Here is a 48,305-nt window from a genome sequence, read left to right on the forward strand (position 1 = left end):
CTCCGCTGGTCGGACATGGACGCCTTCGGCCACGTCAACAACGTGGTCTTCCTCCGCTACCTGGAGGAGGCGCGCATCGACTTCATGTTCCGGCTCGCGCCGGGGGACGGTTCGCCGTCCTTCGCGGGCGGTTCCGTCGTCGCCCGCCACGAGATCGACTACCTCCGGCCGCTGGTCCACCGCCACGCGCCGGTCACCGTCGAGTCCTGGGTCACGAAGATCGGCGCGGCGTCACTGACGATCGCGTACGAGATCAAGGACGCGGACCTGGTGTACGTACGGGCCGCCACGGTCGTCGTGCCCTACAACCTGGTGGAAGGGCGGCCCCGGCGGATCTCCGCCGAGGAGAAGCTCTTCCTCCAGGAGTACATGGAGCAGGAGCCCGCCACGGCATGAGGATGCCCGTGCACTCCGTGCTCTTCGCCGATGCCGGGGAGGCGGCCGACCTCGCCGCCTTCCTCGGCCGGCTGCTCCACTACGACCGCGCCGCCGCCGTCCGCCTCCAGGCGGCCGGCGGGGCGCTGGCCGTGTTCGGACGTCCGCCGTCCTTCGACGTGCTGGCGATCCGCACCGCACGCTTGGCCGGAGCCGGAGCCGCCGGTTCCGAGGCCTTCGACGTCACGGTGTCGGCGGGGGAGTTCCTGGAGACCCTCGACCCCGAGGGCGGCGCCGGTGGTACCGGCGCCCTGCCCACCCCCGTCACCGGACCGCCGTGGACCGGGATGCTGCCGCCGCGCGGCCCCTGGCGCGAACTCCCCGGACTGCCGGGTCCGCAGGAGCTGCGCTCCGCGCTGACCACGGCGGTCGGCGAGTTCCGCACCCGCGACGGGGCCCTCCCCGAGGACCGTCGCACCCGCGCCGAACGCGAGCGGATCGGCCGCGAGATCTGGTCCCGGCAGGTCGGCGGGACACCGCTCCCGCTGCGCGCCGTGCACGCGGCCCAGTCGCTCGGCTTCCTCCGCCCCCAGCCGGACCTGCCGGTCGGCCTGCTGGCCGCGGGGTCCTGGCTGCGCCTGCGCAGCCCGTACGGCTCCGTCGCCCTGCGCACCGAGGGCAGCGGCGGGCTCGGAGCGCTCCAGCTGTCCGTCGGCCGCCGCTGAGCCACCGCATGGGCCGCCTGCGCCGAACCACCGCGCGGCCAACGACGCCGGAGGGGCGACGTCGCCCGCGTCAGGCGCCGGTCTTCACTCGGCCGTGTTCACCATCGAGGCCGCCGCGTAGGTGAGGTAGGACCACAACTTCTGCTCGTGCTCGGGCGGGAGCCCCTGCTCGTCCAGGGCGACCCGCATGTGTCCGAGCCAGGCGTCGTGCGCCGCCCGGTCCACCCGGAAGGGCTGGTGACGCATCCGCAGCCGCGGGTGCCCCCGGTGGTCGCTGTACGTCCGGGGGCCGCCCCAGTACTGCATCAGGAAGAGCGTGAACCGCTCCTCGGCCGGACCCAGGTCCTTCTCCGGGTACATCGGCCGCAGCAGCGGGTCCTCGGCCACTCCCTCGTAGAAGCGGTGCACCAGGCGCCGGAAGGTGGCCTCGCCGCCGACCTGCTCGTAGAAGGTCTGCTCCTGAAGCGTGTCGTGCGGGTTCTCTGTCACCTGTCCATGGTCGCAGACGTACCGGACGAGGTCCGGGGTCCTAGGACTCCTCGGCCACTCCCGGCGGCGGCGAAGACGAGTCCGGCGAACGCACAGACTCCTGCCGACAGCAGCAGGGCCCATCCGGTGTGGAGGGTGGCGAGGGCACCCATGACGGCGACGCCGAGAGTCGCCCCGACCTGGCGTACCGCGTTGAGCAGGCCACCGGCCGAGGCCGCCGTCCCCTCCGGGGCGGCCTGGACGACGGCCGTGACGAGGGCGGGCAGGACGAAGGAGATCCCGAACCCGGTGAGCAGGAGCCCCGGAACGAGCCAGCGGGAGGTGCCCTGGGCGAAGACCGGCCGGGCGAGCGCCACGCCACCGGCGGTCAGCAGCGCCAGGCCCGTCAGGATGGGGAGCCGGGGGCCCCTGCGCGCCACGATCCGGCCGGTCAACGGTGGATTGGCGGCGAACGGAACGGTCAGCGGAAGGAACACGAGCCCCGTCTCCAGCGGACTCAGATGGTGCTGCCGCTGGAGCAGCAGGGGGAGCACGAAGAGCGAGCCGGCCAGCACGAAACCGACGGCCGCGGCGGCCAGGAGTCCGGCACGGACTCCGGCGGACCGCAGCAGAGCCCGGTTCAGCACCGGAGACCCGCTCGCGCGTTCGCGTGCGAGGAAAGCCGGCGTCGCGAGGGCACATCCCGCCGCCGACCACACCGCATGGGCCGGGGATCCGGCCCCGGCGGCGATCAGCGCGTCCGTGAGCAGGGCCAGCGCCACCGCGGCGGCCGAGTGGGCCGCCCAGTCGATGCGGCGGGCACCGCGTGGAGAGACCACCGCCCGGGTCCACGTGAGGGCCAGCACCACCAGCCCGACCGGCACGTTGACCAGGAACACCGCACGCCATCCGGCCGCCCCGACCAGGGCGCCCCCGACGATCGGACCGGCCGCGACGGCCGCGCCGCTGACCGCGGCCCACACCGAGATCGCGCGCGCCCGGGCGGCGGGCTCCGGGAAGAGGCGGCCGATCATCGCCATGGAGGCGGGTACGCACGCCGCCGCGGCGGCCCCCGCCAGCGCCCGGAGCACCAGCAGCGCGGTCAGGTCCGGGGCGACCGTGCTGAGCGCGGACGCGAGGACGAACACCGCCACCCCGCCCCGGAAGAGCCGCTCGGCACCGTACCGGTCGGCCGCCGCGCCCGCCGACAGCAGCAGCGCCGCGAACGCCACGGTGTAGGCGGTGACCGCCCACTGCAGTTGGGCCATCGACGTATGCGTGCCTGGGCCGAGCACGGCCTCGGGATCTCGCTGCTGCCGGACTTCGCGGTCGCCGACAGCCTCCGGACCGGCACCCTGATCCGGCTCGATCTCCCCGTAGCCGACCTCGGCCTGCGCCTGGTCCGGCGCGAGGACCGCGAAGCCCTGCCCGGCCTGCGGGACATCCTCTACGCCGCCGCCCGCCCCCACCCGCGGGTGCCCGGCCGCCCGTGACGGGCGCACGCGCCGGTCGCCCTCCGGGCATCGCGGCAGGAGAGTGGAGGCATGGGTGCCCGAGAGCGCGGGACGCGCGATCCGTTCGAAGCCGAGGGGGACGCGGCCCGGCAGGCCATGGTGCGGCTCATCGTGGCCGACGGCGGGCTGCGCGACCCCGCCTGGCGCGCGGCCTTCGAGGAGGTGCCCCGCCACCTGTTCGTGCCGTACTACTACGAGGGCGGGCTCCTCGGCCGCGTACGCCTCTGGTGCGAGGACGCCGATCCCGTACGCCGCGCGCAGTGGCTGCGCGGGGCGTACGCGGACGGGCCGCTCGCCACCCGGATGAAGGACGGCGAACTCGTCTCCTCCAGCAGCCAGCCCTCCCTGATGGCGCTCATGCTCGAAGAACTGGACGTGCGCGCCGGCCAGAGGGTGCTGGAGATCGGCGCGGGGACCGGCTACAACGCGGCGCTCCTCGCCCACCGGCTCGGCGACCGGGCGGTCACCACCGTCGATCTGGACCCCGAGATCACCGAGTCGGCCCGCCGCCACCTCGCCTCCGCCGGGTACCGCCCCACGGTCGTCACCGGCGACGGGGCGCGGGGCTGCCCCGGGCGGAGCCCGTACGACCGGATCATCGTGACCTGCACGCTGCCGCTGATCCCTGAGGAGTGGCTCGCGCAGTGTGCCCCGGACGCGCGCATCCTCGCCCCCTTCGCCACCGGGCTGATCTCGCTGCGGGTGCGGGAGACCGCGGACGGGCGGCGGGCGGAGGGCCGCTTCCTGCACACCCCGGCGTTCTTCGTACCCCTGCGCGGGACGCCTCCGCTCCCCGGCGGCCCGGCTCCGCGCGGGACGGGGAGCGACCTCTACTCGTTCCTGCTCACGCTGGCGGGCGGCTCGCTCGACGCGGAGGAGGCGCTGAACCTCTGGGAGGGGGAGGGGCGCCCCGGCCGGGAACGCTTCGGCCTCACCGTCGACCGGGGCCGCCAATGGGCCTGGCTGGACGACCCGGAGGGCCCGTACGTATGGCCCCTCACCGGTCACGAGGAGCGGTGAGGGGCCATCCGGAGGCGGGCGTGCGGGCCCGCTCGAACTGCGGGCGGATCAGCCGCGGCGGACCGTGATCGTCGTCCACGCGCCCACGTGCACCTGGTCGCCGTCCTGGAGCGGAACCGGTACGTAGGGCTGGATCGGGTCCTCGGCGCCGTTGAGCGTGGTGCCGTTCGTGGAGTTCTGGTCCACCACCGCCCAACCCCCGTCCGGCTGCTTCACCAGGATCGCGTGCTGGTGCGAGACGCCCGGGTCCTCCGGCGGCACCGCGAGGTCGATGTCGGGCGACTCGCCGGTGCTGTGCCGGCGACGCCCGATGGTGATCTGGCTCCCCGCGAGTTCGAGGTGCTGCTCGGGGGAGTACGCGGGCAGGTTCAGCCCGGTCGCCTCCGGGCCGCTGCGCTGCATCATCGCCAGGAAGTAGTCACGGTCGGGCGCGATCACGGCGGTCCAGGTGACGGTCCGCTGAGGCTCCTGCCCGCCCGGACCCGCCTGGCCGCCAGGACCGCCCTGCGCGCCGGGACCCGCCTGGGCGCCCGGGAAGCCGCCCTGACCGGGGAAGGGCGGCGGGAAGGCCACCTGCTGGGAGCTCTGCTGCTGGAAGGGGTGCTGCTGCTGATGCTGCGCGGGGGCGTGCGGCGCCTGAGCCTGAGCCTGCTGCGAGGGCGGCGGCAGCATCCAGTCGTCCGCCTCCGGCGACGACGACGGACCGGGCGCGGGCGGCGCGCTCTGCTGGAACGACGGCGGCTGATTCTGCTGGAACGCGGTCGGCGGACCCTGCTGACCACCCTGCTGCGGGCCCGGCCGGCCGTGCTGCCCCTGAGCCTGACCCTGACCCTGACCCTGCGGGAAGAGCGGCTGACCGGGAGGGCCCTGCTGCTGACCCTGCTGGCCCTGGAAGGGCGGCTGCCCGGGAGCGCCCGGGAACTGCGGCTGCCCGCCCTGCGGGAACGGCGCCTGCTGCTGTCCCTGGTGCCCCTGCGGGAAGGCCGGGGGCTGTTGACCCTGTGGGCCCTGCTCTCCAGGCTGGCCCTGCTGGAAGGCGCTCGGGGGTGCCTGGCGGCCGTCGCGGTCCGGTACGAGCGGCTCCGCCGGACGGTTCAGCTGCGAGGGACGCGATCCCTGGTACTCGAACGGGTCACGCGGCTGCGGGGGCTGCGGGGCCGAGGAATGTGGGGCCGAGGAGTGCGGGGCCGGGGGCGCCTGCCGGGGGCCGGGCTGCGACTGGAAGCCGGGCGGCAGGTTGAGACCGGGCACGGGGCCGCCACCGGCGCCGGGCTGCGGAGCCAGCGGGGTGTACGAGGTCGCGGTGTTGGTGAGGAAGTTCCACCGGCACTCCTCGCAGAACGGCCCACCGGGCTCACGCGGGGTGCGGCACTGCGGGCAGAGTTCGACTCCGGCGGTCGGCTGTCCACCGGGGCCGGGACCCTGCGGATACCCGTATCCGGGCGCGGGCGGCGGAGGCGGAGGGACCGCACCGGGCGTACCGGCTCCGGTCATGCGGTGTCCGCAGACCTCGCACCAGTCCTCGGAACCCGACTGGTGTCCGTTCGGGCAGGTCGGCATGTCGGCGCTTCCCCCTCTCCTTGTCCGGCCCCGGGGGCCGTCATGCTGGTCGATCGCCGTACGGCGGGCGGGGCGGAGGTCCGCCCTCGGCCGTGCGGACGACTCTGTCGCTCGGCTTCGCCTATGTCGTTCTCTTGCTACTTCTTGACGCGAACGGTCTTGGTGGAGCGCGTTTCGAGTGTCATCTCGTCCGCTTCCGCGACCTTCGCTTTCAGTCGCACAGTACCCGTCGCGGCGTCGACCACGTCGACCACCTTCGAAAGGAGCTTGGCGGTGTCCTCGTTGCCGGAGACTGTCGCGAGCTGCACCGCGCGGCCCAGTTTCGCGGTCGCTCCGTCCAGGTCGCCGGACTTGCGGGCGTCGAGTCCCTGCTGGATCACCCGGGCCAGTTCGGCCTGGCCCGTGTAGTGCGCGACCTGCGGATTCATCGCCGTGGACGCCACCAGGTCGTCCGTCCACACCGCCCGCACCAGCCCCTGCGAAAGGGTCTGCGCAGTGCCCCCGCTAGAGGGCGCGGGGAGGATCAGGGAGACGCGCGCCGCCAGCATCTCCTGGCCGATTCGGGCCTCCGGAACCCTGACGCACACGTGATAATCGCGGGATTCGTCACCCCAGGAACCGGTCGGATAATCCCCTGCGCGCGGTCCCGCCTCCGTCCGGCGCCCGGTCAGATCGACGACCGCCGGTGCCACCTGCTTGACGAAGAGGATCTCGGTGTCCACCGGCGTCCAGAGCCGCAGTGCCACGTCCGCGACCTCCTTGCCCATGGCGTTCTCCATCATCCGCGTGAAGTCCGCGGCCAGCCCGGCCGGGTCGGCGACGATGTCGGCGGTGCCCAGCAGGGCGGAGGCGACGGCCGTGACCTCCTTCACCTCCCAGTCGGTGCCGACGCCCCGGGCGTCACAGGTGAAGCGGCCCGCGCAGGCGTCCAGGGCCGCCCGCAGGTCCTCGGGCGCCTCGTGCTCGTTGCGCCCGTCGGTCAGCAGGATGCCGTGCCGCAGACCCGCTCCGGTGGTGCCGAACAGCCGGTCGGCGAGGCGGAGCCAGGTGCCGATCGCCGTGCCGCCGCCCGCGCTGAGCCCGCGCAGCGCGTCCTTCGCCTGCGCCTTGGTCAGATGGTCCGCCGTGGCGAGCCGGCCGTTGCCCGGGTAGAGGTCCCTGGCCACGTGCGTACCGGCCACCACCGCGAACCGGGTGCCCTCCCGCAGGGTGTCGATGGCCGCCGCTGTGGCGTCCCGGGCGTTGCGCATCTTCGTGGGCGGGTACTCCATCGACCCTGAGCAGTCGACCATGAGCACGACTGCCGCGTCCGACCCGGGCGCCGCCGCGCCTCCGGCGAGCGGCACACCCCCGGACGTGCCGCCGCCCGTGGACGTGACCGTGACGATCGCGTTGACCTCCCGGCCCCCCTCGGGGAGGTAGGTGTTCTGGTACACATCCACGGAGAACTGCGGCTGTTGCGACTTGGAGAAGTTGGCCATGGAGCGGCTCCTCGATGCCCCACCGGTGGGACGGATACGGGTATGCGGTCGGCGTACTGACTGACGAACCGGATGATGTGCCGGTTGACGTGCCGGTTGACGTACCGGCCCGGCGGGCGACCTTGCCGGGAGCGAGGGCATCCGGTGCGGGAAGTGGTCGGGAAGGCCGGAGAGCAGTTGCTCAACGGGCGGAAGCGGTCACGCGCGGTCGGGAGGCGGTCGGGAAACGGTCGCGCGCGGTCGTACGCGGGCGGGAGGCGAGTGGGAGGCGGTCGGGGCGCCGCTGTGCGGGCGGCTGGGCGTCAGCCGGAGTGTGCCCCGGTGGGTTGTACGGCGAACGGCAGCAGCGCCACTGTTACGTTGTCGTGGCCCCCGCCGTCGAGCGCGTGACCCACCAGCACCTGGGCACCGTGCAACGGGCGTTCGTGGGCGTCCCGGGGCAGCGCGGCGGCCATCTCCTCGGCGGACTCCGCGTAGTTCCACAGGCCGTCGGTGCAAACGACCACCGTGCCCGGCCGGTCCGGCTTGAACGCGGCGGTGTGCGGGTCGAGTTCGTAGGCGTCGGCGCCGAGCCAACCGGTGATCGCGTGGGCGCGCTCGTCCGCGTACGCCTGCTCCTCGTTCATCAGACCCGCCGCCACCATCTGCGCGGCCCAGGAGTCGTCCTCGGTGAGCCTGGCGGCCTGCTGCGTACGGTCGGACGGCACCCAGTAGACGCGGCTGTCGCCGACCCACCCGATGACCAGCAGACCGCCGGCGGTGACGGCGCCGACCAGCGTGCAGGCCGGCGCGTTCTGGTTGCGGTGGGGATCGTGCTCCGCAGTCCCCTCCTGCTCCTCCGCCAGGGCGTTGACGGCCCGGGAGGCCGCGACGATCGCGTCGTGCATCGCCTGCTGCGGATGTGTGCCGCGCGGCAGCGACTCCAGGAGGGACGCGCCCGCCGCGGTCGCGGCGGCGGCCGAGGCCTCGTCGGGCCGGTGCGCGGAGGAAACCCCGTCGCAGACGATCGCGACGACGGCCGGCGAACCGTCCGGCAGCGCGGTGGCCGACACGGCGAAGGCGTCCTCGTTGCGGTGGTGGCGCAGCCCTCGGTCACTGACCGCCGCCACCGGTCCGAGCTCCTGCTCCACGTGGTCGCGCTCGCGCGGCTGGGCGTGGCCGCAGGTTCCGCAGTACCCGTCGGCGTCGACCCGGCCGGCCCGGCAGGCGACACAGAGTCCGGCACCGGCAGGGCCGTTCGCGCCGCTCGTACTGCTTGTACTGCTCGTACTGCGTGTACCGTCCGTGCCGCTCGGGGCCGCCGTGCCGCCCGTACCGCGCGGGTCGGCGGCGGGAACGCCCTCCGGAACGGTGCCCCCGGGAACGGCGCCCGGCGCGGCGAGCTCGAAGTCCCCGGAGCCCGAGCCCGAGCCGCCGGAGCCCGCGCCGGGGTGCGGCTGTTCCGGCGCCACCCGGTCGTCGTGCCGCACGGCGGCCGGTGCGACCGGGGCGGGAGCGGCCTGCGGTGCGGCGGCCCGGGCGGCCGGGGCGGCGGCGGCCCGGGCGGGCAGCGGGTGCCCCGCCGAGTCGATGCCCGGGAGGTCGGCCGGGCGGTGGACGGGCGCGGGCTGGTCCGCGGTGTCGGTCTCGGACGCCGCCGGCCACTGGACCGCCGCCGCGGGCTCGGCCGGGGCCGCCTGAGCCGCCGGAACCGCCGGGGCCGCAGCCCGGACGGGGGGAGCCTGCGGTGGGGGCGGGACGGAGATGGCGATCGTCGGCCGGTCGCCCGGCCGTTCGGGCACGGCCGACAGGTCGTAGCCGCAGGCGCCGCAGAACAGGTCGCCCGGCTCCAGCGGTTCCGCACAGCTGGGGCACGTCGGCAGGGGGGCCGTCTGCTGGATCTGTGACATCTTCACACCCACGTCCGGGGGCGGAAACGGTTGGCCCGCTCCACCAGTTCGATCCTCTCGTCACCCTGCTGAGCCAGCCGGGCGAGCATCCTGTACGAGCGTTCCAGCCCGAACCGGAGACCCCGCTCGTCCAGTTCGCTGCCGAGCAGCTTCCGTGCGCCCGGCCCGGAGACCGCAGGGCCCGCGGACAGGCGGGCGGGTCCTGTGGAGAGTACCCAGTCCAGCGCGGTCCCCAGCACCTCGGTCGAGAGCCGCTCGCGGCGCACCGCGTCCAGCCCCAGCCCGGCCAGCGCCGTGATCTGGTCCGAGGCGGCGGCCAGGTCGTCAGCCAGCGGCTCTCCGGGGTCCCGTCCGCGCAGCCGCGCGCGGACCGCGGCGACCCGGGCGGCCGTGAAGTGGATCGACGCGGCGGGCACCGACTCCAGCGTGCGTACCGCGCCGGTGCGGTCTCCGGCGGCGAAGCGCACGCGGGCGAGCCCGAACGCGGCGCTGACGAAGCTCGGGTCGGTGGTCCACACGAGGTGGTAGTAGTCCGCCGCGTTGTCCAGCTGCCCCAGGACCTCCGCACAGATCCCGAGCGCCAGCTTGGGCGCCGGCTCGCCCGGGAACGCGTCGTACACCGCCTCGAAGGAGAGCGCCGCGCGTTCGCGGTCGCCGGTCACCAGGGAGACGACTCCCCGGTACCAGACGACCCGCCAGTCGTCCGGGTGCCGGACCTCCAGCTCGCCCAGCACATGGACGGCCGCCGCGTACTCGCCGAGCTCCAGCAGGGCGCGCAGTTCACGCAGCCGGGTCTCCGGCGAGGGGGCCGGGACGGTGCGCAGCGCGCCGATCAGCTCCTGGGGCGCCGCCGCCATCACCCCGGCGAGGAAACCGGCGTTGGGGTCGCTCGCGTCGACGCGCGGCACCGGCAGCGAGAGCGCGGTAGCACCCGCGTCGAGCCTGCCGAGCCACTGACCCGGACCGGCCGGGGCCGCACCGGGCCCGGGGGCCGGTACGCCCTCCGCCGGCCGAGGCGCCGGGACACCGGCCGCCGGGTGGACGTGGCCGACCCGGCCCCCCGCACCCGGCTGCGGCGGCCCGTACGGGAACGCCGCACCGCCCACGGGACCACCGCCCACGGGCCCGCTCGCCTGGCCGCCGCCCGTACCGCCCACCGGCCCACCGCCCCACGCCCGCCCCGCCGAGGTGTTCGCGTGGGTGGGCGGGGCCGTCAGGGCCGCCGCCGAAGGCGGGTGCCCGGCCGACGTGTGACCGCCGCCCTGGGCGTACCCGTTGGGATGCCCGTACCCGCCCGGCTGCGGGCCGACCGCGCCGGTACGGGCCGGGGGAACGCTGCCGTACGGGCCGGAGGCCACCGGCAGCGCCGCCGCCACCGCCGGGGCGCCGGCGCCCGGGGCGACGGCTTGCGAGACGGCCCCGGTGACGGCCCCGGCGGACGGCTTCCGGCGTCGCTCGGCGCGGCGTGCGGACGGGGGGCGACGGCCGCCGAGGCGTGACACGTCACCCGTCAGCTCGGCGAACAATTGCGTGTCCGTCACTCGCAGTTCCGGGCCGAACAGGGTAGAGAGGGCCGGGCGCGGGCGCCCCGACTGGAGCGAGACGACCTCCCGCAGCACCCCTGTCAGCTGCTCGGCCATCTCCTCCGCCGAGGCGAAACGCCGCGCCGGGTCGGGGTCGGTGGCGCGTACCAACAGCCGGTAGAAGGACTCGTACGTCCGGAAGACCTCTATGTTCTCCGGGTCCGGCAGCGAGTCGACGAAGACGTTGGTGTAGCCCTGGAAGTCGAAGGTGAGCACCGCGAGGGTCCTCGCCACCGTGTACAGGTCGGAGGCGACCGACGGGCCGACCTCCCCGACCTCGGGGGCCTGGTACCCCACCGTGCCGTAGATCGCCGATTCCTCGTCGTCCATCCGGCGCACCGCGCCCATGTCGATCAGCTTGAGCTGGTTCTCCGTCTGGATCGCGTTGTCGACCTTGAAGTCGCAGTAGAGGAGGTTGCGGCTGTGCAGATGCCCGAGCGCCTCCAGCGCCTCGATCCCGTACGCGCACGCCTGCTCCACGGGCAGCGGATCGCGCCTCCCGGACGGGGTGCGGCGGTCGTTGGCGATCTCCTTGAGGGCCTTGCCGCCGACGTACTCCATCACGATGTAGCCGTCCAGCGAACCCGTCCGCTGGTCCAGGTGCTCGACGAAGTTGTAGATCCGGACGATGTTGGAGTGCTCGATCTCCGCGAGGAAGCGGCGCTCCGAGATCGCCGCCGCCATGGCGTCCTGGTCGCCGGTGTCCAGCAGGCCCTTGAGGACCACCCAGCGGTCCGAGACGGCCCGGTCCACCGCGAGGTACACCCAGCCGAGCCCGCCGTGCGCGAGACAGCCCGCCACTTCGTACTGCCCGTGCACCACGTCGCCGCCGCGCAGCTTCGGCACGAAGGAGTACGGGTGCCCGCACTTGGTGCAGAACCCCTCCGTGCGCCCCGGGCGGTCGCCGCGCGCTCTGCCCACCGGCGCCCCGCAGTCCGAACGCGAGCAGAACCGCTTCCGCTCGGGGACCTCGGGGTTCGCCATCACGGCCGCACGCGGATCGGGACGCGGTACGTCCGGCACCTGCACCAGGCCCGCGCCCAGCCGCCCCCGGCCGGAGGCGCCGGTCGATGCGCCCGACGCCCGCACCGACACGGCCGGTGCGGAACCTGCCCCGCTGGAGAGCTCCCGCGACAGCCGGCCCGAAACGGACCTCCGCGAGGTCGAGGAGCGCGAGGACGCACGGGCCGAGGCGCGCGAACCGGCCCGTGCCGACGCCGAACCGGCCTCCGCCGCACCACTCCCGGTAACCGCACCACTGCCGCGCGCCGCACGGGCGCCGGCCGCGATCCCGGTGGGCGGCGAGGCGACCATGCCGTTCGGGGAGACGACGGGGGCCAGACCGCAGGTGTCGCAGTACAGCTCACCCTCGCCCATGTCCTCGTAAGAGCCCTCGCACGTGGGGCGCTGGCACCGGGTACTCATCGTGTCTCCCCCTCGGCGCGGGGCCGGTCCTCGGGCGAGGACGTCCGGCTCGGCGCCATCATCTCGGTGGCCGTGTGCTGGTAGCGGAGCACCGCCTGACCGGCGACCCGCAGATCGCAGGGCGCGCTCCATAGCATCCGGCGGGCCGCGTCGTACCGCTCGATCAGCAGCGGGTCCTCCGCGAGGCCGTGCCGTGCCACCTTCGCGCGGTACGCGTCCAGCCGGCCCCGCAGCTCCGCCCGTACGGCGAGCGGCGCGGTGACCGAGGTCAGCGACTCGCGGGCGCGCAGCAGCTCCTCCTCGGCCTCCCGCTCCAACTGCTCCAGCAGCGGGGGGAGCCGGTGCCAGCGGGCGTGCCTGCGGTGCTCGGAGGCGGCGGCCAGCCGCTCCTGGAGGGCGGTCGAGGGGCCGCTGACGGCGGGCACCTCCGAGGCCGCGATCTTCGCCAGCACCTCGACCCGGGCCACCCGTGCCTCGGCCAGCGTGCGGTCGGCGCGGGACAGCACGTCCCGCAGCCGCGCGAGCCGCTGTTCGGCGTCCTGCCGGACGGCGAGCACCGCCTCGATCTCCCGCCGCACCTCCTCCAGCGCACGGGCCGCCCGGTCGTACCGGGCGGTGTCCGCCCGGCCACCGCCCGGTGCCGCGCTGCCGGACCCCGGCAGCCAGAACGCCAGTGGGTCGGCGATGACCCGGGCCCGCAGTTCGGCCAGTTCCAGGGTGATCGACTCCAGGTCGTCGCCCGACGGGTGCTCGCCCGGCCGGACCCCCACGGAGTGGGCGAGCGAGCGGGTGCGGTGGAGTTCGGCGGCGAGCAGGTCGATCCTGGCGGGCAGCGCCGACCAGACGGAGTCGGAGGCCACCACCATGTCCAGCGAGCGCGCGTAGAGCGTGTTCATCCGGCTTACCAGCTCCTCCAGCGAGAAGTGCTCGGCGAGCCTGACCGGGCCGGTGACGGAAGGGGCGGGCGGTGCGGCGCCGTGCGCGACGGTGATCTCCCGGCCCCGGAGCAGCCCGGTGAGGGTCTCCAGGTCGTCCCGGTTGGGGTGCCGTCTGCGGGCGCGCACCGCGCGCGCCTCACCGAGCGTGTCGGCGTACGCGTCGAAGTACGCCCAGAGCAGGGTGATCGAGCGCTCGGTGGTCGCCCAGCGCTCCTTGGTCACCCCGGAGAGGTCGGCGCCCTCCAGGAGGCGTCGGCCGGCATGGTCCTGCAGGGCGAGGAGCGAGGTCTCGATGGCCTCGTGCTCCGCGCCGAGCCGGGCCAGCGCACGGTCCGCCTCGTCCCGGTCCATGACCGGTCCCGGGGGCCTTTCCGTATGGCCGGGGAAGGGTCCCGCGACGCCCATCGCTCACCTCTCCGCTCTCCCCGCCGGCCCGTGGGCCCGTCGGGATCAGTTGCTCCGGTACGTGGGCGCCGGGGGCGCCGTGATGCCGGGCAGTCCGGCCTCCAGCCACGTGCGGTACGACCGCATCCACGGGCTCCCCGCACCGCCGCCGCGGTACTCCGCCAGCACCTGGTTGACCCGGGCCACCAGATCGTCGGAGCCGAGCTTGGCGGCGACGCCGTAGTACTCCGTGGTGAACGGGCCGCCCTTGAGCTCCACCGTCGGGTCCTGCGCCACCTGGCCCGCCGCCAGCGCGTTGTCCGTCACCACGGCGTCCACCTCGCCGAGTTGCAGGCGCACCAGGCAGTCGAGCTGACTGGGGACGGTCAGCCGGTCCTCGTCCTCGGCGGTGCCGTCGTGCGCGTCCTCGAACACCGCGCCGTACGACTGCTTCTTCAGGGCCTCGTAGGCGGTTGAGCCCTCGGCGGTGCAGACCCGCTTCCCGCGCAGCGAGGCGTTGTACCCGGAGATGTCCGAGGTCACCGGGGCGAGCACCTGCTGGCCCGCCTGGAAGTACGCGGTGGAGAAGGCGACCTGCTTCAGCCGCGCGCAGTTGATCGTCATCGTCCGCACCACCACGTCGACCCGGCCGCTCTCCAGCGCCGCGATCCGCTGGCTGGTCGGGATGGCCCGGAAGACCACCTTGGAGGAGTCGCCGAGGATGTCCTGGGCGATGGCCCGGACGAGGTCGATGTCGAAGCCCTCCAGCTTGCCGGTCGCCGGATTGCGGTAGCCCCAGCGGTAGCTGTTCTGGTCCACGCCGGCGATGAGCTTGCCGCGCTCCTTGATCCGCTCGACCCCCGGACCGTCGTTCCGGGACGGCGGCAGGCTCGCTTCCGGCTTCTCGCAGGTGTCCGCGCGCACCTGGGTGGCCGGGGCCGCGCCCGGTCCGGAGCCGCCGGCGAAGGAAGCGGAGTCCTCGTGGCCCAGCGGCAGCAGGGCGAACAGGGCGGTGAGCACGCAGGCCACGGCCATGGCCGCCACCCCGCCCCAGCCACGCAGCCGCCCGCCCCCGCCGCTCCTCGCCCGGGCCATCGCTCCCCCTCCCACCGCTCCTGCCTCTGCCGGCTCCCCGGCCGGTACGGGTGCTCGCTCGTTCACCGGTACTCCCCGAGTCTCCGGCCGGTCCCCGTGATCGCGGCGATCGCGCCCAGCGCCGCCAGGACCCCCGCCCCGACCGGCAGACCGTCCAGTGCGCCGCGGCCCTTCCCGGCCGCCGCGTCGAACTGCCGCTGCTCGTGGGCCAGGGCGGTCTCCAGCGCGGCGTCCACCTTCGAGAAGCACTCGCCGGTGGAGTCCTTCGCCCCGATGACCAGCGCGAGCGCGCCCTCGTAATCCCCGCTGTCGTCGGTCCGGCGGGCGTCGGTGTGGCGCTTCTGCCACTCCGTCACACTGCCCGCGGCGGTCGCCACCGGGGTGCTCCCGGCGTCGTCGTCGGCCAGCTTCCCCGCCCTGCCGAGCTCCGTGCGGAGCGTGTCCATGTCCGCCGTGTAGTCGCTCTGGTACTGGTCGGCGGAGCCGTCCTCGGTGAGCACCGCGCCCCGGGCGACCAGGGTGAGGTTCTCGTTGGCGCGTGCCTTGAGGGAGGCGATCCGCGCGTCGTTCAGCACGTCCAGCGAGGCCTGGCCGTTCGCCATGGCATCGTGCAGCTCGGTCCTGGCCAGGGTCTGGCCGACGGCCAGCCACACCAGCACGGCGGCGGTCGCTGCGGTCGCGGCGAGCAGCCCGCCGCTGAAGACCCGGTTGGTCCGGCGGTAGTCGCGACGCTGGGCCCAGGCGAGCACGGCCAGGGCCAGGATTCCGGCGGCGAGGGCGACGAGCGGCCACTGGCGGGCGTCGCTCTGGTCCGCGTCGAGCCGGCCGGTCTCCGCCGTGTACAAGCGCTCGGCGGCGGGCAGGAGTTCGCCGCTCATCTTCTGGTTGGCGTACCGGAGGTAGGCGCCGCCCAGCGGGAGCCCGAGACGGTTGTTGGCACGGGCCCGCTCGACCAGGCCGGTGTAGACCGGGAGGAGTTCGTTCATCGTGCGGATCTCGCGGCCGGCGGAGGTGCCGGCCTCCGTGTTCGCTGCCGCCTTCACCAGGAGCCGGGAGGCGTTCTCGATGTCCTTCTCGTACTGGGCGCGAACGTTCTCCGGTTCCTGGGTGCCCGCGAGGAAGCCGCTCGCCGCCATCGTGTCGGCGTCGGCGAGCGAGCGGTAGACGGCCGCCGCGTCCGCGCTCAGCGGCTGGCTGCGGCGCACCACATCGTCCGCGGCAGCGGCCCGACCGGACGCCTCCACGGCGGTCACCGCCCCGAACGCCACCACGAGCAGGGCGAGTACGGCTCCGACGAGCCGCAGCCGCCCCGGCTCGGTCGTCGCGGCCCCGCGCAGCCGTCCCGCCAGGGCGGATGCCGCCCCACGCCGCTGCGCGGGCACGCGGGACGCCCGCTCCGCTCCGTGCACGCGCGGCGGCCCCCCGATCGGCGGGTGTGTCACTCGACTTCCCCCTCGGTCCATGACGGCGCCGTCGCCCCCGGCCGATCGGGGGAGTGGCGCCCGGCCTGAAGTATGGCCGCAGGGAGCGGCGTCCACCAGGAATACCTGGATCTCGCACCGCTCTCCGCGTCCCGTCGTCCCGGCGGAGGAGCCGTCCCGGTGAGGAGGGCGGCGGGCGGTGGCGCCGGCAATCCGGCATCCCCGACCCGCGGCCGCCCCGTACCGGACCGATTCCCCGGGTGTGAACACGATCGGGACAACTGATCGGTTCCCGTACGCAAGAGGCGTCCCGGACGACTCTGTACGGGAGTTGACGGGTGGCGGCCCGGTCGGAGGTCGTCGGCAGGCTCTCGGGCGCACCGCGCACGCAGCCCGGCGTGCGCCCCGGGGGCCGCCCCCGTCTGGTCCGGGCCCCGCAACGCGACTCCCAGTAAAGGGTGTTGAGCCACCACAAGGACCTCAGCCCGGGGCGCGCGGGCCGCGACCGGCGTGGTGATCCGGGGGCCCAGGTCCGGGTGGCGCGCCGCCGGCCCGCTGCCGTCGAAAATCACCGGAACGTGCGCCTCCGGATGCCCCGGCCGGTCGACCACCGCTCGTATCCGGGGTGTCGACGGCGGGACGGCCTCGAGGTGGCCGGGCAACGAGAGCGTGGCCCGGAAGGGCGCGGGAGAGCCCTCCGAAGCACGCCCGGAAACACGCCCGGAAACCCGCCCGGAAACGGACGGGAGGGCCTCCGCGACGTGCGCGGAGGCCCTCCCGGGGCGGTTCGGTGCGTGCGGTGCTACTTGGTGATGCCCGGCGGGGTGAGCGGCGTCGCGGCGAGCGACTGCGGCGACGTGGCCGAGGCGTACGCGGACGGGGCGGCCATCGCCGCGGTGGGGTCCGCCGCCGATTCCGCGTCCGGCTGCGCGGGCAGCGCGCCGATCATGCGGATGCCCGCCTCGTCCAGCGACCGCTTGATGCGCCAGCGCAGCTCGCGCTCCACCGTCAGTGCCTTGCCCGGCATGGTCTTCGCGGTGACCCGCACGGTCATCGAGTCCAGCAGGACGGCGTCCAGGCCGAGGATCTCCACCGGGCCCCAGAGCCGCTCGCTCCACGGCTCCTCCTTCGCCATGACCTCGGCGGCGGCGGTGATGGCCGCGCGGACCCGGTCCAGGTCCTCGGTGGGCCGGACCGTCACGTCGACACCGGCGGTGGACCAGCCCTGGCTGAGGTTGCCGATCCGCTTCACCTCGCCGTTGCGGACGTACCAGATCTCGCCGTTGTCGCCGCGCAGCTTGGTGACCCGCAGCCCCACCTCGATGACCTCGCCGGATGCGACCCCCGCGTCGACCGTGTCCCCGACGCCGTACTGGTCCTCCAGGATCATGAAGACCCCGGAGAGGAAGTCGGTGACGAGGTTGCGCGCGCCGAAACCGAGCGCCACTCCGGCGACCCCCGCGGAGGCCAGCAGCGGCGCCAGGTTGATCTCGAAGGCGCCCAGGATCATCAGCGCCGCCGTGCCGAGGATCATGAAGGAGGTCACCGAGCGGAGCACGGAACCTATCGCCTCCGAGCGTTGACGGCGCCGCTCGGCGTTGACCAGCAGCCCACCGAGGGCGGTGCCCTCCACGGCCTGGGCGCTGCGGTTCATCCGCTCGATCAGATTGGTGAGAGCGCGGCGGATCAGGTAGCGCAGCACGATCGCCACGGCGGCGATCAGGACGATGCGCAGTCCGGTGCTCAGCCAGGTGGACCAGTTCTGTTCGACCCAGCCCGCGGCGTCGCCGGCCTGCCGGGCGGCCTCGTCGAGCGAGCCTCCCGACCCGGTCGACGGAGTGGCGGCCAACAGAACGGACGGGGACACGGTGGGACCTCCGGTACGGGCGACAGTGGATCAACCAGGTTAACGACGGACGCGGCCCGGATGATGTCCCGAGCGCGCCGAGAGACGCATCTCATCCGGAACGCACACCCCTGTGCCGCCTTCGCCGTGGACCCGACCGTCCGCCGTCCGACCGCCCGCCGTCCGACCGGCCGCGTCCGATGGCCCGCCGTCCGACCGGCCGCCGTCCGATGTCCTCCGCCCCGGTCGCCTCCGGGCGGTCACGTCCCGGTCGCCGCCGGTCCGGTCGCCGCCGGTCCGGTCGCCGCCGATCCGGGCAGGGGCCGCGCGGCCGTCCGGGCGGAATCCGTCCGACCCATTCCCCCCACGTGGTGGCGCCCGGACCAGGCATGAGGAGAGACTGAGAGCGGATCGTCCCGGCGCGAGCCACGCGCCGCCGGCGTACAAGGAGGCATCCACCGTGCCGCACGTCCTGGTTCTCAACGCGTCGTACGAGCCGCTCGGCGTCGTACCGCTCCACCGAGCGCTCGTCCTCGTGCTCGAAAACAAGGCCGTCTGCCTCGAGGAGTCCGGCGCCCTCCTGCGCAGCCCCACCACCGCTGTGCCGGCTCCCAGTGTGGTCCGCCTCAAGCGCTTCGTACGGGTCCCCTACCGGGGGCCCGTACCGCTCACCCGCCGCGCGCTCTTCGCCCGGGACGGAGGCCGCTGCGTGTACTGCGGTGCCGCCGCCACCAGCGTCGACCACGTCGTCCCGCGCAGCCGGGGCGGTCTCCACGCGTGGGACAACGTGGTGGCCGCCTGCCGCCGCTGCAACCACGTCAAGGCCGACCGGCACCTGCCCGAGCTGGGCTGGCGTCTGCGCCACCAGCCCGCACCGCCCACCGGACTGGCGTGGCGGATCATCGGCACCGGCCACCGCGACCCGCGCTGGCTGCCCTACCTCCAGCCGTTCGGCGCCGACGACGCGCTGGCCCGGATCGACGGCGTCTCCGCCTGAACGCCTGAACGCCCGAACGCCCGAGTGCCTGAATGCCCGAACGCCCGGGTGCCTGAGTGCCTGAGCGCCTGCGAGCTCGGGTGACCGGGTGCCCCGAGTGCGCGTGCGCACCCACGGACACCCCCGTCCGCCGGTCCGAGGCCGGCCCCGGGGCGGGCCCCGGGGCGGGCGGCGGAGTGGCTGAAAATGACCCATATCTGCCGTCCGGGGGAACGGAATGTGACCCACGGCACGTTGAGGGCGTTGGCATCGGACCTATGTCACGCTCACGTCTGCGCTTGGCGAGTCTGCGCGCCCGAGGGCTGGGTAGGTCTCACTACCGTTCTGCTTCCACGGCCAGGAGGTCACCTTGCCCGCAGCCGCCCAGCTTCCGCTCACCGCCCTCTCCCAACAGGTCCCCGGTCCGGTCGGCCGGGGGCCTCTGACCAGTGCACCGCCCCTCCAGCCCGCCGCCTTCCCCCGTCCCGTCGACGGAGCGCCCCGCAACGGCGTCACAGCCGGCGTCACCCCCGGCGTCGCCCCCGCGCTCGACGCACCCCTCTCCACCGGCGCCGCACCCCTCACCAGCGAGCCGCCGCTCGCCGACGCCACCCCCCTGACGAGCGAGCCGCCGCTCGCCGTCGTCGCTCCGCTCACCAGCGAACCGACCGCCCCCGGTGTCGCGGGGGCCACGGAGTCTCCAGGAGTCTGAATGGGCCTGTCCCGGCTCGCCGCCCTGCACGGTGTCGCCACTTCCTACTCCCCGTCCGCGGGCGTCACGGTGTCCGTCCCCGACGACACGGTCACGGCCGTGCTCGCCGCGCTGGGCGTGGACGCCGGCACCCCGGAGGACGTACGGAGGTCGCTCGACGCCGCCGAATCGAGGGCGGGCTCCCGGCTGCTCCCGCCGACCCTGGTTGCCTGGGCGGGCGAGCCCTTGCCGGCCGCCCTCGCCGACCTGCCCATCGGTACGGCACTGACGGTCGCCCCGGAGGCCGAGCCGGGCGCCGGGACGACGGAGCCGGTCCGGCTGCGTGTCACGGGCGCGCAGGCGGACGTCCCGGACACGCCCCCGCCGTCCCCCGTCCCCGTCTGGTGGCCCGACCTGCCCTTCGGCGTGCACCGGGTGACCGCGCGCACCCTCGACCACCGGCAGGGCACCGCGACCCTCGTCGTGGCCCCCGCCCGCGCCCCGCAGCCGCCCGCCCGCACCCAGGGCTTCCTCGTGCAGCTCTACTCCCTGCTCTCCGGGCGCTCCTGGGGCATGGGCGACCTCGGCGACCTGGCCGACCTCGCCGCCTGGGCCGGACGCACCCTCGGCGCCGGGTTCGTCCAGATCAACCCGCTGCACGCCGCCGTCCCCGGGCGGCCCACCGACCCGTCCCCGTACCGCCCCTCCTCGCGGCTCTTCCCCGACCCCGTCCACCTGCACGTCGAGTCGATCCCCGAGTACGGCCAGGTACGCGCGCGAGCGGTGCTGGACGACCTCCGCCAGGACGCCGCCGCGCTCAGCGAGGCGGTGCTCAACAAGGGCGCGCTGATCGACCGGGATGCCGTCCGGGAGCTGAAACAGCAGGCGCTGGAGCTCATCCACCAGGTGCCGCTGACCCCCGGCCGCCGGGCCGCGTACTGCGACTTCCTCGCCTCCCGGGGCCAGGCCCTGGAGGATCACGCGCTCTGGTGCGCACTGGCCGAGGTGCACGGCCCCGACTGGCACGCCTGGCCCGAGCCGCTGCGCGACCCCCGCTCCCGGGAGACCGCCCGTGCCCGTACCGGACTGCTGGACCGGGTGGACTTCCACAGCCGGCTCGCCTGGCTGACCGACATCCAGCTCGCCGAGGCCCAGCGGGCCGCCGAGGACGCCGGGATGGGGGTCGGCATCATCCACGACCTCGCTGTCGGCGTGCACCCGGCGGGCGCCGACACCTGGGCCGGCCAGGAGGACTACGCGCTGGGCATGTCCGTCGGCGCGCCCCCGGACGCCTTCAATGCGCGCGGCCAGGACTGGGGCCTGCCGCCCTGGCGCCCCGACGCCCTCGCCGCCTCCGGCTACGCCCCCTTCCGGCGCCTGCTGCGCGGCCTGCTCGCGCACGCCGGGGCGCTCCGCATCGACCACGTCATGGGCCTCTTCCGGCTCTGGTGGGTCCCGGAGGGCCGGCAGCCCACCGAGGGCACCTACGTCAGCCAGGACGGTGAGGCGATGCTCGCCGTCCTCGTCCTGGAAGCCCACCGCGCGGGGGCCGTCGTCCTGGGCGAGGACCTCGGCACGGTCGAGCCGGGCGTCCGCGAGGCGCTCGCCCGGCGCGGGGTCCTCGGCACGTCCGTCCTCTGGTTCGAGCGCGACTGGGAGGGCACCGGCCGCCCGCTCGCCCCGGAGAGCTGGCGCCGGGAGTGCATGGCCACCGCCACCACCCACGACCTGCCGTCCACCGCGGCCCGCCTGACCGGCGACCACGTCCGCCTCCGCCACGAACTCGGGCTGCTCACCCGCACGCTGGAGGAGGAGCTCGCCGAGGACGCCGCCGACACCGCCGAATGGCTCGGCTGCCTGGCACGGCTGCGGCTGCTGCCCGAGGGGGAGGGTGACGAGGAGGCCGCCGTCCGCGCCGTGCACCGCTTCCTGCTGCGCACCCCCGCCCTGCTGACCGGGATCTGGCTGCCGGACACCGTGGGCGACCGGCGCCCCCAGAACCTCCCCGGGACCTGGGACCAGTACCCCAACTGGCGCCTGCCGATCGCCGACGGGGAGGGCCGTCCCCTGACGCTGGAGCAGATCACCGGTTCGCCCCGGCTCCACCGGCTGATGGACCAACTGACCCCCCGGACCCCACGTACGGCACCCCCGGGCGCGCGGCGTCCCTAGGCGTTCGCTACGTTTGTACCGTGGACAAGAAGAACGCTATGCGCGCCGGCGCCGTTGCGGCCGGTACGACGCTGATGATGCTGCTCATGTCGTCCCCCGCTCTCGCGCTCTCGCGCGACGACGGCGACGACCCGGGTACCGGCCTGTCGGTCATCGAGACCATCAGCCTGTACGTCCTCGCACCCCTCGCGCTGTTCGTGGTGATCGCGGGCCTGGTCGTGGTGCTCGACAAGTCCAAGAAGAAGGCGTAACAACCCCACACGCTCCGCCGTGTGCGCCGCCGGTACGGGTTACCGCGCGGCGCACACGCATGTCCGGACGCGGACGGGGACGCGGACGGGGCCGTCTACGGGGGCGGCGCGACGCACCGGGTGCGACGCACGAGGGCGCCCTCCCCGGCACGTACCCCGGGGAGGGCGCCCTCGTGCGTCCTGCGGTTACGCGGCCGAGGCGGCGGCGGTGTCCGCGGCGCGGGCGCGCAGTGCGCGCTCGACGCCCGCGCGGGACTCCGACACCAGCCGGCGCAGCGCCGCGTTCGGCTCGGCCGAGGCCAGCCAGGCGTCCGTGGCGTCCAGCGTCTCCTGGGAGACCTGGATCGCCGGGTAGAGGCCGATCGCGACCTGCTGGGCCATCTCGTGGCTGCGGGTCTCCCAGACCTCCTTGACCGCCGCGAAGTACTTCTCCGTGTACGGCGCGAGCAGCTCGCGCTGCTCGGTCTGGACGAAACCGCCGATGACCGCCTCCTGGAGGGAGTTCGGCAGCTTGTCGGACTCGACGACCAGCGCCCACGCCTCCGCCTTGGCCTCCTCGGAGGGACGCGCGGCGCGGGCCTCGGCCGCGTGCCGCTCGCCCGCCGCGGTCCGGTCGCGCTCGTACTCGGCGGCGATCTCCTCCTCGTCCAGCAGACCGGTCGCGGAGAGCCGCTGCACGAACGCCCAGCGCAGCTCGGTGTCGACGGCGAGGCCCTCGACCGCCTTGGTGCCGTCCAGCAGCCCCTGGAGCAGGTCCAGCTGCTGCGGGGTACGGGCCGTCGCCGCGAAGGCGCGGGCCCAGGCGAGCTGGTGGTCGCTGCCGGCCGGGGCCCCGTTCAGGTGCGCCAGGGTGGCGTCCGTCCACCGGGTCAGCAGCGCCTCGCGGGACTCCGGCGCAGCGTACTGGTCGAGCGCCAGCTTCAGCTGACGGTGCAGCGACTGCACCACGCCGATGTCCGACTCCTTGCCGATGCCGGCCAGCACCAGCTCCAGGTAGTCCCGGGTCGCCAGCTCGCCGTCGCGGGTCATGTCCCAGGCCGAGGCCCAGCACAGCGCGCGCGGCAGCGACTCGGCGAAGTCGCCCAGGTGCTCGGTGACGAAACGCAGCGACTCCTCGTCGAGCCGGACCTTCGCGTACGACAGGTCGTCGTCGTTGAGCAGGACCACGTCCGGACGCCGGGTGCCCTCGGGGAGCGGCACCTCGGTGCGCTCGCCGTCCACGTCCAGCTCGATCCGCTCGGTGCGGACCAGCTTGCCGTCGGCGCCGAGGTCGTAGAAGCCGATCGCGATGCGGTGCGGGCGCAGCGTCGGCTCGCCCTTGGCGCCGGCCGGGAGCGCCGGGGCCTCCTGGAGGACGGCGAAGGAGGTGATGCGGCCCTCGGGGTCCGTCTCCAACGACGGGCGCAGGATGTTGATGCCGGCGGTTTCCAGCCAGGACTTCGACCAGGTCTTCAGGTCGCGGCCGGAGGTCTCCTCCAGCGCGCCCAGCAGGTCCGCCAGCCGGGTGTTGCCGAAGGCGTGCGCCTTGAAGTACGCCTGCACGCCCGCGAAGAACTCGTCCTGGCCGACGTACGCCACGAGCTGCTTGAGGACCGAGGCGCCCTTGGCGTACGTGATCCCGTCGAAGTTGACGAGGACATCGTCCAGGTCGGTGATCTCCGCCATGATCGGGTGGGTGGACGGCAGCTGGTCCTGCCGGTACGCCCAGGTCTTCATGGAGTTGGCGAACGTGGTCCACGAGTGCGGCCAGCGGGAGCCCTCGGCCGCCGCCAGGCAGGCGATCGAGGTGTAGGTGGCGAACGACTCGTTCAGCCAGAGGTCGTTCCACCACTCCATGGTGACCAGGTCGCCGAACCACATGTGGGCGAGCTCGTGGAGGATGGTCTCCGCCCGGCCCTCGTACGCGGCGTCGGTGACCTTGGAGCGGAAGACGTACTGGTCGCGGATGGTGACCGCGCCCGCGTTCTCCATCGCGCCCGCGTTGAACTCGGGCACGAAGAGCTGGTCGTACTTCGCGAACGGGTACGCGTAGTCGAACTTCTCCTGGAACCAGTCGAAGCCCAGGCGGGTGAGCTCGAAGATGTCGTCCGCGTCGAGGTACTCGGCGAGCGAGGGGCGGCAGTAGATGCCGAGCGGCACCGTCCGGCCGTCGCGTTCGTAGCTGCTGTGCACCGAGTGGTACGGGCCCGCGATCAGTGCGGTGATGTACGTCGAGATGCGGGGTGTCGGCGCGAAGGACCAGACGTTCTCCACCGGCTCCGGGGTCGGGGAGTTCGAGATCACGGTCCAGCCGGCGGGGGCCGTGACGGTGAAGGTGAACGCGGCCTTCAGGTCGGGCTGCTCGAAGCTGGCGAAGACCCGCCGCGCGTCCGGGACCTCGAACTGGGTGTAGAGGTAGGCCTGCTCGTCGACCGGGTCGACGAACCGGTGCAGCCCCTCACCGGTGTTGGTGTACGCGCAGTCGGCGACGACCTTCAGCTCGTTCGCGCCCTCGCGCAGGTGCGGGAGCGTGATCCGCGCGTCCCGGAAGACGGCGGCGACATCCAGCGAGGTGCCGTTGAGGACGACGTCGTGCACCGCGGGGGCGATGAGGTCGATGAAGGTCTCCGCACCGGCCTCCGCGGAGTCGAAGCGCACCGTGGTGACGGACCGGAAGGACCCGCCTTCCTGCGCTCCGGAGAGGTCGAGCTCGACCTCGTACGCGTCCACGGTCAGCAGGCGCGCCCGCTCCTGTGCCTCTTCGCGGGTCAGATTCGTGCCGGGCACCCGGTCATCTCCTTCTATGGTGACGTTTCGGGTCATCCTTCCACGCCGGGGGCCCGCCGCGCCGGGCAGCCGGTCGGCGGACGCGCGAGGGGGCGGCCACCGGTGACCGGTGGCCGCCCCCTCGGAGCCGTACGGGACGCCCCGCCGGGTCAGCCGTTCAGCTCGGCCGCCACCAGCTCCGCGATCTGCACCGCGTTCAGGGCCGCGCCCTTGCGGAGGTTGTCGTTGGAGACGAAGAGGGCGAGACCGTGCTCGACCGTCTCGTCGACCCGGATGCGGCCGACGTACGAGGGGTCCTTGCCGGCCGCCTGGAGCGGCGTCGGGATGTCGGAGAGCTCGACGCCCTCGGCGTCCCTCAGCAGGTCGTAGGCGCGCTCGACGCTGATCGGGCGGGCGAAGCGGGCGTTGATCTGGAGCGAGTGGCCGGAGAAGACCGGCACGCGCACACAGGTGCCGGAGACCTTCAGCCCCGGGATGCCGAGGATCTTGCGGGACTCGTTGCGGAGCTTCTGCTCCTCGTCCGTCTCGTACGAACCGTCGTCCACGATCGAACCGGCGAGCGGCACCACGTTGAAGGCGATCGGGCGCTTGTAGACGCCGGGCTCCGGGAAGTCCACGGCACCGCCGTCGTGGGTCAGCCGGTCCGCGTCGGCGACGACCTTGGACGTCTGGCCGTGCAACTCGGCGACACCGGCGACACCGGAGCCGGAGACCGCCTGGTAGGTGGCGACGGTGAGGGTCTCCAGACCCGCCTCGTCGTGCAGGGGGCGCAGCACGGGCATGGCGGCCATCGTGGTGCAGTTCGGGTTGGCGATGATGCCCTTGGGGCGGTTGAGCGCGGCCTCCGGGTTGACCTCGGAGACGACCAGCGGGACCTCGGGGTCCATGCGCCAGGCGGAGGAGTTGTCGATCACGACGGCGCCCTGCTGGGCGACCTTCTCGGCCAGCGCCCGGGAGGTGGCGCCGCCGGCGGAGAAGATGACGATCTGCAGACCCGTGTAGTCGGCGGTGGAGGCGTCCTCGACCGTGACCGAGGTGCCCTGGAAGTCGATGGTGGAGCCCGCCGAGCGTGCGGAGGCGAAGAGCCGCAGCTCCGTGACGGGGAACTCCCGCTCGGCCAGGATCTTGCGCAGGACTGTGCCGACCTGACCGGTGGCGCCGACGATTCCGACCTTCACGGGAGACTCCTCTGTACGTGTGTGCGGCCCGGAGGGCTGTCCCGTCGTCCCTGGTGGGCGGGGTGCGGTACGGCCCTTTGCCGCCCCATGATGCGTATGTCCCTGCCCACCTTGTCCAATCCATTGTCCGGCCTGCGGACGGGCGCCGCTCCGGCCGCAGGTTCTGCCGTCGCGCGGGCCCGGGGAGCCAACATCTTCGGCGGGGTCCGGAGGGGTGGGGACCGGCGGGGGCCGGGTGTCGCAGGCGGGCGGACGTACGACGGGGCGGGAGCCCGTGAGAGCACCCGCCCCGGCGGTCCGTCCGGCCGGTCGCGGGGACCGGCCGGACGGGGGTGCTACTCGGTGACCTTCTCGATCACCACACTGCCGGTGCCCGCGGCGGTGCCGTGGGCGTTCACGAGCTGGACCTCACCGAAGAACTGCCGGCCCTCGGGGGCCGCACCGGCGACGATCACGTCGGCACCGACCTGGGCCGACGCGCCGGCCGCCAGGTTCACCGGCGTCGACTCGTCGACCTTGATCGTGCCGAGCGACGCGGAGTAGAACACGTCGCGGTAGTCGTACGCGGTGGTGCCGCTCGGGACGCTGTAACCGTCCACCACGACCGTGTAGGTCCCGGCGGCCGGGGCGGCGATGCTCACCGACTCCTCGGACCCGGCGGTGGTCGAGGTAGCGACCTCTTCGCCGCTGTAGTAGACGTACAGGTCGATGTCCGCGTTGGCGTCCGAGGTGCCGCCGACGGCGACGTCGAGCTTCTCGGCACCCGTGGGGACGGTGACCTGGAACTGCTGCTTCTGACGCGTCGAGATCGAGGGCCGCTCGACCGCGGCCGAACCGAGCGAACCGCCCTTGAGGTGGCCCGCCAGCGCGGCGGCCTCGTTGGTGACGGTCCAGTTCACCGCGGTCGGGGTGCCGATCTTCGCCTCGGCGATGGTCTGCACCGCCGGGTCGAAGGTGGCGCCGAGCAGCGCGACGTCGATCTTGAACGGGTTGTCCAGGAGCGGCGACGTACGGCGGGCCTCGACCTCGATCTCCCAGACGCCGGGCTGCGGGTCCTTGTAGGACCGCGCGTCCGGACGGCAGGTGTTGGCCGGGTTCTCGTAGTTCGGGTAGCAGTAGATCGTGGAGCTGTCCTCGACCGCGACCCCGTACGGGTGGATCGAGATGAACCGCGTCTGGCTGCCCGAACGCAGGGCGCTGAGCGCGACCTCCAGGGTCTTGGCGCCCTCCGGCACGTTCAGGAAGTACGACGTGGTGCCGTTGCGCTGCACCGAGCCGGACGCGGCGAACGCGTTCACCGGGGCCTTGATGTCGGTGGCGACGACCACGGTGGCCATGACCTGCTGGTCCACGCCCACCGTCCTGGCGTCGTCCACCTCCAGGATGGCGCTGTGCACGCCGACCGAGCGGGGCTGCGCCTGGACCTTCACGGTCACCGGCGTGCCGAGCGGCAGCTTGACGGTGCTCGGGCCGACCAGCTTGAAGGTGCCGTCGCCGTTCTTCCACGACAGCTTGTGCGCGACGTCGCGGTCGGCGCCGGTCGTACGGGTGATGACCACGTCGTACGTCTTCTTCTGACCGGTCTTCAGGCCGCCCTCACGGTCGTACAGGCCGGTGCCGAAGCCCGGGTCCTTGAGCGCGAAGTCGATCGCCGTGTCGACGGGGGCCTTGACCGCGTACTCGTTGGCCGTGGCGCCCTTCTTGATGAGCTTCCACGCGTCCAGGATGTTGATCAGACCGGAACCCTGGGCGATCGCGGAGACGTCCTTGATCCGGGTGGCGGAGCTGGTCAGCGCGGTGCGGAGATCAGCCGGGGCCAGGTCGATGTGCTTCTGCTTCGCGGCGGAGAGCAGCAGCGCGGTGGCGCCGGCGGCCTGCGGGGAGGCCATCGACGTGCCCTGGAGCATCGAGTACCCGGCCGGCAGGGTGTAGCCCGACTCCTTGACCGGGCCGCCGGGCAGCCACGTCGGCGTGGTGTTGATGGCGGCGCCGGGGGCGGTGATGACCGGTGCGAAGCCGCCGTCCTCACGCGGACCGCGCGAGGAGAAGGGCAGCATGTCGTACTTCTTGGTGACGAGGGAGCCGTAGTTGGCCGCCCACGTCTCCTTGGAGATCGACGCGCCCACGGAGACGACGTGGTCGGCGAGACCGGGGTCACCGATGGTGTTGACACCGGGGCCGTCGTTGCCGGCCGAGATGACCAGCTGGACGCCGTAGATGTCGATGAGCTGCTTGTACAGCTCGGCGCGGGCGTTGTTGCCGTCGTTGAGCGGCGGCAGGCCGCCGATCGACATGTTGACGACGTCGACACCGCGGTTCACGACGAGGTCGATCATGCCCTCGGTGAGCGCGATGTTGGTGCAGCCGCCGGTCCAGGTGCAGGCGCGCGAGGAGACGATCTTCGCGCCGGGGGCCGCGCCGTCCATCGCTCCGCCGAACAGGCCGTTGGCCGCGGTGATGCCCGCGACGTGCGTACCGTGCTCGCCCTCGATGACGCCGATGCTGACGTAGTCCGCGGTGGCACCCGCGGCGTCGTAGACGACGTTCTTGCGCGTCTCGACGACGAACGGGATGCGCTCCGCGACGTCGGTCCGCGGGTCGTCCTTGCCGAAGTAGGAGACCTGGAACTTCTCCTTGTACGGCTTGAGGACCGTGTCGTCGGAGAAGTCCGCGTTGTTGTTCAGGTCCACCCGGGTCGTGCCGGTGACCGGGTCGTACAGGACGCCCCAGGTGTCGGTGGTGTCACCGTCGCGGTTGAGGTCGCCCTCCATCTCGCCGCCGTTGGTGGCGGACTCCTTGAACAGGCTGAACTTGTACGAGCCGGCGGGCGCCTCGTAGGTGACGCCACCGAGGGTGAACGACGGGCCGGAGACCGCTTGCGTCATCCGCAGCCAGGTGCCGTCGCTGTCGCTGACCGGGTCGGTCGCGGTGACCCAGTCGACGATCTTGCGCTCGCCGGTGCTGGTCTTCTGGAGCGCCGGGTGGGCGAGGTCCACACCGGAGTCCAGGATGCCGATGGTGATGCCCCGGCCGTCCGCCTTCGGGTTCTGCTTCACGAAGTCGACAGCGCCCGTCTCGAAGGACGGGTTGTACGGGTTCTTCGCGGGCGTCCTCTTCGACGGCGCCGCGTACGTGCTGGAGGTCGTGGCCTTCTTCGCGCCGGCGGCACGGTCGGCCGCGGGCGTCGGGTCGTCCAGCTCGATCTCCTGCTGGAGGTCGATGCCGAGGACGGACGAGAGCTTCGAGGCCGAGGCGATGGTGGCCTTCGCCGTCTTCGTCGGCACGGTCGCCCGGACGTAGCCGAGCTTGTCGTACGTGACGCCGGGTATGGAGCCGCTGACGGCGTCGAGCTGGCTCTTGACCTGCTCGGTGGCGCCGGGCTTCGTGGCGACCATCAGCGTGACGGACTTCTCGCCCTCGGCGACGGCCTGCGCCAGGACTTCGGCGTCGGACGTGCCGAGCTTGTCGCCCGAATCACTCGTGGCGGCGGGCTTGACGGTGGTCGCGGCCGGGTCGTCGGCGGCGAACACCGGTGCGGTGGCGGTGGCGGCGAGCGCTGCCACCAGACCCGCCGCGGCGGCCACCCGGGCCACGCGTCGTGCCGCCGGTATGGAGCCGGAGGAATCCTTGGTCATCAGCATCCCTGTGCATCGGAAAGAAAGAGTCCGGAATTCGATACCGGATGACCGCTCACCCTTTCGTACCCGACAGGGTTTTGTGGAGAGTTGACGGAGGCGCGTAAACGACATGGCGTAGACCCGCCACCGTCGCCCCTGCGTCACCGGGGAGAAAAGGTGTCGGACCGTACTCTTGCCTACGCCCGCCCGCCCGCCCGCCCGGCCGTCCGCGCAGCCCGCCCGCCCGGCCCGCCCGTACAAAGCCCGCCACTCCGGTCAGCGCGGCAACACCACCACGTACGACGCGGGTTCCCGGTCCCGCGCCGCGCGCAGCGCCGTCCGCACCACGCCCGCCTGCCGCTCCGCCGACTCGCGCAGCCCCTCCGCCGAGAGCCGCACCACCGTGACCCCGAGCCGCTCCAGCTGCTCCCGCCACACCGCATGCGTGACCGGGCCCGGCCCGGGTTCCGCCCGGCCGCGCGACCCGCGCGGTACGGGCCGGGGCGGCCACGCGGTGGCGTACCGGGGCGCACGCGCGGTGTCCAGCTCCACCGCCACCGCCTCCTCGGGCCAGTAGGCGTCCACGGTGCCCAGGTGCGGGCCGCCGGGCAGCCGCAGGTCCACGTTCCACACCGGCTCGGGAAGCCCGTGCACGCGCACCATCGCGTAGAGCCGCTCCTCGGCGAGGCTCCGGCCCTCCGCGAGCAGCAGCTCGACCGCACGGGTCACCACCGGCCGGCCCAGCAGCTTCGCCGCGCTCAACTCGGCGACGAGGGCGGCGGGTTCGCAGTGCCCGTCGCGGGCCGCCTCGGTCAGCAACAGGCGTACGGCGGCCGGGGCGTCGAGTCCCGCCACCACGTCGGCGACGGCCCGCTCCGCGGTCACCACCGGAAACCCGTCGACCACCAGCGGCTCCGGAGGGAGGGCCGCGCGCACCACCCGGACGAAGCCCGTCGCCCGCAGCCGCCGGGTACGCGGCACGAGCACGTCCACGTGGGTGAGCGCCGGTACGGGCGGCGCGGCGGCGAAGCCGTGCAGCGCCAGCGCCGCCACCCCGGTGACGACCGCCCCCTCGGCACCGGCGGCGGCGCCGGTGGTGCCGGTGCCGTTCGTACCGGATGTTCCGGGGGTACCGGATGTTCCGTGGCCGCTCTCCGCCCCGCGGCGCCCCGCCGCCGGCCGCGCCGCGTAGAGCAACGCCGCCCGCAGCCGCTCGCGCCCGCCGGCCGGTCCCGTGTGCAGCAGGTAGACACCCGGCAGCAGTTGCTGCCAGGGGCCGCGGGGGGTGCAGCGCTCGGAGACCTGCGCGGCGGTCAGGCCCTGCCGCCGCAACTGCGCACCGGTGACGACCGGGAGCTCGGCCCCGGGCGTGCGGGGGAGGGCGCGGGGGGAGGACAGGGAGGTGTCGTGGTTCATGCAGAGGGGCTTTCCGCCGCAGGACCAGCCCCTAACCCCTGTTACAGGCCCGTCGACATACCCGGACGGCGCGGGCCCCCTGCGTACGGACCGATGATCGAAATGGCCCGCCGTGCGGGGAGTGCGCCCAGGGGCGCCTGCGAACCCCCGCCCGCGCACCCGGGCGCACACGACCGTGCGGGCCGCCCCCTCGGGTGGAGGGAACGGCCCGCACGGGGGAACGGCCGGGGGTCAGGCCGCCGCGTCGCACTCCTGACCGCGCAGTGCGCGCGCCAGGTCGTCACGGGCCTCCAGCACCAGGCGGCGCAGCGCGGGAGCGGCGTCCTCGTGCTCCTTCAGCCAGGCGTCCGTGACCGCCAGGGTCGCCGGATCGTCCTGGAGCCCCGGGAACAGTCCCGAGACCACGTCCATACCGATCTGGATGGAGCGCTCCTTCCACACCCGCTCGATCGCCGCGAAGTACTTCCCGGCGTACGGCGCGAGGAGTTCGCGCTGCGAGGGCCGGACGAAACCGGCGATGGTCGCCTCGACCAGCGCGTTGGAGAGCCGGTCGGACTCCACGACCGCCGCCCACGCCTGGTCCTTGACCGCGGCCGAGGGGCGCGCGGCCAGGCAGCGCACCTGGTGGCGCTTGCCCGACGCCGTGTCGTCCCGGGCCAGTTCGGCGGCGATCGCCGACTCGTCGGCCACCCCGTGCGCGGCCAGCGGGAAGAGGAACGCCCAGCGCAGCTCCTGGTCGACATCGAGGCCGGGAATCGTGGCGGAGCCGTCGAGCAGCTCGCCCAGCAGCCGGAAGTCCTCGTCCGAGGAGGCCGACGAGGCGAAGAACCGGGCCCAGGTCAGCTGGTCCTGGCCGCCCGGCACGGCGAGCCGCAGCTCGCGCAGCGCACCCTCCGCGAGGAGCCGGCCGCCCTCCTCGCGCCAGGCGGGGGCCGCGTAGTGGGTGAGCGCGGAGTGGGCCCAGTTGTGCAGCATCTGGAGCACGCCGATGTCCGACTCGCGCCCGGCGAAGGCGAGCACCAGGGCGATGAAGTCGCGGGCCGGCATCAGGCCGTCGCGGGTCATGTTCCACAGTGCCGACCAGCACAGCGCGCGGGCCAGCGGGTCGGTGACCGTGCCGAGGTGGTCGCGCAGGGTGGCGAGGGACTCCTCGTCGAAGCGGACCTTGCAGTACGTCAGGTCGTCGTCGTTGACGAGGACCAGCTCGGGCTTCCCGGCCCCGGCCAGCTCGGTGACGACAGTGCGCTCGCCGGCCACGTCCGTCTCGGCGCGGGCGTACCGGACCAGCGCGCCGCTCTCGTCCTTCCTGTACAGGCCCACCGCGATCCGGTGCGGGCGGAGCTCCGGGTGGGAGGCGGCGGCCTCCTGGAGGACGGCGAGTTCGGCGATCCGGCCCTCGGCGTCGTACGACAGGACCGGGGTGAGGCTGTTGACGCCCGCCGTCTGGAGCCAGGCACGGGACCAGGCCGTCATGTCGCGGCCCGAGGTGTCGGCGAGCACCGACAGCAGGTCGCCGAGGCGGGTGTTGCCGTAGGCGTGCTGCTTGAAGTAGCGCCGGGCGCCTTCGAGGAACGCGTCCCGCCCGACGTAGGCCACGAGCTGCTTCAGGACGGAAGCACCCTTGGCGTACGTGATGCCGTCGAAGTTCAACTTGGCGTCCTCCAGGTCACGGATGTCGGCCGTGACCGGGTGGGTGGAGGGCAGCTGGTCGGCCCGGTAGGCCCACGCCTTGCGGTTGTTGGCGAAGGTGATCCAGCCGTTGGTGAAGCGGGTGGCCTCCACCATCGAGAAGGAGCCCATGAAGTCCGCGAAGGACTCCTTCAGCCACAGGTCGTCCCACCAGCTCATGGTGACGAGGTCGCCGAACCACATGTGCGCCATCTCGTGCAGGATGACGTTGGCCCGGCGCTCGTAGGACGCGGAGGTGACCTTGCCGCGGTAGATGTACTCCTCGCGGAAGGTGACCAGGCCCGGGTTCTCCATCGCGCCGAGGTTGTACTCCGGGACGAACGCCTGGTCGTACTTCCCGAACGGGTACGGGTAGTCGAAGTTGTCGTGGAAGAAGTCCAGGCCCTGCTTGGTGATGAGGAAGACGTCGTCCGCGTCGAAGTGACGGGCGAGACCCTTGCGGCACATCGCGCCGAGCGGGATCTCCAGCGTGCTGCCGTCCTCGAAGGTGCGGGAGTAGTGGTCCGTCACGTAGTGGTACGGCCCCGCGACCACGGCGGTGATGTACGTCGAGATCGGCTCGGTCTCGGCGAACCGCCACACCCCGTCCTCGTGGGACTCCTCGGCGCCGTTGCTCCACACCCGCCACCCCTCGGGGGCGGCCACCTCGAAGCGGTAGGGGGCCTTCAGGTCGGGCTGCTCGAAGTTGGCGAAGACCCGGCGGGCGTCGGCCGGTTCGTACTGCGTGTAGAGGTAGACCTCGCCGTCCTCCGGGTCGACGAACCGGTGCATCCCCTCGCCGGTGCGGCTGTACGCACACCGGGCGTCGACCACCAGGACGTTCTCGCCCTCGACGAGGGAGTCCAGCGCCACCCGGGTCCCGTCGAAGACGGCCGCCGGGTCGAGCGCGGCGCCGTTCAGGGTCACCGCGTCCACGCGGGGGGCGATCAGGTCGGCGAAGGTGGAGGCACCGGCGCGCGCCGAACGGAAGCGGATGGTCGTCACCGAGCGGAAGGTGCGGGGGGCGCTGTCTTCCTCGGCCCCGCCGAGGGCGGACCGCAGGTCGAGCGCGACCTCATAACCGTCGACGGTCAGCAGCTCCGCCCGCTCGTGGGCCTCTTCGCGGGACAGGTTCTCACCGGGCACCGGCACTCCTTCGTGGCTCGATATCGAATGGTTTGATCCTCGCATGCCGCTCTCCGGGGAATCTCCGGGCGGTCCCGTGCGTTGGCGTCGCGGAGACCGACGCTGCCAAGGAGAGACATGTCCGACACCACCGCACACGCCAAGACCCCCGCGGACTTCTGGTTCGACCCGCTCTGCCCGTGGGCGTGGATGACCTCCCGCTGGATGCTGGAGGTCGAGAAGGTACGCGACGTCGAGGTCCGCTGGCACGTGATGAGCCTGGCCGTCCTCAACGAGGACAAGCTGGACCAGCTGCCCGACGAGTACCGCGAGCTGCTGGAGCAGAAGGCGTGGGGTCCGGTCCGGGTCGTCGTCGCCGCCCAGCAGCTGCACGGTGACGAGGTCACCGCTCCCCTCTACACCGCGCTCGGCACCCGCTTCCACAACAACGGCGAGGGCCCGACCCGGGAGGCGGTCCTCGGCGCGCTCGCCGACGTGAACCTCCCCGCCTCGCTCGCCGACTTCATGGACGACGACACCTACGACGCCGAGCTGCGCGCCTCCCACCAGGAGGGCATCGACAAGGTCGGCCAGGAGGTCGGCACCCCGGTCATCGCCGTGCCCGGCGCGGACGGCGAGCAGGTCGCCTTCTTCGGCCCGGTCGTGACCCCCGCCCCCAAGGGCGAGGACGCGGCGAAGCTCTGGGACGGCACGCTGCTGGTGGCGTCCATCCCCGGCTTCTACGAGATCAAGCGGACCCGCACCCAGGGCCCGATCTTCGACTGATCCACCCGACGCGACGCGACGGGCCGCGAGGCGAGGCGACGCGACGTCGGGGCGCGAGGCGGGGCGGGGCAGGGGCACACGGCCCCCGCGCCCGCCCCGCGTGCGTTCGCACACCCGCAACACGCGAACCCTTGTTCCCCCGGCGGACTGGCCTCATGATCGGCTCCATGCCCGCCGATGGACCCCCGCAGTCCGCACCCGCCCTGCCCCGCCGGGTGCGCGTCGGCTACGGCCTGGGTTCCCTCGCCACCGGTGCCTTCTCCACCGTGCCGGGGCTCGTCCTGCTCTACTACCTCACCGACGTGCTGGCCGTGCCCGCGGCCGTCGCCGGGGCCGCCGTCTTCCTCCCGAAGGTATGGGACGTCCTCGTCAATCCGCTGGTCGGCGTGGTCTCCGACCGCAGTCGGCTGCACGGCGGGCCCCGCCGCCCCTTCCTGCTGATCGGCGCCTGCACCCTGCCGCCGCTCTTCGCGCTGATCTTCGCCGCACCCACCCTGCGCGGCGGAGCCGCCGCCGGGTACGTCGCCGTGCTCTTCCTGCTCGCCGCGACCGCGTACGCCGTCTTCCAGGTGCCGTACGTCACGATGCCCGCCGAGATGACCGAGGACCCCACCGAGCGCGGCCGGGTACTGGCCTGGCGGGTGGCGTTCCTCGGTGTCGCCATCCTGCTCTCCGGCGCGGTGGCCCCCGCTATCGCGCACGCGGAGGGCGACACGCCCGCGAGCTACCGGACGATGGGCGTGGTCGTCGCCGCGCTCCTCGCGGCCGGCATGTTCGGCGCCTGGTTCACCACCCGGTGGGCCCCCACCGTCGCCCGGAGCGAGGCCGAGCCCTCCCTCCGCGCCCAGCTCGCCGCCGCCCGCACCAACCGGCCCTTCCTCCACCTCGCAGGGATGTGGACGCTCCAGGCGCTGGCGATCGGCGTGATGCTCGCGGGCGTCCAGTACTTCGCCACCTACACCCTGGGCTCGGCCTCCGCGGTGACCCCGCTCTTCGCCTGCATGATCGGCCCCCTGGTGGTCTTCATGCCGCTGTGGAACCGGCTCGCCCGCCGGAGGGGCACGCGTTACGCCCAGTGGTGCGCCTCGCTGCTGTACGTCGCCGGGGCCGTCGCGCTCGCCTTCACCGGGGCGGCCGGTCCGGTGCTCGGCTACCTCGCGGTGGCGGTGGTCGGCATCGCGTACGCCGGCCTCCAGTTGCTCCCGCTGACGCTGCTGGCCGACACCCTGGCAGCCGACGCGGTCCGTACCGGCCGGCGCAGGACCGCGACCTTCACCGGACTGTGGACGGCCGCCGAGACCCTGGCCTTCGCACTGGGCGCCGGGGTGTTCGCGCTGGTCCTCGCGGTGACCGGGTTCCGTTCCTCGGACGCCGACCACGAGGTCGCCCAGCCGGACGCCGCACTCACCGGCATCACCGCCGGCATGAGCCTGCTGCCCGCCGTCCTCGCCGCCGCGAGCCTCTGGCTGCTGCACCGCTACCGCGAGGAAGCGGAGCCGCCTTCCGTGAACCCGTCCGTACCGAACGAGGACCTGACCCGTGCCGACTGACGCCGTACCCACCCCCGGAACCGGCAGGCCCGCCGCAGAGGTGCTGGCCGAGCTGCGCGCCCTGCGCGGCGCCGACGCCCCCACCCGGGGCGGGCGCACCTTCGCCTACGTCTACGACGCCGGGCTGGACGGACTCGACGAGCTGACGGCCGAGGCGTACACCGCCTTCGCCACCGTCAACGGCCTCGACCCCACCGTCTTCCCCAGCGTCGCCCGGCTGGAGAACGACCTGGTCCGTGCCGCCGTCGACCTCCTCGGCGTGCCCGGAGCCCAGGGCACCTTCACCAGCGGCGGCACGGAGAGCATCCTGCTCGCGGTGAAGACCGCCCGCGACCACGCCCGTGCGGTACGCGAGGTGACGGACCCCCAACTGGTGCTGGCGTCCACCGCCCACGCGGCCTTCCACAAGGCCGCCCACTACCTGGGCGTGGAACCGGTCGTCGTCCCCGTCGACCCGGTCACCTTCCGCGCCGACGCCGGGGCGATGGCGGCGGCCCTCACCGATCGCACCGTCCTGGTGGTCGCCTCCACCCCCTCGTACGCCCACGGGGTGATCGACCCGGTCGCCGAGATCGCCGCAGCCGCAGCCGCGCGCGGGGTGCTCTGCCACGTCGACGCCTGCATCGGCGGCTGGCTGCTGCCCCACCTGCGGCGCGCCGGACGGGACATCCCGCCGTTCGACCTGTCGGTGCCCGGAGTCACCTCGCTCTCCGTCGACCTCCACAAGTACGGGTACGCCGACAAGGGCGCCTCCGTGGTGCTCTACCGGGACGCCGAACTCCGCCGCCACCAGTACTTCGCGCACGCCGGCTGGCCCGGCTATCCGGTCGTCAACCCCACCGTGCAGGGCACCAAGTCCGGCGGACTGCTCGCCCAGGCGTGGGCGGCCCTCCAGCACGTGGGTGAGGACGGGTACACCGCACTCGCGGGCCGGGTCGCCGAGGCATCCGACCGGCTGCTCGCCGGACTGCGCGCCCTGCCGGGCATCCAGGTCCTCGGTGAACCCGCCGCCGGGCTCGTGGCGTTCACCGTGCTCGGTGCGGACGGGTCGCTTGCGGGTGAAGGTGCGCCCGACCTCAGCCTGCTGCTCCACCTCGCCGACGAGATGCGCGAGCTCGGCTGGTATCTCCAGCCCCAGCTCTCCTTCGACGGCCTGCCGCCCAACCTGCACCTGACGCTCACCCCCGCCACGGTCGGCCAGGTCGACGCCCTCCTCGCCGACCTGGCGAAGGCCCTGGTCGCCGCGCGGGCGCTGGAGCCGGTCGCGGTCGACCCGGCTCTCGCCGCGCTCGCCGCCACCCTCGACCCGGACACCCTCGGGCCGCAGGAGGTCGCAGGGGTGCTCGCCTTCGCCGGGCTGGACGGGGACGCCGGACTCCCCGGCCGGATGGCCCCGGTCCTGGTGCTGCTGGACGCCCTGCCCGGACGGCTCAAGGAGCGGCTGCTCGCGGAGTTCATCGGCGCGGTGTTCCGGGTCTGAGCCTCGTCGGCACTGTGCCGGTCGTCGGTACCAGGCCATGGGAAGAGCCCCCGCGAGTCATGTCTTCGCGGGGGCTCTTCCCATGGCGTGGTACCGGGTGAAGGGGGATGCGACGACGACCCCGGCACCACGTCGCGCTGTCGGAACGTCCGGGGCATCCCCGTGAGCGACCCTTCCTGCGCCTCGCGGCGCACTGCATCCGACATCGTCCGCTGATCCTCCACGTATGGGGAGTCAGCCTTGAGCGGCCAAGAAGGACATCAAGCGGTAACGACAAGATCACCATTTTTCAGATGATTTTGTTTTATAGATCACACTTGACCCGTATCTTGATAAGCGAATATGCCTCAAGGGTTCATTAATCCACCTGGCCTCTCCCTCTCCGTGGTGGTAAGAGCACACTGCGTCAGTGGTCCGAGTCTTGTATTTTCTGAAAATTTTGTAAAGATCCGCTGGCCCTCTCTGGGCAGTTGGATCTAGCACGAGGCCCTCAATGAACGTCTCTCCCATACGGAGCCAGGACGTCTCTGTGCCGCCACCCTCCCGTAGTCGTCTGCGCGCTGTCGCGTGGATCGCTGCTGGGTTGATGGTCGCCGAGACCGCGCTGGTCGTTTCCACCACCGGGCAGGCAATCGCACTGCCCCTCACCACGACACCCACCACCGCCACCGAGTCGGCACCGTCAGGACCCGCGCAGGCTGTGGACGCGCTGTCGGCATCGGTGATGGCGCGACTGCGGGACCGTCGGGTCGAGGTGCTGTCCGAGCGCACCCAGACCAATCAGGTCTTCATCAACCCTGATGGTTCCACCACCCGTGAGGCCGCAACCGCTCCGGTGCGCTTCCAGGAAGGAGGGAAATGGAAGGACATAGACGTCGACTTGGTGAAGACCTCGGATGGCGATGTGCAGGTCAAGGCCCACCCTTTGGACCTCGAACTCGCCGGTGCCACTCCCGCCAAGGAGGCCGCCAGGATCAAGGACGCGGGCGAACCGGGTGACCCCCAGGTCCCGGCGACACCGCTGGTGTCGTTGAAGGGCACCAACGGGGAGCCGATGACGCTCTCGTGGCGCGGCGTGCTGCCGCAGCCGCAGCTGACGGGTAACCAGGCCCGGTATGTCGATGCCCTCCCGGACGCCGACCTGGTCGTGGAGACCACGAAGACAGGTTTCGAGCAGTTTCTGGAGCTCAAGAATCGCTCGGCGGTCGAGACGGCCGGCAGCGTGACAATGACGTTGAACGCCGGTGGCCTCAAGGCCGTCGCGAACGAGGACAGCTCCGTGTCGTTCCTCGACCCCGGAACCGGCAAGCAGGTCGGCCTGCTGCCGGCACCGACGATGTGGGACGCGAGCGTCGACACGCGCTCCGGCGAACATACCCGTGCCGCCCCGGTCGGCATGGAGGTCGAGCAGAACGGTGACGACATCGACCTGACCGTCACCCCGGACGCGAGGTTCATGACCGACCCCGACACCGAGTTTCCGGTCACGATCGACCCCTCTGTCTCGATCGGGGGGAATTTCGACACCTTCGTGCAGCAGGGTTACGCCACCGATCAGTCCACCGCCACGGAGCTGAAGCTCGGCAACAACGGCGCTGGCCAGGTCGCCCGCTCCTTTCTGCAGTTCCAGACGGGCGCGATTCAGGGCAAGACGATCCTGTCGGCAAAGCTGAACCTGTACAACTCCCACTCCTGGGCGTGCAATACCTCCGGGTCGGGCAGTTGGGAGGTCTGGCGCGCGGGTTCGGTGACCACCGCCAGCAGGTGGGACGCGCAGCCCTCCTGGATCGGAAGGTTCGCCACCACTAGCGTCACCAAGGGCGCCTCCGGCTGTTCGGCCGGCTGGGTCGCCGCCGACGTCACGTCCATGGCGCAGGTCTGGGCTGACAACGCGGCCACTGTGCACAACGCCGGGATCCGCGCCACCGATGAGGGTGACCCGTACGGCTGGAAACGGTTCTCCTCCGGCAACGCGGCTTCCAACACCCCTTATCTATCGGTAACGTACAATTCGCCCCCCGCGGCCCCGACCGCCGTAGCTATCTCACCTTCCCAGGTCAACGCGTACAGCAAGAAGCGGTATGTCACGTCGCTGACACCGCAGTTGTCGGCGAAGGTCACCGACCCGGAGGCGGGCACGGTCAAGGCCCAGTTCGAGGTCACCCCCGACCCCGCTTTCGCGGACGCGGGCACCTATGCGTACACCGCCACCACCGCAGGAGTCCCGTCTGGCGGCACCGCCAAGCTGACGGTCCCCACGGCGAGCGGCTTCCCGGCCGGATCGCACCTGCGCTACCGGATACGGGGCTACGACGGCAGCATTTACGGCGCATGGTCGGGTTACACCGTCTTCGTCATGAACACCGCCAAGCCGGCGGCCCCGACCGTCACCTGCGACACCTACGTCAAGGACACCTGGGTGACGAAGTCGGCTTCAGGTGCGACCTGCACCCTGGACACTTCATCCACCGACGGCCAGGGCTACCAGTGGGGCCTGGACGACGCCGCAGTGCCCAACTCCGTCTACGACACCGCCGACGGCAACGGCGGCGACCCGCTGACGGTCACCGTCAAGCCCGCCGACGGCTGGCACACCCTGTACGCCCGCACCATCGACTCCGGTGGGAACACCTCCACCGCGACGACCGGCTACTCCTTCGGTGTCGGCGACGGCGCGGCCCTGTTCACCCCCGGTGACGGCGACCGCCCGGCGCGGCGCACGACCCTCACGAGCAGGGGCAAGCCGGACTACACCGGCGTGACCTATCAGTGGCGCCGTACCGACGACGAGAGCTGGGCGAACGTCCCGTCGGCGCATGTCAGCAAGGTCGCCGACGGTTCTGCCGTGGCCTCTTGGCCGCTCGCGACGATCAGTGGGGTCCCGACCGATCTGAACTGGGACATCGTCAAGTCCGTAACGGAGGACGGGCCGATCCAGGTCCGCGCCGCCTACAGCAATGCCACCACCACCGTGTACTCGACGGTGGCGAACGTTACGGTCGACCGCAAGGCCGGCACCGCCCCGACCGAAGAGGTCGGCCCCGGTTCGGTGAACCTGCTCACAGGTGACTTGGCCCTGGCAGAGACCGATGTCTCCCTCTTCGGCCTCTCCGTCACCCGTACTGCCTCCTCCCGCGCTCCGGACGCGGGTGGTAAGCAGGACGGCCAAGCAGCGATCTTCGGACCGCAGTGGACCCCGGGCACGGTTGCCGAACTGACCGAATCCGACTGGTCGTACATCAAGCGCACCAAGGTCGGCAACGACAACGCGCTGTCGGCTGTCACCGCGGACGGTGAGGAGATCGGCTTCACCAAGAAGGGTGGCGCCTGGGTCTCCGAACCTGGCGCCGAGACCCTCACTCTGGGCGGGCTCGTCACTGAGAACCTGGTGATGAAGGACACCGACAAGGGCACCGAGACCGTGTTCGTCCGCAATACCGTCACTGGTACCTGGATCGTCTCCACGTCCAGCATCATGGGCCAGGCCAACTCCACCACCACGGTGGTTCCCGAAGCCGTGAAGGTCGGAGACACCAGCCAGGTCCGCCCCAAGCGAGTCATCGCCCCCACCACGGCGGCCTCTGCGGCAACGTGCGAGGCTACGCCGTCCACCAAGGGCTGCCGGTCCCTGGAATTCGTCTACGCCACCACCACGACCGCCACCTCGGACGCGGTCGGGGACTACGCCGGACAGGTCAAGGAAATCCGTGCGTGGTCCACCGCACCCGGGGCTTCGGCGGCGACGTCGAAGGCGGTGCGGCAGTACCAGTACGCAGCGGACGGCTCCCTGCGCGGTACGTTCGACCCCCAGATCAGCCCACGCCTCACGCAGGGATATGTCTACGACAGCGCCGGCCGGGTGACGGTCTACCAGGTCCCGGGACTGAAACCCTGGAAGCTCGACTACGCCTCCACCGGCGACCCGCTCTACGCCGGAGACGGCATGCTGGTCAAGGCCCGCCGCGACACCCTCGCCTCAGGTACTGCCGACACCGTTGACGGTGAAGCCGCCACCAGCGTCATCTACAACGTCCCGCTGTCGGGCGCCAAGGCCCCTTACGACCTGGCCCGCTCCACCGTCGCCACCTGGGGGCAGACCGACGCGCCCACTGACGCCACCGCCGTGCTCCCGCACGGTGAGGCAGTACCAGCCTCGCACAACGGTGCAGCCCTGACAGCCGCCGACTACGCTCGCGCGACCCTGACCTACACGGATGCCTCCGGGCGTGAGGTCAATACCGCCACCCCCGGCGGCGGCATCACCACCACCGAGTACGACCGCTTCGGCAACGTCGTGCGCAACCTGACCGCGGGCAACCGGCAGACCGCCCTGGCCACCACCGTGGACGGGCGGGCAACCTTGGACGACCTGGGCATCACCGCTCAGGACAGCGCCGCCCGCGCCGAGCTCCTCTCCACCCGAAGCACCTACAACGGCGCAGGCACCCAGAAGCTCGAGGAGCTCGGGCCGCTGCACCTGGTCGAGATCACCGAACCGGTCATCTCCGGCACGACCACCCTGTTCGACAAGGGCGACGTCGCCCCGTCCCGGGCGCGGACGGTCAACGAGTACGACTCCGGCCGCCCCACTGACGGAACGGCCACCACGGAGAATCAGGTCACCAAGTCCACCATCGGTGCCGAACTCCTGGACGTCCCGAATCTCTTCACCCATACCCGCGCCACCAGCACCCAGTACGACTGGGTCAAGGGTGTGCCCACCAGCACTGTGCTGGATCCGGGCGGCCTCGCCATCACCCGCCGTACCGAGTACGACGCCCAGGGACGCGTAACCAGGGAACTGCTGCCCGGTGCCACCGGCACCGACGCTGCCACCCGGGTGACCACCTACTACACCGCCACCGGAACCGGCACCTGCGCCGGCCACCCGGAATGGGCCGACCAGGTCTGCACCACCGGTCCGGGCGGCACCATCACCGGTGGAGGCGCCGCCCCCAACGGCCTGGCAACCACCACCACCGAGTACGACTGGTGGGGGCACGCCGCCAAGTCCACCGAGGTCGCCAACGGCACTGTCCGCACGACCACCCACGCCTACGACGGCGCAGGCCGGCCCACCACCATCGCCACCGCAGGGGGGCTGGGTGAAGCCGTCCCAGCCACCACGACCGAGTACGACCCCGCCACCGGCCAGCCGCTCCGTACCGTCACCAGCACGGCCACCATCGCCAAAACGTACGACACTCTCGGGCGTCTGACCTCCTACAACGACGGCGCCTCTGGCACCACGACCACCACGTACGACCGCTACGACCGACCGGTGACGGTCGTCGACAGTGCGCCGTCCACCACCACCTACACCTACGACCACGCGGCCGAACCTCGGGGCTTGGCCACCAAGGTCACCGATTCCGTCGCGGGCAGCTTCACCGCCACTTACGACCGGGACGGCGGCGTCGAGAAGGAGGGCCTGCCCGGCGGCTACACCCTGGTGGTCAAGGACGACCCGACCGGGGCGACGCTCTCGCGGCAGTACACCCGCGACAGTGACGGCCTCCTCGTCTACGGCGACTCCGTCACCGAGACGATCCACGGCCAGGCCGCCGATCACTCAGGCTGGTCCGACCAGACCTACACCTACGATGCCGTCGGCCGCCTGACCACGGTCAACGACATCGTGGGCGACGTCTGCACCACCCGCTCCTACCGATTCGACCAGCGCACCAATCGCACGGGATCGAACAGCGCCAGTGGCGCGGCCACCGCCGCCTGCCCGACCGCGAGCGCACCGGCGGCGAGCAGTACCTACGACAGCGCCGACCGGTTGACCGTCACCGGCTACGTCTACGACGCCTTCGGCCGCACTACCGCTCTCCCCGGTTCGACCGTCGGCTACTACGCCAATGACCTCGTCCGGAGTCAGACCACCGCCACCCAGCGCCAGACCTGGGCCTTGGACGCGGCCGGCCGCTTCGGCTCGACCAGCGTCGAGGATTACCTCGACGGCGCGTGGGCTGTCGACGCGGTCAAGACCAACCATTACGACAGCGACGGCGACAATCCCCGCTGGATCACCGAGGCCGACACCTCCGAGGCACTCACCCGGAACGTCGAAAGTCTTGGCGGAGACCTCGCTGCCACCACCGGAAAGAACGGCAACACCGTACTGCAGCTCTCGACCATTCACGGCGACATCGCACTGGCCCTGCCCCTCGACACCACTCAGGCCCCCACGGCCCTGGACAGCGACGAGTACGGCAACGCCCGCGCCGACCAGCCCTCCACCCGCTACGGATGGCTCGGCGCCAAGCAGCGCTCCGCCGAAACTCCTACCGGAATGATCCTCATGGGAGCACGCCTCTATAATCCCGGGACCGGCCGCTTCCTCAGCATCGACCCCGTCTACGGTGGCGGAGCGAACGCCTATTCCTACCCTGGCGATCCCATCAACCAGTTCGACCTCGACGGGAATTGGTGGAAGAGGAAGTGGACCCGGCGCATATTCCGAGTCGGAATCATCGCGGGTGCGGCGATCGGCACCGCCGCCCTGTGTGCGGGTACCGCCGGATGGGGATGTGTTGTCGGTGCTGCAGCGATTGGCGCAGCGGGTGGCGGCGGCGACTACTGGGCGCAAGGCTTCCGTTCCAAGCGCAAGTGGAGCTGGAAGGGCTTCGGAAAGGCGTCCGCTTGGGGCGGTCTCGCCGCGGGAGGCGGTGGCACGGCATCGAGGTACGGAAGCCATATTCGAAGCTACGGCGGCCGTGCGTGGCGAGCTGTGCGAAGGTGGAGGCCATGGCGGTAGTGAAGTAAAGGAAGCGCGTACCGCAGACAAGAATCTCTGAGCATCGGGTGGCGGGGGATTTTCGGATTCCCCGCCACCCGCCCGCACGGACAGTGGTGAAGTTGAAGAAGAAAGCAAGTGTCGTGTTGGGTGCCGCACTCATCGGAGTGATGGTGGCCACCCTCCTGCGAGTGACAGGAATAGTGGAAAATTCTCAGTTCCTCGCTGTTGTCTGCTTCGCCTCGATCGGAATCGGTGCAGGTCTGGCGAGCGACGGCAACAAGAGGTCGTAGAAACAACTTCGACGGCGGCCGGACGACGAGGAATGGACCGGCGGGTGGCACCGAGCCTCGGACCGCAGACGCTCACCCCTGCCAGGGGCCGCCCGCCGGAGTCGCAGCAAGGCGGGGGGAGTGGGGGCACAGTGTCCCCTCGGTCCGGACCGGCTCACACGTCTCGTCCGCCCCTCCCCCGGTCCGACCCCGGCAGGGCCGGTGGCGCCTTCCTGGGCCCGGACGCAGGCAGGAGCCGGCCGTCACGGACTCGGGCCGAACTCCGGCCGTGAAAAAGGGCTCAGTAAGGGCTGTCCCGCAATTCGTGGTGGATCAGTGCGCGGCGTCAGATGCGGTGCATCGCAAGGCGGAGGGGCGTCCGCATACTGGATGTATGGGGACGTTCCGACAACGTGGCGAGGTGCCGTGGCTGACGTCGCGCACCCGCCAGGAATTGCGGGCCAGCCCTTAGGCGGCTGCCCAACGGCGAGCCGAAGCCGCGGGCTCGGCAGGCGTGGAAGAACCCCCTCGAGTCATGTCCTCGCGGGGGTTCTTCGTTCATCCGCCTGCCGGGTGAAGGGTGAGAAGACGATCACGAGGCAGGACGACTGGGGATTCCAGCAGGTCAGGGCGCGAGCAGCAGGACGTTCTCGCGCGCCTTGGCGGCGGCGTAGCGCTTCGCCACGTCCTGCCAGTTGACGACCCGCCACATCGCCTCGATGAAGTCGACCTTCTGGTTCTTGTACTGGAGGTAGAAGGCGTGCTCCCAGGCGTCGAAGACCAGGATCGGGACGGAGCCCTGGCCGACGTTGCCCTGGTGGTCGTAGACCTGCTCGACGATCAGCCGGTCGCTCAGCGGCTCGTACGCGAGCACGCCCCACCCCGAACCCTGCGTGGTGGCGGCTGCCTTCGTCAGCTGGGACCGGAAACCGGCGAACGAGCCGAAGGACGCGGTGATCGCGTCCGCGAGGTCGCCGACGCCGTCCGCCGCGAGCGGTTCGCCGCCGCCGTCGCCGGTCATGTTGTGCCAGTAGATCGAGTGCAGGATGTGGCCGGAGAGGTGGAACGCGAGGCTCTTCTGCAGCCCGTTGACCGCCCCCCATGCCTCCTTGTCCCGCGCCTCCGCCAGCTGCTCCAGGGTGTCGTTCGCGCCCTTCACGTACGCCGCGTGGTGCTTGTCGTGGTGGAGCTCGATGATCTGCGGGTTGATGACCGGTTCCAGCGCCGCGTAGTCGTAAGGGAGTTCCGGGAGCGTGTACGTGGCCATGGGCGAACCCTTCAAATGCTCAGGAGTCGTTATTGCAAGTTATGTGCAACTGCGGTGTACGTGCAGGTTAGCAGGAAGAAGATCGCGCGGGGGAGAGGGTGTCCGGACGCGCCGGGCGCCCGTACGAGAAGAGCGGCGGCCCGGGAATCCCCGGACCGCCGCTCCACTGGCGTGACGGCGGATCAGCGCCCTGCCGCCGCGCCCCGCCGCGCCCTGATCCCGCGTACCCACGCGACCAGCAGCACCACCGCCGTCGCCCCCGCCGACCAGAGCACCTGTCCGCGCGCGGAGCCGTCGGCGAGCATCAGGACCAGCACCGCGAAGAGCGCCACCAGGGTCAGCCACGTCAGGTACGGGAAGCACCACATCCGCAGCACCGGCCCCTGCCCCGGCTCCCGCGCGGCCGCCTCCCGGTCGATGCGTGGCCGGAGCCGCAACTGGGACAGGGCGATCAGCGCCCATACGAACAGCAGGACCGCCCCGACCGAGTTGAGCAGATAGAGGAAGACCGTGTCCGGCCACTTCAGGTTGAGGAGTACGGAGAGGAAGCCGAAGGCCACTGAGGCAAGCACCGCCCGGCGCGGCACCCCGCCTCCGCTCGTGCCTGCGCCCGACACCTTCAGCAGGCCGCGCGGCGCCTCGCCCCGCTCGGCCAGCGAGAAGATCATGCGCGAGGAGCCGTAGAGGTTCGCGTTGAGCGCGGAGAGCAGCGCCACGAAGATCACGACGTTCATGATCTGCCCGGCGGACGGCACGCCGATCGCGTCCAGCACCTTGACGTAGGGGCTCAGCCCCGCCTGCTGTGCGGTCCAGGGCAGCACCGTCACGATCACCAGCATCGAGCCGACATAGAAGAAGAGGATGCGCACGACCGCGCTGCGCACCGCCCGCCCCACCGCGCGCGCCGGATCGTCGGTCTCGGCGGCGGCGATGGTGAGGACCTCCAGCCCGCCGAAGGCGAAGACCACCGTCAGCACCCCGGACAGCACCCCGTGCCAGCCGTTCGGCAGAAACCCGCCCCGGCCGGTGAGGTTGGTCAGGCCCACCGGATCGGTGTCCGGCAGGAGTCCGAAGACGGCGAGCGTGCCCAGCACCAGGAAGGCGACGATGGCGCACACCTTCAACGCGGCGAACCAGAACTCGAACTCGCCGAAGTTCTTCACGGCGGTGAGGTTGGCCGTCGTGAAGACCACCATGAAGACCAGCACCCACGCCCACGGCTCGACCGCCGGGACCCAGCCGTGCGCGATCCGCCCCGCCGCCGTCGCCTCCACGGCCAGCACGACCACCAGCAGGAACCAGTAGAGCCAGCCCACCCCGAACCCGGCCCAGCGCCCCAGCGCGCGTTCCGCGTGCACGGAGAAGGAACCCGAGGCCGGCATCGCCGCCGACATCTCCCCGAGCATCCGCATCACCAGCATCGCCAGGGCGCCCGCGATCAGGTACGAGACGATGATGGCCGGTCCCGCGACCGCGACCCCCGCGCCCGAGCCGACGAAGAGCCCCGCCCCGATCACTCCGCCGAGGCCGAGCATCGTCAGATGGCGTTGCTTGAGGCCGGAGGAGAGCGGCTCGGCGGGGGCGGGGGACGGTGCGTCACGCATGGGGAATGCCGCTCTGAGTCGATTTAGTGGGGAACCTACAGCGTCTCACGGAGCGAGACGGCTCCGGGAAAGGTGTCTGCGCTGCACGTGCCGGAGTGATCAGGCTCACGCCGAGGCGTGGTTGCCTCTCCGCCTTTGTGCGAACCCCACCACGTCACGGCCGGAGCCTTTGTGGGCGGCACACGGTGATCAGCGGCAGGCCCGTCGGCTAACGTCAGCCGCAGGCTCGCCCTTTCGGCTCTGGCCCGCCCTTCCGTCCGTTCGCCCCACCCTCACCCGCGGAGTCCCGATGAGCACTGCTGCCGCCCCTGTCCGTACCGGAGTGGTCCTCGCCGACCTGCTGCCCGCCGCGGCCCGGCACCGCGTGGCCGTCGACACGGCCCTCGTCATGGGCGGCGCTGCCCTCACCGGTCTCGCCGCGCAGATAGCGGTCCCGATCCCCGGCTCCCCGGTCCCCGTCACCGGCCAGACCTTCGCCGCACTCCTCATCGGCACCGCGCTGGGCGCCCGCCGCGGCTTCCTCTCGCTGGCGCTGTACACGATCGTCGGCATGGCGGGCGTGCCGTGGTTCTCCGGCGGCACCTCCGGCGCGGGCGGCGCGACCTTCGGTTACGTCCTCGGCATGCTGCTCGCCGCGACCGTCGTCGGCGCCCTCGCGCGCCGGGGCGGCGACCGCTCCGTGGCCCGCACCGCGGGCACCATGGTGATCGGCTCCGCCCTCACCTACGCGGTCGGCGTTCCCTACCTCGCCCTCTCCACCGGCATGTCGGCGAGCGCCGCCGTCGCCGCGGGCCTGACGCCCTTCCTCATCGGCGACGCCGTGAAGGCACTGCTGGCGATGGGCGCGCTGCCCACTACCTGGAAGCTCCTCGGCCGTCGCGGCTGAAGCCCGTCCCCGTCACAGCAAAAGGCCCGCCCGGATGCGGGCGGTTTCTAGGGGTCGTCGCAACACGTGGTTGTGTTGATCAGGCCGCGAGTAGTTTATGCAGGCGCTCGGCTGGGGTTTCCCAGCCGAGCGTT

30 protein-coding genes (1 of these 30 running past the window's edge) are annotated in these 48,305 nt (G+C 72.3%); 13 read left to right on the plus strand and 17 right to left on the minus strand.

The window, feature by feature from the left end; all coding sequences use genetic code 11:
* Both ACFYPN_RS06110 and ACFYPN_RS06115 read left to right on the plus strand, forming a co-directional pair.
* Nucleotides 1-396, plus strand: the 3' portion of a protein-coding gene (locus tag ACFYPN_RS06110) for a thioesterase family protein (protein ID WP_358763386.1). It extends 27 nt beyond the left edge of the window; only the last 396 of its 423 coding nucleotides appear in the window; its start codon lies off the left edge, out of view; its stop codon occupies nucleotides 394-396.
* Nucleotides 393-1,100: a hypothetical protein gene (locus ACFYPN_RS06115; RefSeq protein ID WP_358763388.1), complete on the plus strand. Its 708-nt coding sequence runs from the start codon at nucleotides 393-395 to the stop codon at nucleotides 1,098-1,100. Before ACFYPN_RS06110 ends, ACFYPN_RS06115 begins: the two co-directional genes overlap by 4 nt.
* Before the next feature lie 84 nt (nucleotides 1,101-1,184).
* Here the strand turns inward: ACFYPN_RS06115 and ACFYPN_RS06120 are convergent, their stop codons facing one another.
* Both ACFYPN_RS06120 and ACFYPN_RS06125 read right to left on the minus strand, forming a co-directional pair.
* Nucleotides 1,185-1,589, minus strand: coding sequence for a globin (locus ACFYPN_RS06120; RefSeq protein ID WP_358763390.1), 405 nt, complete (start codon nucleotides 1,587-1,589; stop codon nucleotides 1,185-1,187).
* The gene (locus ACFYPN_RS06125) at nucleotides 1,586-2,836 is read right to left on the minus strand and encodes an MFS transporter (RefSeq protein ID WP_358763392.1); all 1,251 of its coding nucleotides are present in this window, start codon (nucleotides 2,834-2,836) and stop codon (nucleotides 1,586-1,588) included. Before ACFYPN_RS06125 ends, ACFYPN_RS06120 begins: the two co-directional genes overlap by 4 nt.
* A gap of 6 nt (nucleotides 2,837-2,842) precedes the next feature.
* Here ACFYPN_RS06125 and ACFYPN_RS06130 point away from each other — a divergent pair, with 6 nt between their 5' ends.
* Nucleotides 2,843-3,061: a LysR substrate-binding domain-containing protein gene (locus tag ACFYPN_RS06130; protein WP_358763393.1), complete on the plus strand. Its 219-nt coding sequence runs from the start codon at nucleotides 2,843-2,845 to the stop codon at nucleotides 3,059-3,061.
* A 51-nt stretch (nucleotides 3,062-3,112) separates the two neighbouring features.
* Nucleotides 3,113-4,102 (plus strand): methyltransferase domain-containing protein, encoded by a 990-nt coding sequence (locus tag ACFYPN_RS06135; RefSeq protein WP_358763395.1) that lies wholly within the window; start codon nucleotides 3,113-3,115, stop codon nucleotides 4,100-4,102.
* Between the two features lie 48 nt (nucleotides 4,103-4,150).
* Here ACFYPN_RS06135 and ACFYPN_RS06140 read toward each other — a convergent pair whose 3' ends face one another.
* From ACFYPN_RS06140 to ACFYPN_RS06175, 8 genes are all read right to left on the minus strand, one after another.
* Nucleotides 4,151-5,662, minus strand: a complete 1,512-nt coding sequence (locus ACFYPN_RS06140) for an FHA domain-containing protein (protein ID WP_358763397.1) — start codon at nucleotides 5,660-5,662, stop codon at nucleotides 4,151-4,153.
* 137 nt (nucleotides 5,663-5,799) lie between these two features.
* Entirely contained in the window at nucleotides 5,800-7,143 is a 1,344-nt protein-coding gene (locus ACFYPN_RS06145) for a VWA domain-containing protein (RefSeq protein WP_358763399.1), read from the minus strand.
* Nucleotides 7,144-7,445: 302 nt separating this feature from the next.
* Entirely contained in the window at nucleotides 7,446-9,032 is a 1,587-nt protein-coding gene (locus ACFYPN_RS06150; protein ID WP_358763401.1) for a PP2C family serine/threonine-protein phosphatase, read from the minus strand.
* 2 nt (nucleotides 9,033-9,034) lie between these two features.
* Complete coding sequence (locus tag ACFYPN_RS06155) at nucleotides 9,035-12,040, minus strand: tetratricopeptide repeat protein (protein WP_358763403.1); 3,006 nt, start codon at nucleotides 12,038-12,040, stop codon at nucleotides 9,035-9,037.
* Nucleotides 12,037-13,383 carry a hypothetical protein gene (locus tag ACFYPN_RS06160; RefSeq protein WP_358763404.1) on the minus strand — a complete coding sequence of 449 codons (1,347 nt, stop codon included), beginning with the start codon at nucleotides 13,381-13,383 and terminating at the stop codon, nucleotides 12,037-12,039. Before ACFYPN_RS06160 ends, ACFYPN_RS06155 begins: the two co-directional genes overlap by 4 nt.
* Nucleotides 13,384-13,428: 45 nt before the next feature.
* On the minus strand, nucleotides 13,429-14,457 hold the full coding sequence (locus ACFYPN_RS06165; protein WP_358763439.1) for a glutamate ABC transporter substrate-binding protein: 1,029 nt from the start codon (nucleotides 14,455-14,457) through the stop codon (nucleotides 13,429-13,431).
* A gap of 62 nt (nucleotides 14,458-14,519) precedes the next feature.
* The gene (locus tag ACFYPN_RS06170) at nucleotides 14,520-15,899 is read right to left on the minus strand and encodes a hypothetical protein (protein WP_389296918.1); all 1,380 of its coding nucleotides are present in this window, start codon (nucleotides 15,897-15,899) and stop codon (nucleotides 14,520-14,522) included.
* A 781-nt stretch (nucleotides 15,900-16,680) separates the two neighbouring features.
* Nucleotides 16,681-17,745, minus strand: coding sequence for a mechanosensitive ion channel family protein (locus ACFYPN_RS06175; protein WP_358763408.1), 1,065 nt, complete (start codon nucleotides 17,743-17,745; stop codon nucleotides 16,681-16,683).
* 439 nt (nucleotides 17,746-18,184) lie between these two features.
* Here ACFYPN_RS06175 and ACFYPN_RS06180 point away from each other — a divergent pair, with 439 nt between their 5' ends.
* From ACFYPN_RS06180 to ACFYPN_RS06195, 4 genes are all read left to right on the plus strand, one after another.
* The gene (locus ACFYPN_RS06180; RefSeq protein ID WP_358763410.1) at nucleotides 18,185-18,721 is read left to right on the plus strand and encodes an HNH endonuclease; all 537 of its coding nucleotides are present in this window, start codon (nucleotides 18,185-18,187) and stop codon (nucleotides 18,719-18,721) included.
* A 349-nt stretch (nucleotides 18,722-19,070) separates the two neighbouring features.
* A complete protein-coding gene (locus tag ACFYPN_RS06185) occupies nucleotides 19,071-19,412 on the plus strand; it encodes a hypothetical protein (RefSeq protein ID WP_358763412.1) in 342 nt (113 codons plus the stop codon).
* A complete protein-coding gene (malQ, locus tag ACFYPN_RS06190; RefSeq protein ID WP_358763414.1) occupies nucleotides 19,413-21,563 on the plus strand; it encodes a 4-alpha-glucanotransferase in 2,151 nt (716 codons plus the stop codon).
* Between the two features lie 20 nt (nucleotides 21,564-21,583).
* Entirely contained in the window at nucleotides 21,584-21,814 is a 231-nt protein-coding gene (locus tag ACFYPN_RS06195; protein ID WP_358763416.1) for a hypothetical protein, read from the plus strand.
* Between the two features lie 186 nt (nucleotides 21,815-22,000).
* Here ACFYPN_RS06195 and pepN (ACFYPN_RS06200) read toward each other — a convergent pair whose 3' ends face one another.
* From pepN (ACFYPN_RS06200) to pepN (ACFYPN_RS06220), 5 genes are all read right to left on the minus strand, one after another.
* On the minus strand, nucleotides 22,001-24,580 hold the full coding sequence (gene pepN, locus ACFYPN_RS06200; RefSeq protein ID WP_358763417.1) for an aminopeptidase N: 2,580 nt from the start codon (nucleotides 24,578-24,580) through the stop codon (nucleotides 22,001-22,003).
* A gap of 149 nt (nucleotides 24,581-24,729) precedes the next feature.
* Nucleotides 24,730-25,758: an aspartate-semialdehyde dehydrogenase gene (locus tag ACFYPN_RS06205; protein ID WP_358763419.1), complete on the minus strand. Its 1,029-nt coding sequence runs from the start codon at nucleotides 25,756-25,758 to the stop codon at nucleotides 24,730-24,732.
* Nucleotides 25,759-26,093: 335 nt separating this feature from the next.
* Nucleotides 26,094-29,399 carry a S8 family serine peptidase gene (locus ACFYPN_RS06210; protein ID WP_389296922.1) on the minus strand — a complete coding sequence of 1,102 codons (3,306 nt, stop codon included), beginning with the start codon at nucleotides 29,397-29,399 and terminating at the stop codon, nucleotides 26,094-26,096.
* A 252-nt stretch (nucleotides 29,400-29,651) separates the two neighbouring features.
* Nucleotides 29,652-30,791, minus strand: coding sequence for a hypothetical protein (locus tag ACFYPN_RS06215; RefSeq protein WP_389296924.1), 1,140 nt, complete (start codon nucleotides 30,789-30,791; stop codon nucleotides 29,652-29,654).
* Nucleotides 30,792-31,022: 231 nt separating this feature from the next.
* Nucleotides 31,023-33,605: an aminopeptidase N gene (gene pepN / locus ACFYPN_RS06220; RefSeq protein ID WP_358763425.1), complete on the minus strand. Its 2,583-nt coding sequence runs from the start codon at nucleotides 33,603-33,605 to the stop codon at nucleotides 31,023-31,025.
* Nucleotides 33,606-33,722: 117 nt separating this feature from the next.
* On the opposite strand from pepN (ACFYPN_RS06220), the gene ACFYPN_RS06225 reads away from it, so the two are divergent.
* The 4 genes from ACFYPN_RS06225 (at nucleotide 33,723) to ACFYPN_RS06240 (ending at nucleotide 44,163) form a co-directional block, all read left to right on the plus strand.
* Nucleotides 33,723-34,370 carry a DsbA family protein gene (locus ACFYPN_RS06225; RefSeq protein ID WP_389296927.1) on the plus strand — a complete coding sequence of 216 codons (648 nt, stop codon included), beginning with the start codon at nucleotides 33,723-33,725 and terminating at the stop codon, nucleotides 34,368-34,370.
* A gap of 167 nt (nucleotides 34,371-34,537) precedes the next feature.
* On the plus strand, nucleotides 34,538-35,920 hold the full coding sequence (locus ACFYPN_RS06230; protein ID WP_389296929.1) for an MFS transporter: 1,383 nt from the start codon (nucleotides 34,538-34,540) through the stop codon (nucleotides 35,918-35,920).
* The gene (locus ACFYPN_RS06235; RefSeq protein ID WP_358763431.1) at nucleotides 35,910-37,400 is read left to right on the plus strand and encodes an aminotransferase class V-fold PLP-dependent enzyme; all 1,491 of its coding nucleotides are present in this window, start codon (nucleotides 35,910-35,912) and stop codon (nucleotides 37,398-37,400) included. Before ACFYPN_RS06230 ends, ACFYPN_RS06235 begins: the two co-directional genes overlap by 11 nt.
* A 586-nt stretch (nucleotides 37,401-37,986) precedes the next feature.
* On the plus strand, nucleotides 37,987-44,163 hold the full coding sequence (locus tag ACFYPN_RS06240) for a DNRLRE domain-containing protein (protein ID WP_389296931.1): 6,177 nt from the start codon (nucleotides 37,987-37,989) through the stop codon (nucleotides 44,161-44,163).
* An 876-nt stretch (nucleotides 44,164-45,039) separates the two neighbouring features.
* Here the strand turns inward: ACFYPN_RS06240 and ACFYPN_RS06245 are convergent.
* Together ACFYPN_RS06245 and ACFYPN_RS06250 are read right to left on the minus strand one after the other, a co-directional pair.
* A complete protein-coding gene (locus tag ACFYPN_RS06245) occupies nucleotides 45,040-45,681 on the minus strand; it encodes a superoxide dismutase (RefSeq protein WP_358763435.1) in 642 nt (213 codons plus the stop codon).
* Nucleotides 45,682-45,863: 182 nt separating this feature from the next.
* Complete coding sequence (locus ACFYPN_RS06250) at nucleotides 45,864-47,285, minus strand: amino acid permease (protein ID WP_389296934.1); 1,422 nt, start codon at nucleotides 47,283-47,285, stop codon at nucleotides 45,864-45,866.
* Nucleotides 47,286-47,574: 289 nt separating this feature from the next.
* Here ACFYPN_RS06250 and ACFYPN_RS06255 point away from each other — a divergent pair, with 289 nt between their 5' ends.
* A complete protein-coding gene (locus ACFYPN_RS06255; protein ID WP_358763438.1) occupies nucleotides 47,575-48,171 on the plus strand; it encodes a biotin transporter BioY in 597 nt (198 codons plus the stop codon).
* Nucleotides 48,172-48,305: the final 134 nt, after the last annotated feature.

It is taken from the genome of Streptomyces sp. NPDC005576 (genome assembly GCF_042871745.1).
Lineage (GTDB): Bacteria > Actinomycetota > Actinomycetes > Streptomycetales > Streptomycetaceae > Streptomyces.

Bases quoted from the DNA above. Each gene is read 5' to 3' on its own strand.
- ACFYPN_RS06115 (WP_358763388.1), top strand. From the start codon at position 393: ATGAGGATGCCCGTGCACTCCGTGCTCTTCGCCGATGCCGGGGAGGCG.
- ACFYPN_RS06125 (WP_358763392.1), bottom strand. From the start codon at position 2,836: ATGGCCCAACTGCAGTGGGCGGTCACCGCCTACACCGTGGCGTTCGCG.
- ACFYPN_RS06130 (WP_358763393.1), top strand. From the start codon at position 2,843: ATGCGTGCCTGGGCCGAGCACGGCCTCGGGATCTCGCTGCTGCCGGAC.
- ACFYPN_RS06135 (WP_358763395.1), top strand. From the start codon at position 3,113: ATGGGTGCCCGAGAGCGCGGGACGCGCGATCCGTTCGAAGCCGAGGGG.
- ACFYPN_RS06140 (WP_358763397.1), bottom strand. From the start codon at position 5,662: ATGCCGACCTGCCCGAACGGACACCAGTCGGGTTCCGAGGACTGGTGC.
- ACFYPN_RS06145 (WP_358763399.1), bottom strand. From the start codon at position 7,143: ATGGCCAACTTCTCCAAGTCGCAACAGCCGCAGTTCTCCGTGGATGTG.
- ACFYPN_RS06150 (WP_358763401.1), bottom strand. From the start codon at position 9,032: ATGTCACAGATCCAGCAGACGGCCCCCCTGCCGACGTGCCCCAGCTGT.
- ACFYPN_RS06155 (WP_358763403.1), bottom strand. From the start codon at position 12,040: ATGAGTACCCGGTGCCAGCGCCCCACGTGCGAGGGCTCTTACGAGGAC.
- ACFYPN_RS06160 (WP_358763404.1), bottom strand. From the start codon at position 13,383: ATGGGCGTCGCGGGACCCTTCCCCGGCCATACGGAAAGGCCCCCGGGA.
- ACFYPN_RS06165 (WP_358763439.1), bottom strand. From the start codon at position 14,457: ATGGCCCGGGCGAGGAGCGGCGGGGGCGGGCGGCTGCGTGGCTGGGGC.
- malQ (WP_358763414.1), top strand. From the start codon at position 19,413: ATGGGCCTGTCCCGGCTCGCCGCCCTGCACGGTGTCGCCACTTCCTAC.
- ACFYPN_RS06210 (WP_389296922.1), bottom strand. From the start codon at position 29,399: ATGCTGATGACCAAGGATTCCTCCGGCTCCATACCGGCGGCACGACGC.
- ACFYPN_RS06215 (WP_389296924.1), bottom strand. From the start codon at position 30,791: ATGAACCACGACACCTCCCTGTCCTCCCCCCGCGCCCTCCCCCGCACG.
- ACFYPN_RS06225 (WP_389296927.1), top strand. From the start codon at position 33,723: ATGTCCGACACCACCGCACACGCCAAGACCCCCGCGGACTTCTGGTTC.
- ACFYPN_RS06230 (WP_389296929.1), top strand. From the start codon at position 34,538: ATGCCCGCCGATGGACCCCCGCAGTCCGCACCCGCCCTGCCCCGCCGG.
- ACFYPN_RS06240 (WP_389296931.1), top strand. From the start codon at position 37,987: ATGGTCGCCGAGACCGCGCTGGTCGTTTCCACCACCGGGCAGGCAATC.
- ACFYPN_RS06245 (WP_358763435.1), bottom strand. From the start codon at position 45,681: ATGGCCACGTACACGCTCCCGGAACTCCCTTACGACTACGCGGCGCTG.
- ACFYPN_RS06250 (WP_389296934.1), bottom strand. From the start codon at position 47,285: ATGCGTGACGCACCGTCCCCCGCCCCCGCCGAGCCGCTCTCCTCCGGC.
- ACFYPN_RS06255 (WP_358763438.1), top strand. From the start codon at position 47,575: ATGAGCACTGCTGCCGCCCCTGTCCGTACCGGAGTGGTCCTCGCCGAC.